The sequence below is a fragment of the Poseidonibacter antarcticus genome (assembly GCF_003667345.1).
GTDB classification, from domain to species: domain Bacteria; phylum Campylobacterota; class Campylobacteria; order Campylobacterales; family Arcobacteraceae; genus Poseidonibacter; species Poseidonibacter antarcticus.
Map to the genome: position 1 here is coordinate 403,700 of NZ_RCWF01000002.1, position 44,267 is coordinate 447,966.

55 protein-coding genes and 1 rRNA gene (1 of these 56 cut by a window edge) are annotated in these 44,267 nt (G+C 27.6%); 10 read left to right on the plus strand and 46 right to left on the minus strand.

All coding sequences use genetic code 11. The features are described from left to right. From D9T19_RS04715 to ruvA, 36 genes are all read right to left on the minus strand, one after another. A protein-coding gene (locus tag D9T19_RS04715) for an adenylate kinase (RefSeq protein WP_121627051.1) crosses the window boundary here: on the minus strand, positions 1–54 show its start. The gene continues 531 nt to the left of window position 1, outside the view; 54 of the gene's 585 nt are visible here — the first part of the coding sequence; the start codon lies at positions 52–54; its stop codon lies off the left edge, out of view. Positions 55–183: 129 nt separating this feature from the next. Beyond that, entirely contained in the window at positions 184–1,953 is a 1,770-nt protein-coding gene (locus D9T19_RS04720) for a YgiQ family radical SAM protein (RefSeq protein WP_121627052.1), read from the minus strand. A gap of 68 nt (positions 1,954–2,021) precedes the next feature. Next, positions 2,022–4,598 (minus strand): chemotaxis protein CheW, encoded by a 2,577-nt coding sequence (locus D9T19_RS04725; RefSeq protein WP_121627053.1) that lies wholly within the window; start codon positions 4,596–4,598, stop codon positions 2,022–2,024. A gap of 146 nt (positions 4,599–4,744) precedes the next feature. Then, positions 4,745–5,530, minus strand: coding sequence for a metal ABC transporter substrate-binding protein (locus D9T19_RS04730; RefSeq protein ID WP_121627054.1), 786 nt, complete (start codon positions 5,528–5,530; stop codon positions 4,745–4,747). Positions 5,531–5,548: 18 nt separating this feature from the next. Continuing rightward, complete coding sequence (aspS, locus tag D9T19_RS04735; protein WP_121627055.1) at positions 5,549–7,294, minus strand: aspartate--tRNA ligase; 1,746 nt, start codon at positions 7,292–7,294, stop codon at positions 5,549–5,551. A gap of 43 nt (positions 7,295–7,337) precedes the next feature. Continuing rightward, positions 7,338–8,453 (minus strand): hypothetical protein, encoded by a 1,116-nt coding sequence (locus D9T19_RS04740; protein ID WP_121627056.1) that lies wholly within the window; start codon positions 8,451–8,453, stop codon positions 7,338–7,340. Continuing rightward, the gene (locus D9T19_RS04745; RefSeq protein WP_205588683.1) at positions 8,450–9,163 is read right to left on the minus strand and encodes a uracil-DNA glycosylase; all 714 of its coding nucleotides are present in this window, start codon (positions 9,161–9,163) and stop codon (positions 8,450–8,452) included. The genes D9T19_RS04740 and D9T19_RS04745 overlap by 4 nt, the downstream gene beginning before the upstream one ends. Positions 9,164–9,255: 92 nt before the next feature. Then, the gene (gene infA / locus D9T19_RS04750; protein ID WP_121627057.1) at positions 9,256–9,474 is read right to left on the minus strand and encodes a translation initiation factor IF-1; all 219 of its coding nucleotides are present in this window, start codon (positions 9,472–9,474) and stop codon (positions 9,256–9,258) included. A 10-nt stretch (positions 9,475–9,484) separates the two neighbouring features. Then, positions 9,485–10,246, minus strand: coding sequence for a type I methionyl aminopeptidase (map, locus tag D9T19_RS04755; RefSeq protein ID WP_121627058.1), 762 nt, complete (start codon positions 10,244–10,246; stop codon positions 9,485–9,487). Positions 10,247–10,250: 4 nt separating this feature from the next. Beyond that, positions 10,251–11,513: a preprotein translocase subunit SecY gene (gene secY, locus D9T19_RS04760; protein ID WP_121627059.1), complete on the minus strand. Its 1,263-nt coding sequence runs from the start codon at positions 11,511–11,513 to the stop codon at positions 10,251–10,253. A gap of 2 nt (positions 11,514–11,515) precedes the next feature. After that, on the minus strand, positions 11,516–11,914 hold the full coding sequence (gene rplO / locus D9T19_RS04765) for a 50S ribosomal protein L15 (RefSeq protein ID WP_121627060.1): 399 nt from the start codon (positions 11,912–11,914) through the stop codon (positions 11,516–11,518). 4 nt (positions 11,915–11,918) lie between these two features. Next, complete coding sequence (gene rpsE / locus D9T19_RS04770) at positions 11,919–12,359, minus strand: 30S ribosomal protein S5 (protein WP_121627061.1); 441 nt, start codon at positions 12,357–12,359, stop codon at positions 11,919–11,921. Between the two features lie 9 nt (positions 12,360–12,368). Next, complete coding sequence (gene rplR, locus D9T19_RS04775) at positions 12,369–12,728, minus strand: 50S ribosomal protein L18 (RefSeq protein ID WP_121627062.1); 360 nt, start codon at positions 12,726–12,728, stop codon at positions 12,369–12,371. 11 nt (positions 12,729–12,739) lie between these two features. Further along, a complete protein-coding gene (rplF, locus tag D9T19_RS04780) occupies positions 12,740–13,273 on the minus strand; it encodes a 50S ribosomal protein L6 (protein WP_121627063.1) in 534 nt (177 codons plus the stop codon). 9 nt (positions 13,274–13,282) lie between these two features. Continuing rightward, complete coding sequence (gene rpsH / locus D9T19_RS04785; protein WP_121627064.1) at positions 13,283–13,681, minus strand: 30S ribosomal protein S8; 399 nt, start codon at positions 13,679–13,681, stop codon at positions 13,283–13,285. A gap of 13 nt (positions 13,682–13,694) precedes the next feature. Continuing rightward, a complete protein-coding gene (locus D9T19_RS04790; protein ID WP_121627065.1) occupies positions 13,695–13,880 on the minus strand; it encodes a type Z 30S ribosomal protein S14 in 186 nt (61 codons plus the stop codon). Continuing rightward, on the minus strand, positions 13,880–14,428 hold the full coding sequence (gene rplE, locus D9T19_RS04795; protein ID WP_121627066.1) for a 50S ribosomal protein L5: 549 nt from the start codon (positions 14,426–14,428) through the stop codon (positions 13,880–13,882). Before rplE ends, D9T19_RS04790 begins: the two co-directional genes overlap by 1 nt. 1 nt (position 14,429) lies before the next feature. Continuing rightward, the gene (rplX, locus tag D9T19_RS04800; protein ID WP_121627067.1) at positions 14,430–14,669 is read right to left on the minus strand and encodes a 50S ribosomal protein L24; all 240 of its coding nucleotides are present in this window, start codon (positions 14,667–14,669) and stop codon (positions 14,430–14,432) included. 1 nt (position 14,670) lies between these two features. Further along, complete coding sequence (gene rplN, locus D9T19_RS04805) at positions 14,671–15,039, minus strand: 50S ribosomal protein L14 (RefSeq protein WP_076084974.1); 369 nt, start codon at positions 15,037–15,039, stop codon at positions 14,671–14,673. After that, the gene (gene rpsQ, locus D9T19_RS04810; protein WP_121627068.1) at positions 15,039–15,290 is read right to left on the minus strand and encodes a 30S ribosomal protein S17; all 252 of its coding nucleotides are present in this window, start codon (positions 15,288–15,290) and stop codon (positions 15,039–15,041) included. The genes rplN and rpsQ overlap by 1 nt, the downstream gene beginning before the upstream one ends. 10 nt (positions 15,291–15,300) lie before the next feature. Continuing rightward, positions 15,301–15,492 (minus strand): 50S ribosomal protein L29, encoded by a 192-nt coding sequence (rpmC, locus tag D9T19_RS04815; RefSeq protein WP_076084968.1) that lies wholly within the window; start codon positions 15,490–15,492, stop codon positions 15,301–15,303. Further along, positions 15,479–15,904 carry a 50S ribosomal protein L16 gene (gene rplP, locus D9T19_RS04820; protein ID WP_121627069.1) on the minus strand — a complete coding sequence of 142 codons (426 nt, stop codon included), beginning with the start codon at positions 15,902–15,904 and terminating at the stop codon, positions 15,479–15,481. Before rplP ends, rpmC begins: the two co-directional genes overlap by 14 nt. 2 nt (positions 15,905–15,906) lie before the next feature. Further along, positions 15,907–16,605: a 30S ribosomal protein S3 gene (rpsC, locus tag D9T19_RS04825; RefSeq protein ID WP_121627070.1), complete on the minus strand. Its 699-nt coding sequence runs from the start codon at positions 16,603–16,605 to the stop codon at positions 15,907–15,909. Beyond that, complete coding sequence (rplV, locus tag D9T19_RS04830) at positions 16,605–16,937, minus strand: 50S ribosomal protein L22 (RefSeq protein ID WP_121627071.1); 333 nt, start codon at positions 16,935–16,937, stop codon at positions 16,605–16,607. Before rplV ends, rpsC begins: the two co-directional genes overlap by 1 nt. Positions 16,938–16,940: 3 nt before the next feature. After that, entirely contained in the window at positions 16,941–17,216 is a 276-nt protein-coding gene (gene rpsS / locus D9T19_RS04835) for a 30S ribosomal protein S19 (RefSeq protein WP_121627072.1), read from the minus strand. A 9-nt stretch (positions 17,217–17,225) separates the two neighbouring features. Next, positions 17,226–18,053 carry a 50S ribosomal protein L2 gene (rplB, locus tag D9T19_RS04840; protein WP_121627073.1) on the minus strand — a complete coding sequence of 276 codons (828 nt, stop codon included), beginning with the start codon at positions 18,051–18,053 and terminating at the stop codon, positions 17,226–17,228. Between the two features lie 10 nt (positions 18,054–18,063). Beyond that, complete coding sequence (locus tag D9T19_RS04845; RefSeq protein WP_121627074.1) at positions 18,064–18,345, minus strand: 50S ribosomal protein L23; 282 nt, start codon at positions 18,343–18,345, stop codon at positions 18,064–18,066. A gap of 1 nt (position 18,346) precedes the next feature. Beyond that, positions 18,347–18,958 carry a 50S ribosomal protein L4 gene (gene rplD, locus D9T19_RS04850; RefSeq protein ID WP_121627075.1) on the minus strand — a complete coding sequence of 204 codons (612 nt, stop codon included), beginning with the start codon at positions 18,956–18,958 and terminating at the stop codon, positions 18,347–18,349. After that, positions 18,955–19,530, minus strand: coding sequence for a 50S ribosomal protein L3 (gene rplC / locus D9T19_RS04855; protein ID WP_121627076.1), 576 nt, complete (start codon positions 19,528–19,530; stop codon positions 18,955–18,957). The genes rplD and rplC overlap by 4 nt, the downstream gene beginning before the upstream one ends. Positions 19,531–19,543: 13 nt before the next feature. Further along, positions 19,544–19,858 carry a 30S ribosomal protein S10 gene (gene rpsJ, locus D9T19_RS04860; protein ID WP_121627077.1) on the minus strand — a complete coding sequence of 105 codons (315 nt, stop codon included), beginning with the start codon at positions 19,856–19,858 and terminating at the stop codon, positions 19,544–19,546. Positions 19,859–20,066: 208 nt separating this feature from the next. Next, positions 20,067–21,287, minus strand: a complete 1,221-nt coding sequence (locus tag D9T19_RS04865) for a zinc ribbon domain-containing protein (protein ID WP_121627078.1) — start codon at positions 21,285–21,287, stop codon at positions 20,067–20,069. A gap of 47 nt (positions 21,288–21,334) precedes the next feature. Continuing rightward, complete coding sequence (locus D9T19_RS04870) at positions 21,335–21,823, minus strand: HIT family protein (protein ID WP_121627079.1); 489 nt, start codon at positions 21,821–21,823, stop codon at positions 21,335–21,337. An 8-nt stretch (positions 21,824–21,831) separates the two neighbouring features. Then, positions 21,832–23,268: a Mur ligase family protein gene (locus D9T19_RS04875; protein ID WP_121627080.1), complete on the minus strand. Its 1,437-nt coding sequence runs from the start codon at positions 23,266–23,268 to the stop codon at positions 21,832–21,834. Beyond that, a complete protein-coding gene (estV, locus tag D9T19_RS04880; protein WP_121627081.1) occupies positions 23,255–23,974 on the minus strand; it encodes an EstV family lipase in 720 nt (239 codons plus the stop codon). Before estV ends, D9T19_RS04875 begins: the two co-directional genes overlap by 14 nt. Positions 23,975–23,976: 2 nt before the next feature. Continuing rightward, a complete protein-coding gene (locus tag D9T19_RS04885; RefSeq protein WP_121627082.1) occupies positions 23,977–25,017 on the minus strand; it encodes a D-alanine--D-alanine ligase in 1,041 nt (346 codons plus the stop codon). Positions 25,018–25,033: 16 nt separating this feature from the next. Next, on the minus strand, positions 25,034–25,600 hold the full coding sequence (gene ruvA / locus D9T19_RS04890) for a Holliday junction branch migration protein RuvA (protein ID WP_121627083.1): 567 nt from the start codon (positions 25,598–25,600) through the stop codon (positions 25,034–25,036). 95 nt (positions 25,601–25,695) lie between these two features. On the opposite strand from ruvA, the gene D9T19_RS04895 reads away from it, so the two are divergent. After that, on the plus strand, positions 25,696–27,882 hold the full coding sequence (locus D9T19_RS04895) for a methyl-accepting chemotaxis protein (RefSeq protein ID WP_121627084.1): 2,187 nt from the start codon (positions 25,696–25,698) through the stop codon (positions 27,880–27,882). A 6-nt stretch (positions 27,883–27,888) separates the two neighbouring features. Here the strand turns inward: D9T19_RS04895 and D9T19_RS04900 are convergent, their stop codons facing one another. From D9T19_RS04900 to D9T19_RS04910, 3 genes are all read right to left on the minus strand, one after another. After that, entirely contained in the window at positions 27,889–28,242 is a 354-nt protein-coding gene (locus tag D9T19_RS04900; RefSeq protein WP_121627085.1) for a hypothetical protein, read from the minus strand. A gap of 86 nt (positions 28,243–28,328) precedes the next feature. Further along, positions 28,329–29,393 (minus strand): tRNA pseudouridine(13) synthase TruD, encoded by a 1,065-nt coding sequence (gene truD / locus D9T19_RS04905; RefSeq protein WP_121627086.1) that lies wholly within the window; start codon positions 29,391–29,393, stop codon positions 28,329–28,331. Between the two features lie 29 nt (positions 29,394–29,422). Beyond that, positions 29,423–30,244, minus strand: a complete 822-nt coding sequence (locus tag D9T19_RS04910) for a thiamine-phosphate kinase (protein WP_121627087.1) — start codon at positions 30,242–30,244, stop codon at positions 29,423–29,425. 143 nt (positions 30,245–30,387) lie between these two features. On the opposite strand from D9T19_RS04910, the gene D9T19_RS04915 reads away from it, so the two are divergent. The 6 genes from D9T19_RS04915 to D9T19_RS04945 all read left to right on the plus strand — a co-directional run bounded on the left by D9T19_RS04915 (position 30,388) and on the right by D9T19_RS04945 (position 35,569). After that, positions 30,388–30,774 (plus strand): class II SORL domain-containing protein, encoded by a 387-nt coding sequence (locus tag D9T19_RS04915; RefSeq protein ID WP_121627088.1) that lies wholly within the window; start codon positions 30,388–30,390, stop codon positions 30,772–30,774. A gap of 350 nt (positions 30,775–31,124) precedes the next feature. Continuing rightward, entirely contained in the window at positions 31,125–31,538 is a 414-nt protein-coding gene (locus tag D9T19_RS04920; protein ID WP_121627089.1) for a PACE efflux transporter, read from the plus strand. Between the two features lie 293 nt (positions 31,539–31,831). Then, positions 31,832–32,323, plus strand: a complete 492-nt coding sequence (gene msrA / locus D9T19_RS04930) for a peptide-methionine (S)-S-oxide reductase MsrA (RefSeq protein ID WP_121627091.1) — start codon at positions 31,832–31,834, stop codon at positions 32,321–32,323. Positions 32,324–32,350: 27 nt separating this feature from the next. Next, the gene (locus D9T19_RS04935) at positions 32,351–34,306 is read left to right on the plus strand and encodes a hypothetical protein (RefSeq protein ID WP_121627092.1); all 1,956 of its coding nucleotides are present in this window, start codon (positions 32,351–32,353) and stop codon (positions 34,304–34,306) included. 210 nt (positions 34,307–34,516) lie between these two features. Beyond that, the gene (rpsU, locus tag D9T19_RS04940; RefSeq protein WP_121627093.1) at positions 34,517–34,729 is read left to right on the plus strand and encodes a 30S ribosomal protein S21; all 213 of its coding nucleotides are present in this window, start codon (positions 34,517–34,519) and stop codon (positions 34,727–34,729) included. Between the two features lie 372 nt (positions 34,730–35,101). After that, positions 35,102–35,569 carry an MOSC domain-containing protein gene (locus D9T19_RS04945; RefSeq protein ID WP_121627094.1) on the plus strand — a complete coding sequence of 156 codons (468 nt, stop codon included), beginning with the start codon at positions 35,102–35,104 and terminating at the stop codon, positions 35,567–35,569. Positions 35,570–35,746: 177 nt separating this feature from the next. Here D9T19_RS04945 and D9T19_RS04950 read toward each other — a convergent pair whose 3' ends face one another. Next, the gene (locus tag D9T19_RS04950; RefSeq protein WP_121627095.1) at positions 35,747–36,037 is read right to left on the minus strand and encodes an ArsR/SmtB family transcription factor; all 291 of its coding nucleotides are present in this window, start codon (positions 36,035–36,037) and stop codon (positions 35,747–35,749) included. A gap of 117 nt (positions 36,038–36,154) precedes the next feature. Continuing rightward, positions 36,155–37,186: a permease gene (locus tag D9T19_RS04955; protein ID WP_121627096.1), complete on the minus strand. Its 1,032-nt coding sequence runs from the start codon at positions 37,184–37,186 to the stop codon at positions 36,155–36,157. A gap of 243 nt (positions 37,187–37,429) precedes the next feature. Between D9T19_RS04955 and D9T19_RS04960 the strand changes: the two genes are divergently transcribed. Continuing rightward, positions 37,430–38,221: a PhzF family phenazine biosynthesis protein gene (locus D9T19_RS04960; protein ID WP_121627097.1), complete on the plus strand. Its 792-nt coding sequence runs from the start codon at positions 37,430–37,432 to the stop codon at positions 38,219–38,221. 314 nt (positions 38,222–38,535) lie between these two features. Here the strand turns inward: D9T19_RS04960 and D9T19_RS04965 are convergent, their stop codons facing one another. The 4 genes from D9T19_RS04965 to D9T19_RS14670 all read right to left on the minus strand — a co-directional run bounded on the left by D9T19_RS04965 (position 38,536) and on the right by D9T19_RS14670 (position 41,828). Next, entirely contained in the window at positions 38,536–39,507 is a 972-nt protein-coding gene (locus D9T19_RS04965) for a hypothetical protein (protein ID WP_121627098.1), read from the minus strand. A 23-nt stretch (positions 39,508–39,530) separates the two neighbouring features. Next, a complete protein-coding gene (locus D9T19_RS04970) occupies positions 39,531–40,250 on the minus strand; it encodes an SDR family oxidoreductase (RefSeq protein ID WP_121627099.1) in 720 nt (239 codons plus the stop codon). Positions 40,251–40,530: 280 nt separating this feature from the next. Next, complete coding sequence (locus tag D9T19_RS14665; protein WP_228197963.1) at positions 40,531–40,875, minus strand: aminotransferase-like domain-containing protein; 345 nt, start codon at positions 40,873–40,875, stop codon at positions 40,531–40,533. Positions 40,876–40,985: 110 nt separating this feature from the next. Further along, positions 40,986–41,828 carry an aminotransferase-like domain-containing protein gene (locus tag D9T19_RS14670; protein WP_265936261.1) on the minus strand — a complete coding sequence of 281 codons (843 nt, stop codon included), beginning with the start codon at positions 41,826–41,828 and terminating at the stop codon, positions 40,986–40,988. A gap of 361 nt (positions 41,829–42,189) precedes the next feature. Between D9T19_RS14670 and D9T19_RS04980 the strand changes: the two genes are divergently transcribed. Next, entirely contained in the window at positions 42,190–42,723 is a 534-nt protein-coding gene (locus tag D9T19_RS04980; protein WP_228197968.1) for an MOSC domain-containing protein, read from the plus strand. A gap of 10 nt (positions 42,724–42,733) precedes the next feature. Beyond that, a complete protein-coding gene (locus D9T19_RS04985) occupies positions 42,734–43,918 on the plus strand; it encodes an acetylornithine transaminase (RefSeq protein WP_121627101.1) in 1,185 nt (394 codons plus the stop codon). Positions 43,919–44,014: 96 nt separating this feature from the next. Here D9T19_RS04985 and rrf read toward each other — a convergent pair. After that, positions 44,015–44,131 (minus strand): 5S ribosomal RNA (gene rrf, locus D9T19_RS04990). Positions 44,132–44,267 lie beyond the last annotated feature (136 nt).

The window sequence follows — 44,267 nt, forward strand, 5'->3', positions numbered from 1 at the left end:
ATCAGTAGTTTTTCCTGAACCTGGTGCTCCAATAATTAAGAATAGTTTTTTCATTTATATTTTCCTTAGTGTGTATTTAAGTCTGTTTTTTAAATTGCCGTATTTTATCAAAAAAGACCTTTTATATCTGTTTGATTAAAGTAACAAATATTTATTATTAAGTCTTATTTAATATTTAAACAATTAACCTTGCATTCCTGAACTACTCATTTTTCTTGCTCTTGCAACATTATGATTTGTTCTTGGAACAACAATTTCTTTTTGTTTTTCTTTTTTTCTTGGGTCTTTTTCAACAAAGATTTTTTTCTTTGTAAATGGATCTAATTCTGTATAATACATAACAGCTGAATATGTTCCAGGTGTTGGAATAAATACTTGAGCTTGTTCTGGATTCATTTTAAGCTCATGCGTTGTAAATTGTTTTAAGTCATGCATATGTTTATCTTCACAACCAGGATGTGCAGCAATCAGATAATATGTTAAGAACTGTTTTTTACCTGATTCTTTATTCAAAGTGTCATACATTTTTTTAAAGTCAATTAATGTTTGTTTTCCTGGTTTTCCCATATGATGTAAAACTTCATCACTTGTATGCTCTGGTGCAACTTTCATTTGTCCAGAAATATGGTGGTCAACCATTTCTTTTAAATAATCATAACCATGCTTTTTATCAGCTGTAATTAAATCATATCGTACACCTGAAGCTACAAATGCTTTTTTAATTCCTGGAATTTGTCTAATATCTTTTAATAATTTTATATTTCGTGAATGATCAACTTTCATTGTTCTACATAATCTATGTGCATCAACACATCTTTTATTTTCAACACAAGTTCCAAGTTTTTCTTTTTTCTTACATTCGTAACCATACATATTAGCAGTAGGTCCTCCAACATCAGAAATAATTCCTTTGAAGTCTTTAATAGTCGTAAAATGTTTAGCTTCTTTTAAAATATTTTCTTCACTTCTAGTTCTAATCGTACGTCCTTGATGAGCAGCAATTGCACAGAAGTTACACTCTCCCCAACAACCATGATGAGTCATAATTGAGAATTTAATAGTTTCTAAACATTTAACTTTTCCATGTTTCCCATCAAAAGGATGGACATCTCTTTGATAAGGATATGAAGCAATTTTATCCATATGTTTTTCATCCATATGATCACTTGGTGGATTTTGTATTAAGTATCTAGAATCAACACCTTGACATAAACCTTTTGAATACACAGGATCGTTATTATCATAAAAAGTTTTAAATAAATCAATATACTTTTCTTTTTCATCTAAACACTCTTGATGTGTAGGTATTTGAATATATTCTTCAACTGGCTCTTTTGAAATATAACAAAGACCATTAATATGTTTAGGGTCTCCACCATTTCTTAAAGTATTTCCTAAATCAATAATGGCTTGCTCACCCATACCATAAATCATATAATCAGCTTTAGTATCAAATAAAATTGGTTTTCTTAATTTATTAGACCAATAATCATAATGAGTAAGTCTTCGTAAAGAAGCTTCAATTCCACCTAATACAATTGGAACAGTATTTTTAAAATATCTTCTAATCATATTAGTATAAACCATAGTTGCACGGTCTGGTCTTCTCTCATTTTTCCCACCAGGAGTATAATCATCCGAGTTTCTAAACTTTTTAGTAGCAGTGTAATTTGAAACCATTGAATCAATACTTCCCCCACTAACTCCCCAGAAAAGTTTTGGTTCACCCATTCTTTTTATATCAACATCAGAATTAACATCTGGTTGTCCTATAATTCCTACACGAAGACCTATGTCTTCAAGTATCCTTCCAACAACAGCGATTCCCATAAAAGGTGAATCAATATATGCATCCCCTGTAATTAGGACAACATCTAGTTCATCCCAACCACGTTCTTTCATTTCTTCTTTAGTTGTTGGTAAAAATTTATTTGGTTTATTATTAGCGCTCATAATTTCTTCTTTATAATAGTTTGTATTTTTTTGTATTGTGCCCTAATATGTGTTAACCCCTCATATAATCAAAAGCTTTTACTTAGATTATCGTCAATCTTCTTAATATTTAAAATCATTGCAACTTGCGATTCTTCGTATTCATTTATTTCAACTAAACTTTCAACCAATGTTCCAGTACCTAAAAAATGACTCTGTATATACTGTATAGAACTTTCTTCTACTAAAGAAACATGTTCTAAAGAAGAGACTAATATACCAATACAATGTTCAATATTTTCTTTATCATATTCAAGTAAAATTATATTTGATAAACTTTCATCTGTAATATTTTCATTAATGAATTCTCTAATATCTAAAACAGAGATTAACTTTTCTTTATATACAACCATTCCTTTGAAATGATTTTTTTTATCCATTTCAATTGATTCTTCTAATTCTTCAATAGGAATAGACTCCACTACATTTTTTGCTTCTACTGCTAAGAATTTATTTCCAATATAAAAAGTAGCTAATTCTAGACTTTTACTTGTATATGTATCTTTAACATTATTTAACAATCTATTTTTAGGTAAATTATCATTTATATTGTCATTTATTTTACCAATTTTAATAAATACAAAAGACAATATATCATTTTTGTAATCATCAATTGCACTTTTATATTCTCTATAACCATTTGAGCACTTTACTCCTACAGCATAATAATAATTATTAAATTCAATGATTTTACTAATGTTATCTGCATTTTTAATTTTAAAGAAATCATTATCAATATCTAGCATTGTATTATTAGGGAAATTATTATTAGTTGAAGAAATAATCATTTTTTCTTTATTCGTGAATATTGCAAAAGTACCATTATTATCTTTATCATCATTATTCTTTGGAATAGTATCATCTAACATTTCACGAAATTGAGGACTTGAATCAAAAACAATTGCTATTCCACCATTAATAATATTATTATTCTTTGGTGATCTTATTGCTGCAGTGTAAATATAAGTTGGTTCATTATTATACAAAGGTGTTTTTTCAAACTTTGATACACAATATTTAGAAGTGTCTCGTAGGGTAAGTGTTTTAGAAATCCATTCTTGTGTTAATATTTTTCCTACAAAGTGTTCATATTTATTATTTGAAACAGCAATAACTTTTCCATTTAAATCGAAAATTAAAAGATTTTCATAAACAGTATATAACTCATTAATATATTTAAGAATTAAAGTTATTTCATTTTGTTTACTAAATATAGTACTTTCATCTTCTAATGCCTCTTTAAAATATGAAGTAAGTGCCCACCATCTACAATCATTTGCTCGTTCATATAAGTTTCTATCCATTATATCAATTGCTAAAGAAGATAAAAATTCACTATTCTTTAAAATTGAATTCATTATTGTTTGATTTAAATTTGATAAAGAAGAGTTTGCTTTATTACCTGAAATACCAATTTCATTTAATAAAGATTTAGAAAATTCTCTATTTGATGAATTTAATTTACTTTGAGCAATATTTCCATTCCAAATTACTCTTTGCAGATTCTCCTGAATTGTTTTACTTTTATCAAATACCTCACTTAATTGTTTGGAAATATGTTGTTCATTATTTATCATTGAATCAATTATATTTTCATTTACGCTACTAGTATTTGAAAAATCACTTAAAAAAGCATATTCTAAAGGTATCATAATATGACCATACCATTTTAAACCATTAAATCCTTGATAACCTGTAGTTTGACAAGTTTTCGCAATATAATCTCGACCTGCATATGAAATTATTTTATATTTTTCATTTATAATTATTGGTAATTTTGTTTCAAGTGGAATATGATCTTTATCACTAGAAGCAATAACAAAACCTTCTTCATCTAAAATAGTAATACACTCTTTATTTGAAGCATCAACTAAATTATCAAAAATACCTTTCATTTCATCAGTAAATCTAAAACATAAACATAATACACCAATGTTATCATTAGAATTATTTGTTTTTTTAACTTTATATGAATAAACTAATGATTTCTTATATTGAGGGATAAATTCATGATAATCATATGTTTCAATATATTCATCACTAGTATTTAAAACTTTTTGAATAAATTTATTATCCATTTTTTCAACTTTATTATTCTCATCCAATCTGGCTATAATATTTCCTTTTGTATTACATAATACAATATCGAAATAAACAGAATATTTAGAAACATACTCTTTAAACCTATTTTGAATAAGCCCTCTTAATTTTAAACTATTATCATCATATTTTGAAATATATTCATTTATATATAATCTAATATCATCGTCAGTTGATAAAAAACCTATATCAGCAGTACGTTCAAATAAATTTCGTATAAGAACATCAATAGAAACTTGGGCCTTAAAACTCATCTCGTTTCTAACTTTTTTAATTTGTTCTTCACTTAAATGATTTAATAAGGTAGATGTTAAGTTTAAAAAATTTTCTTTAGTTTTACCAATATCAATATTAATATCACCTAATTTACCCAAAAGTGCAAGAATATCCCATGATGAACTTAATTGTCCTAATTCTTCTCTATATTTATCTATATCTTCTATATATTTAATTATTGGATATAAATTTCTTTTGACATTTATACCTTTATAATTTATTACATCCATAATTTAACCTCAAATAAATTGATTTTTATGTTTAATTATATATTCTATTAAAAGTATTTTCTTTAATCAGCTGTATATAATATACACAAATTATATAAATAATAAACAGTCTATTTTATCATTATTAATTAAGTTATTTTATTTTATCATAGGAAATGATCAGTAAGAGTTTTAATATTGACGAATATAGATTCAATAAAAATATCATGTTTTTTAATTTTAATTGCCAAATTAGAAGCTATTGAATTAGCCATTATTATATTATCATTTTGAGGAATTAATATAAGGTTAATTTGATTAGTTTTTGCAAAGTTATTTAATTCTTTAATATCTTTACTTTTTTGTATTTTCTTTTCTTTTTTATATAAATTTATTTTAAATCTTTTTGCATAATAATCAAAATATTCATCATATACAAAAATATTATAATTCTCACTTTTTTCTAAAACTTTTCTAGTTTTTAAATAGACTTCATCTAATTTATTTAAAAAAAGATTATAATTTTCTTTATATTTCTTTTCATTAAAAGTATCAATATTTAATAATGAAACATAAATATTTTTAGCCACTTTTCTTAATAAAATTGGATCTAACCAAATATAAGGATTTTGTTTTCCATTATATTCTATTTTATTTATCCCTTTAGACATATCATTTATAATTAAATTAGGATTTGATTTTAATAAAATTTTTCCGTACTTTTTCTCTATATTTAATCCAAAATTAAAATAAATTTTTGTATTTGATAATCTTGATATTTCTTTTTTATTAAGATCTTTTATTTTTGAAGAGTATAAGTTTGTGATTTCTTTTATTCTAATATGTTGTTGTCCAATTTGTTTTACAATAAAAGATTCAAAAGGAAGTGTAGTCGTAACTTCAATTTTGGAGAAAAGTAAAACAGGAAGTAATAAGAATAAAAGCTTATACATTATTACTTCCTTTAAATACTATGACTGTTGTTCTGTTTTTCTAACTCTTAGGCTTAACTCTTTTAACTGTTCTGCATCAACGGGTGATGGAGCACCTGTTAATAAACATTGAGCTTTTTGAGTTTTAGGGAATGCGATAACATCTCTAATTGAATCAGTACCTGAAAGTAACATAATCATTCTATCAAGACCCATTGCAAAACCACCATGGCTTGGAGCTCCATATTGAAGTGCATCAAGTAAGAAACCAAATTTTTCTTTTGCTTCTTCATCTGAAATTCCCATAAGTTCAAATACTTTTGATTGAATTTCTTCTTTATGAATTCTTATACTTCCCCCACCTAATTCCATACCATTTAAAACAATATCATATGCAATTGATTCAATAGCTTCTAAATCACTTGTATCTTCTAATGATTTAGGCATTGTAAATGGATGATGAAGTGCTTTAGTTTTACCATCTTCAACTTCAAACATTGGGAAATCAACAACCCATAAGAATTCATAAGCATCTGCTGGAATAATATCCATTTGCTCTGCTAGGAAAATTCTAAATCTACCCATATAATCCCATACAGTTTTTTTATCACCTGCTCCAAAGAATACAACATCTCCAACTTCTAATTCAGTTGTTTTAACAATTTCTTCTAAATCAGATTCTGAGAAGAATTTTGTAAGAGGACCTTTAAGACCATCTTCTTTCATTTGGAAGTAACCTAAACCTTTAGCTCCAAATTTTCTAACATAATCTTCAAAACCTTTCATTTGTCTTTTAGAGAATAAATTATCTCCATTTGGACATTTAAGTGCTTTGATTCTGTTGTTCTTTTTATCTTTTGCAATATCTGCAAAAATTTCATTCGTAGAGTTTGCAAAAATATCAACAACATCTACTAATGGCATATCAAATCTAATATCAGGTTTATCTGAACCATATTTTTCCATTGCATCTGCATATCTCATTCTTGGGAAAGTTTTTGGAACTTTTTTACCACATTTTGTAAATACATCATAAATTAATTTTTCAGCAACTTTAATTACATCATCTTGAGTACAAAAAGACATTTCAACATCAATTTGAGTAAATTCAGGTTGTCTATCAGCTCTTAAATCTTCATCTCTGAAACATCTAGCTATTTGGAAATATTTATCAAATCCTGATACCATTAATAATTGTTTAAATAATTGAGGTGATTGAGGAAGTGCATAGAACTCTCCTGGATGTACTCTTGAAGGTACTAAGTAATCTCTAGCACCTTCTGGAGTTGATTTAGTTAAGATTGGAGTTTCAACATCTAAGAAACCTAATTCATCTAAAGTATTTCTAACTTGAATAGCAGCTTTTGATCTTAATTGGAAAATTTCAAAAGATTTTTTTGATCTTAATTCTAAAAATCTATTTCTTAACTTAATCTCATCATTAACTTTTTCATCATTTAAATCAAAAGGCATAGGTTTTGATTTATTTTCTATTATTAATTCACTTAAAACAATTTCAATTTTACCAGTTACTAAGTTAGGATTTTCTAATCCCTCACCTCTAGCTCTTACAGTTCCTGTTGCTATTAATACAAATTCATCTCTTACTGTTTCTGAAATTGGTAATACTGATGGGTCAGCTACTAATTGAACTAATCCACCTTTATCTCTTAAATCAATAAATATAATTCCACCGTGATCTCGTCTACTGTTTACCCAACCAGCAACAGTTACTTGCTCGCCAATGTTTTTTTCTGTTACTTCTGTACAATAATGTGTTCTCAATTCAAACTCCATAAATATAAATATCCGCGATTTTATCTAAATTTTACTTAATTTCTAAAAAGCCGTATGCTGTTGTTTTAAATAATTTAGGTTCATATACAACTTGATTATCAAGAATATTTGTTTGTATTAATCCAGATTCATTCTCATCATATAAATAATTTATTCCAACTAATGTTGAATAATCAACCCAATTATACATAATATCTGAACCATATGTATCAAGAGAATCTTTTAATATATCATCAATTTTTTCAATAGAATTTGCAATAACAAAATTATTTCTATCTTTAACTTGAGTTAGAGTTAGAATTTGTGGACTATAATTTATTTGCGTTGAAAGTATAACTCTTGGAGAAACCTCATATGCTCTTAATTGTGATAATAAAATTGAAGTTTTAATAATAGGAGTATTTAAAAAAAGTGTTGAATTTCTAAGTCTATAATCTTTAACAATTCCCTTATAATAGTTTTTTTTGTTTTTTATTTCTTTTACAACTTTTACATCTAAGTTCATATTTTCATAAAGTGTTTTAAGTTTATCTCCTAGAAAAGAGCTTTGGTAAAACATAACATTATTAATATTTGAATACTCTAATAATTTACTGATTTGATCTCTATACGAAATTCCACCATAAATAAAATTATTATTAATAAAATTAATATTTTCTTTGTTTGTTAATGGTAAATAAACTCTTAAGTCACTCGTATCAAGAGTATGTAAATATGGAACTATTTTTGGAGTAAATAAGGCTATAACATTAGGGAAACCTTCAGCTTTAGCGCTATTAATTGCATTAGCAACACTAAATTCATCCTCGCTTAGTGTGTCAAATACTTTTATTTCATATTTAATTTTTTTATAATCAAAATAACCTAAAATCGTACTCATTGATGATTTAGCATATTTTGCTACGATTCTTGATGGGTAAATAAATGCAACTTTCATTACCTTCCCATCATCAAATATAGAAAAATCATCTTCAATGATATTAACACCATTAAAAGCATCAATTCTTTCATTAAATACATCTTTTTTAGGTTTTACGGATGTACCAATATCATTTTTATCCGATATTTTAATATCTACTTCTTGTTGTTTCACAGAACAACCTATAAAAAATGAAGTGATTAATATAAATAATAATAAATGTTTCAATTTGTAAGCTCCAATATATTTTTTATTCTAAGCATATCGTAATATGCATCTTTTTTTGCCGATGGATTTCTTAACAAGTAATTAGCTGAAAAAGTTGGTATCAATTTAATATTATGATAGTTTAGTTCTTTGCCTCTATTTTGTGAGAAATTATCTTTTTCATTTAATAAATAAGAATATGTACTTTCTCCTAAAGATACAATTAATTCAGGATTTATAAGTTCTATTTGCTTTTGTAAATAATCATTACAAGATTCAACATGAGAGTTATTTAAAGAATTTGAACTCTTACATTTGACTAAATTTGTAATATAAACTTCTTCTTTTTTAAGATTTAGTACATTTTCGATCATTTTTGAAAGTAATTCACCAGATTTTCCACTATAAAAAGTACCTAATGCATCTTCACTGGCAGACGGCTCATCTGATATAAATATCACTTTTGAATTATGATTACCCATACCAAATAAAACATTTTTTCTTGTTTTTGAAAGTTCACATAAATAGCAATTTTCTACATTTGATTTTAATGCAGAGATATTGTCAGGAAGTTTAAGATTTTTAATATCATTTGGAACTAAATTTAATCCTTTGTGATAATTAAATCCCATAGATTTAAGTAAGTGTAAATTATATAAAAGTTTTTGTTTAACTGTATTTGTCATAATAGATTGTACAAAAAATTTTCTTTTATGATTATTTATTCTCATACTTTTTATACTAGCATATAAAAATTAAATTTAATAATGTGATTATTTAATAAGATAAATAAGGAAAAAATTCCTTATTTATAAAAGATATATTATTTATATCTGTGAGTGATTCTACCTTTATCTAAAGAATAAGGTGTAATCTCTACTTTTACTTTATCATTTGGTAAGATTTTAATATAATGCATTCTCATTTTACCTGAGATATGACATAAAACCATATGACCGTTATCTAATTCAACTTTAAACATCGCATTTGGTAATGCTTCAGTTACTTTACCATCAATTACAATTACATCATCTTTTGCCAATTTTATCTCCCTAATCTACTGTACTTAGTATTACTGCTTTTCCGTTTATAACGGCAACTGTATGCTCATAATGACTTCCTCTTAATCCATCTTCAGAAACAACATCCCATTTATTATCTAAAATAACTGGTTCTCTTTCCTTTTGACAAATCATAGGCTCTAAACAAAAAACCATTCCGTTTTTAATTTTTGGACCTGAGTTAGTTCTTCCATTCTCAATATAATTAGGAATTTCAGGTTCATCATGAGGTTTTTTACCAATCCCGTGTCCGCAGAATCGCACTAGTGGTTGATAACCTCTAGCTACAATAAAATCTTCAATTAATTTTGAAAGTTCTTTGAATCTCATACCTACATGAATAGAATCAATTGCATGAAGTAAAGAATCTTTTGCACAAGCAATTAAATCTTCATCTTCTTTTGATATTTTTCCAATAGGCATTGTAATTGCAGCATCACCATACCAACCATCAATTTCAGTTCCAATGTCGATACCTAAGATATCTCCTTCTTTTAAAACTACATTTGATGGAATACCATGAATGATAACTTCGTTTAATGAAGTACAAATAGCATTTGGAAAACCGTATAAGCCTTTGAAAGATGGTCTAGCATTTAAATCGTCTAAAAATGCTTCACCCATGGCATCAACTTCTTTTAAAGTCATACCAGCTTTTACGTTTTGTGCTAAATAATTTAAAGTCTTAGCAACTGCAATATTTGCAGTTCTAAGTTTTTCAATTTCGTTTGTTTTTCTTAATGGAATAGCCATAATATTATAACCCTACCGCACTAAGTGTTTCATACTTGTTCATATATTGTTGTGCCTCAATTTTTCTCATAGTATCAATAGCAACTTGTACAACAATTAATACAGCCACCCCTCCAAAATAGAAAGGAACGCCCATTGCTTTAACAATAAGCCATGGAGCAGTTGAAATTAATCCTAGATAAATTGCACCCCAGAATGTTAATCTACTTGCAGTTTCATTTAAGAACTCAGCTGTACCCGCCCCTGGTCTAATACCTGGGATAAATCCACCTTGTTTTTTTAAATTCTCTGAAATATCTTTTGCATTAAAAGTAATTGATGCATAAAAGAACGCAAAGAAAACAACAAATAAAAACATAAAAACATTAAATGTATATGATGCTGGACTTAAGTAATCAGCAACAATTAAAAGATACTCATTTTGAGAACCTTGTAAAATAGTAGCTGGAAACATTAAAATCGCACTTGCGAAAATTGCTGGAATAACACCTGCTAAGTTTAACTTAATAGGAATATAATTCATAACTCTTTTCTTTTGATTTTGCATCATAACTTTTCTAGAATAAGAAACAGGAACTCTTCTTTCTCCTAGCTCAACATAAATAATTGCACCTACTGTTGCTAAAATAATAACAATAATTGCAATAACAGTTAAGAAACTCATTTGTCCATTATTAACTAAATCAATAGTACCACCAATTGCACTTGGAATTGCAGAAACAATACCAGCGAAAATGATTAATGAAATACCATTACCAATACCTTTTTGTGTGATTTGTTCACCAATCCACATAAGAAGCATAGTTCCAGTTAACATAGAAATTGATGATACAGCTACAAATGTATCCATATCAATTGAAATTGCTCCTTGTCCACTTTGACCAGTAAGAGAATTAAGACCCATTGAAACACCAATAGATTGAATTAATGTAATTACAATAGTTGCGTATCTAATGATTTGCATATACTTTTGCATACCATCTCGTTCTTTTTTCATTTTACCAAGTGCGGGGAAAGTAGCTGCCAATAATTCCATAATAATTGAAGCTGTGATGTAAGGCATTATACCTAGTGATATAATAGATAGTCTTTCAACGGCATTACCACTGAACATATTAACAAGACCTAATGCATTATTTGCATTTGAGTCGAAAAATTCTTTAACTACGTCTATATTAACCCCAGGTACTGGCACGTATGCCAGTAGTCTGTAAAGGAATATAAAACCTAATGTAATAAGAATCTTATTTATTAGATCTTTACTCATGGTTAGTTACCAGTAGTTGTAACGTTTTCGTCTTTAATCTTAGATGCTAAATCTTTAGCAGTTGATCCAACTAATTTAACTTTCACAACTGATTTAGATAATTTATATACAGACTTGATTGTCTCAACTGTAATTTCTTCTAAAGTTGCAATTTGTTTAATTTTATCAACATTGATAGAATAAGGTTTTGCAACTCTTGAAAAGAATCCAATTTTTGGCATTCTTTTTTGGATTGGCATTTGCCCACCCTCAAAGTGTCTTTTAATTTTATATCCAGATCTAGATTTTTGACCTTTTTGACCTCTAGTAGAAGTCTTACCCATTCCTGAACCTTGACCTCTACCAACTCTTTTAGTATTTTTAGTACTACCTGGTGCTGGTTGTAAATTATTTAATGCCATTAATCTATCCTTTAATTCTAGCTAATGCTTCAACAGTAGCTTGTACTAAGTTATTTGGATTATTTGAACCTAAAGATTTCGCAATAATATCTGTTACTCCTGAAAGCTCAAGAACTGGTCTAGCAGCTCCCCCAGCAATCAGTCCTGTACCTTCAGATGCAGGTTTAAGTAAAATTCTACTTGCGTTATATTTATGCTCAATATCATGTGCAATTGTTGTACCATGAATATTAACTTTAACTAAAGATTTAAATGCGTCATCTAATGCTTTTTTGATAGCATCAGGAACCTCTTTAGCTTTACCAGTTCCAAAACCAATAGTACCTTTTTTGTCACCAACAACAACTAAAGCAGTAAATCTAAATCTTCTACCACCCTTTACAACTTTTGTAACTCTACCAATTTTAACGATTGCTTCTTCAAAGTCTTCTCTATTAACTGCCATCATTAACCCTTATAATTTGATACCATTATCTCTTAGTGCGTCAGCAAATGCTGCAACAACACCATGATAAAGGTAACCATTTCTGTCAAATACTACTGTATCAATTCCAGCAGCTTTTAAAGTTTCAGCAAATGCTGCTGCTACTTTTCCTGCGTTTTCTTTATTCACGTTTAAATTCATTGTTTGAGAATTAATAGATGCTAAAGTTGTACCTTCAACATCGTTAATTGCTTGCGCACTAATGTACTTATTAGATTTAAAGAAAGAAACTCTTGGTAACTCTGCTGTTCCAAAAATATTTCCTCTAACTCTTTTTTTTCTTTTAATTCTTAATGAATTTTTTTTCGCTAAATCTTTTGCTCTACTCATAGTGTCATACCTTACTTAGCTGTTTTTCCGGCTTTTCTAACGATATGCTCGTCAGTATACTTCACACCTTTACCTTTGTATGGTTCTGGTTTTCTGTAGCCTCTTATTATTGCAGCAGCTTGACCAACTTGTTGTTTGTCAGCACCTTTAACGTGAATTATGTTTTTCTCAACAGAAATTTCTAAACCATCTTCGATTTCGAAATTAATTGGGTGTGAATAACCTAATTGTAGTTCTAAAACTTTACCTTTAACAGCAGCTCTATAACCAACACCATTGATTTCTAAAGATTTTTGAAAACCTGTAGTTAATCCATCAATTGCATTGCTAACTAAAGCTCTATAAGTTCCCCAGAAAGCTGAAGATTCTTTTTCTTCTCCAACTTTAGATAGTACCACGTTACCTTCAGCAACTTCGATACCAACTCGACCATGAGTCTCAACAGAAGAAACTTTGTTCCCTTTTTTTACATCAATAATAGTACCATTTACAGATACTTCAATTCCTGCAGGAATTGCGATAGGTTTTTTACCAATTCTAGACATTATTACTCCCTACCATACAGTACAAAGAACTTCGCCACCAACATTAGCTGCAAATGCTTCATCGTTAGCAATTACACCTTTGTTAGTAGAAACGATGATTGTACCGTATCCATTTTTAAAGCTTTTAATTTCAGAAGCGTTTTTATAAACTCTTCGTCCTGGTTTAGAAACTCTAGTAATTTCATTAATTACTGATTTTTCATTGTCATCATACTTCAATTCAACTTGAATTGTTTTTTTATTATTTTGCCCGTCAATAACTTTGAATCCAGTAATATACTCTTTTTGAACTAAAACGTTTAAAACGCCTACAGTAGTTCTTGAGTGTAATAATGTAGCAACATCTAATTTTCTTAGAGCTGCATTTCTAATTCTTGTTAAAGCATCTGCGATTATATCATTCATCATAGCTTAAATTCTCCTACCAACTAGCTTTTCTAACGCCAGGTAATAAACCTTCGTTAGCCATTTTTCTTAAACAAATTCTACATAAACCAAAATCTCTATATACTGAGTGAGGTCTACCACAAACAGAACATCTTGTATATGCTCTTGAAGAGAACTTTGGAGTTCTTTGTTGTTTTGCAATCATAGATTTCTTTGCCATTACGCTCTTCCTTTAGTAAATGGAATTCCTACTAACTCTAATAATCTGTATGCTTCAGCATCATCAGTAGCAGTTGTAGAAACTGAAATATTCATACCGTGAGTTGTAATAATATTATCATATACAACTTCTGGGAACATTAATTGTTCGTCTAAACCAAAGTTAAAGTTTCCTCTACCGTCAAAACCATTTCTATTAAGACCTCTAAAATCCTTAACTCTTGGTAATGCGATTGAACAAAGTTTATCTAAGAAAGTGTACATTTGTTCACCTCTTAAAGTAACTTTTACTCCTACAGGGTAACCTTCTCTTACTTTAAATCCAGCAACAGATTTTTTTGCAATAACTTTAACAGCTTGTTGACCAGCTATTAAAGAAATAGTATCTTGAATGTTTTGCATTAATTTACTATCTTTCATTGCTTCACCAGCACCAACAGAGATAGTAACTTTATCTAACTTTGCAGTTAACATTTTGTTTTTTGGAAACTCTGCTTCTAAAGCTGGTTTAATTTCTGCTTTATATCTTTCTAATAATCTTGCTGCCATTTTACTCACCTTCTACTTTAGTTACATTAGAAATGTCAATTGGCATTTCTTTATTAACAAACCCACCATCAGGGTTTTTTTCTTGATCAGGTTTAACAGTTTTTTTAGCAACTTTACAATCTTTTACGATTACTTTGTTTTTTGAAGGTAATACTTGTAAAACTTCACCAGTTTTACCTTTGTCATCACCAGCGATGATTTTAACTGTATCACCTTTTCTGATTTTTAATTTAATTGCCATATTATAATACCTCCGGTGCAAGTGAAACGATTTTCATGAAACCTGAATATCTAACTTCTCTAGCAACTGGTCCGAAAATTCTTGTTCCAATTGGATCTTTTTTAGCATCTAAGATAACAGCTGCGTTATCATCAAATCTAATTAAAGAACCATTTTCTCTTTGAACTTCTTTATGTGTTCTAACAACTACTGCTTTAACAACTTGACCTTTTTTAACTTTACCAGTTGGTAAAGCTTTCTTAACTGAAGCAACAATAACGTCACCAACAGTTGCGTATCTTCTCTTAGATCCACCAAGAACTTTGATACACATGATTTGTTTTGCACCTGTGTTGTCAGCTACATTTAATCTAGTAAAACTTTGAATCATTAGTTAGCTCCTGTAGATACAATCATCTTTAATCTAAAAGATTTAGTTTTTGATAAAGGTCTACATTCAACAGCAACAACTTTATCTCCAACTTTTAATTCATTTTTTTCATCATGAACTAAATATTTTTTAAATCTTTTTACCATTTTGTGGTATCTTGGGTGAATAACTTGTCTAGTAACTAAAACAGAAGCTGTTTTGTCTCCAGAAATTTTTACCACTACACCTTGAATCTCTCTTTTATGTGTCATCTATAGATCCTTAGTTAGCTTTTGCTGCAGTAATAGCTGTTTGAATCTTAGCGATATCTTTCTTCGCTACTCTTAATTCAGATGTATTTGTTAACTGCATAGTTTTTAGCTTAGCTTTTAATTCAAAAAGAAGCACCTTTTTTTCTTTTAATAATTCCGTAAGCTCTTGTAAGCTTTTGTCTTTTAAATCAGTATAGTTCATTTTCGCTATCTTTTGTTACAATTTTTGTTTTAAATGGTAATTTATGCATTGCTAAAGTTAAAGCTTCTCTTGCTAACTCATCACTAACACCAGCCATTTCAAAACAAATTCTACCTGGCTTGATATTCATAACCCATTTATCAACTGCACCTTTACCTTTACCCATTCTTGTTTCTAATGGTTTAGCAGTAAGTGGTTTGTCAGGGAATACCATAATCCAAACTTTTGCTTGTCTTTTAACTTGTCTAGTCATTGCAACCCTAGAAGCTTCAATTTGTCTAGAATCAATTCTTCCATGTTCAACAGCTTTAAGACCGATATCTCCGTAAGCTAAAGAGTTACCTCTTGCAGCTTTACCTCTATTTCGACCCTTCATCATTTTTCTGTATTTAGTTCTCTTAGGCATTAACATAATTATTTACCTCTTCTCTTTTGTGGTCTTCTTTTAGGTTTGTCTTCTTCAGTTTTTTCAGCTGGAATACCTTTAGCAAGTACTTCACCTTTAAAGATCCAAACTTTAATACCAATACAACCATAAGTTGTATGAGCTTCAGCAAAACCATAATCAATTCTAGCTCTTAATGTATGTAAAGGAACTCTACCTTCTAAATACCACTCAGTTCTAGCCATTTCAGCTCCACCAAGTCTTCCAGAAACAGAAACCTTAATACCTTTAGCTCCGCCTTTAAGTGCATTTTGCATAACTCTTTTCATAGCTCTTCTAAATGCAACTCTTCTTTCTAATTGTTGTGCAACATTTTCAGCTGAAAGTTGACCAGATAATTGTGGTTTTCTTTCTTCTTTAATATTAACAGCAATTTCTTTTCCAACTAATTTAGAAAGATTAGCTTTTAATTTCTCAACGTCTGCACCTTTTTTACCGATAACGATACCAGGTCTTGCAGCAACAATTGTTACTCTAATTTTTTTTGCTGTTCTTTCAACGATAGTAGATGCAACACCTGCATAATATAATTCTTTTTTAATGAATTTTCTAATTTTATCATCTTCTGAAACATTTGCTGGCATTGTAGAAAACTTTGGAAACCATCTTGATTCCCAGTTTCTATTAATACCTAGTCTTAAACCTATTGGATTAACTTTTTGACCCATTACTTGTCTCCTTTTTCAGCAGCAGCTACTTCAATCATAATATGTGCAGTTGGTTTATGTTTTGGAGAAGCACTTCCTCTTGCTCTTGGAGTAAATCTCTTAAGAACTGGACCGTTATCAACTCTAGCAGATGTAATAACTGCATTTTCTGGTTCTAAACCTGAATTCGCAACAGCAGAAGCGATAACTTTTGAAATAATACCAGCCGCTTTGTTAGGAGTAAATTCTAAAGATGCAATTGCATACTCAGCATTCATACCTTGAACTTCTCTAGCAATTAATCTTGCTTTTGTAGGTGAAAGTCTAATAAATTTTAATATTGCTCTAGCCATCAATTACACCTTTCTTTGAACAGAACCTTTATGGCCCTTAAATGTTCTAGTAGGTGCAAATTCACCTAATTTATATCCAACATGATTCTCTGTAACATTTACAGGAACGAAGTTTCTTCCATTGTGCACATTAAAAGTAAGTCCAATCATATCTGGTAAGATCATAGATCTTCTTGACCATGTTTTGATTGGTTTTTTATCATTAGCTTCATTAGCTTTGATAACTTTCTTTAATAAGTGTGCGTCTATAAATGGACCTTTTTTTATTGATCTTGACATCTTAAACCCTTACTTCTTTTTTCTTGAAATGATTAGTTTATCACTAGCTTTTTTCTTTCTAGTTTTATAACCTTTAGTTGGCATACCCCATGGAGTAACAGGATGTCTTCCAGAGTTTGTCTTACCTTCACCACCACCGTGTGGGTGATCAATTGGGTTCATTGCAGAACCTCTTGTTTGTGGTCTCTTACCTAAATGTCTTTGTCTACCGGCTTTACCAATAATCATATTAGAGAAGTCTTCGTTTCCAACAATACCAATTGTTGCCATACAAACAGAAAGAATTTTTCTCATTTCACCTGAAGGAAGTCTTACGATTACGTATTTGTCTTCTCTACCCATGATTTGAGCGTATCCACCAGCAGATCTAGCTACTTGTCCACCTTTACCTGGTTTTAATTCAATGTTATGAACCATTGTACCAACAGGGATACTGATTAATCTCATTGCATTACCTGGTAAAATATCAAGTCCTGCTTCAGCAGCTTGAATTTTTGCGCCAACTTTTAATCCAGAAGGTTGTAAAATGTATCTTTTATCACCATCAGCATAAGTTACTAAACAAATTCTACAGTTTCTATATGGGTCATATTCAATAGTTGAAATAGTACCTTCTACACCGAATTTATTTCTTTTGAAATCAATAATTCTATATAATTTCTTAGCACCTGCTTCTTTGTGTCTTGAAGTGATTCTACCGTTATTATTTCTACCAGCTGATGCTTTTACTCTTGTAAGTAATGATCTAACTGTTGCTTTAGAAGTAATATCAGAAGTATCCATTACAGACATAAATCTTCTTGCAGGAGTTATTGGTCTAAATTTTTTAATTGCCATTCATATCTCCTTAAGCTGAAAGGTTCGCTATTTCAGCGCCCTCTGGTAATGTTACATAGAATTTTTTGAAATCTGGTCTTGAACCTAATTTCCCTTTAAATCTTTTAACTTTTCCATTTTGTCTTAAAGAATTTACTTTTGATGGAGTAACACCAAAATATTCTTTAAATACTTCTTTAAGTCCATTCTTAGTCATTCTTGGACTAGTCTGAACTACGATTACACCATGTTCTTGAAGCTCTATTGTTTTTTCTGTATATAATATTGCTTTAATATCTGTTATATCTGCCATCTTAAGCCTCTTTTGTTAATGATTCAAATACTGATTTTTCAATTAGTACTGAATGGTATGCTGCAATTAAATAAGCGTTAACTTCTTGCTTTTCAATCATGTAACAATTTTTAACATTTCTAAACGCTAAGTATGTTTTCTCATCAATTGTATCAACTACAACTAGAGTATCTCTTTGGTTTAATTTATTTAAAATTGCAAGTGCGTCTTTAGTTTTTCCAGATTCAACAGAAATTGAATCAGTTACAAATAAAGAACCGTTATCAGCTTGTGCATTTAAAGCGAAACTTAATGCTAAAGCTTTTTGTTTTTTATTTACTTTTTGTACATAGTTTCTTTTACTAGGTCCAAAAACTTGTCCACCACCAACAAATAATGGTGATCTCATAGAACCATATCTAGCTCCACCAGAACCTTTTTGAGCTTTAGGTTTTCTACCACCACCTCTAACTTCTGATCTATTTTTAACTCTAGCAGTATTTGCTCTTTGAGCCGCTAAGTATGATTTAGCATATAAGTATAAGTTGTGAGAGTTAATCTCAGCAAACTTAGCTGGTAATGCTACGTCACCATTAGCTTCAAATTTGTCATTTAATACTATTGCATTACTCATTTAGCAACCTTTACTTTTCCTAATCTACCGTTTGCACCAGATACTGAACCTTTTACTACTAAAATTCCAGTTTCTGCATCAAATGATACTACATCATTTTTAACGCTAACAGTTGTATTTCCGTATTGTCCTGGCATTTTCTTACCTGGTTGAACTCTACCTGGCCATTCTGCATTACCGATTGAACCAGTTCTTTTACCCATTCTGTGACCATGTGATGCTCTACCACCTGCAAAATTCCATCTTTTAACAACACCAGAGAAACCTCTACCTTTAGTGTTAAAAGTTGTTTTTAAAACTTTTGCTTCTGATAAACCACTTACATCTAAATCACCAGCTTCAGTATTTGCTACTTCTAAAGTTGCAAATCTATTAAACTCTTTAGATAAGTTGAATTTCTTTTGTTGACCTTCAATTGTTTTATTCATCTTTTTACCAGATGCATAAGAAACAAATGCTACACCGTCAGTCACTTCACATACTTTAGTATCAAGAACTCTTAAAAGTGTAACAGGAACAGCAGGAACTGAAACAGTTCTACTCATACCAATTTTTTCTACGATAAATTCCATTTATTACCCTTTCTTATTCTTGACCCATAGATCTAACTTCAACATCAACTTCTGGAGCTAAGTCAAGTTTCATTAATGAATCTACAGTATCTGGAGTTGCAGCTATGATATCAATCATTCTTGAATGAACTCTGATTTCAAATTGCTCTCTAGCATCCTTATTAACGTGAGGACCTTTAAGAACTGTATATCTTCTAATCTTTGTTGGTAAAGGTATAGGACCTCTCAACTCAGCACCAGTTCTTTTAACAGCTTCAACTATTGAAGCAACACTTCTGTCTAAAACTCTGTGATCGTAAGCTTTTAACTTTAATCTAATTTTTTCCATTTTTTTCCTTTAAAGAACTCGTTAGATGCACGATAAATCGCACTCTAACCCTTTTTATGGACGCGGATTATAACTTAAAAGAGATTAGATGTCAAGTATTATGGGCTTTTATATACAAAAAGTAGTATTTTATTTCCTTTTAAAAAGGACAAGTATGCTAGTTTAGCTATACTTGTAAGTAAAATTTAAGTTTAAGACTTCAAATATTTTAATTTTTATTTAGCTTATGTCCGCAGTTAAAACAATTGTTTAAATTTTTGATTGTATCTTTATTACAACTTGGACATTTAATCTTTAATTCATTTTGACAGGAAGGACAAAATTTCATATTTAAATAATCTACCCTATTTTGGCATTTAACACAAATACTTTTATTATAGCTTTGAATATTAGAAATACTATTTTGTTCTAATTTTTTTATATTTTCTCTATAACGTTTTTGAATTTTTACTATTATATATCCAAAAATCAAGATAAATAATACAATTACAAAATAGTAAACTACAAAAGGTATTTCTATTTGATAAAAAAAGTTTAGTACTTTTTCTAGAAATATTTTTGGTAGTAAAATATATATTAGATTTAAGATTGATATTATTGTAGGAATTAAAGTTACAATAACAATATTTTTAAACATTATATAAAGTGTATATTTTTCATTCTTTAAATATTTCTTCATTATATATAATGATAAAAAAAGAAGTGGAAATAAAAAGATTAAACTTATTAGCTCTTTTTTAATCTTATATGATTTACTTGCACTTTTATAATCACCTAGTATTTGTTTTTTATTTAAATCTACAAATTCAATAAATTCTTTTACACTTTTTGAATTTGAAAACTCTTTAGCTATGTTTTCTTTTTGTTTTTTTAATTCTTCATTATGTTTTAAATATTTATTATATTTTGATTTTATATTTTCAGAAGAAATATCATCTTTTATTATTGATTTTGATGAGTCTTGAGAACTCATTTTTTCAAATAATACAGTATTATAATTTTCCCTTAAATAAGATAGTTCACTATTTACTTTTGATTGTTGTTGATTTATCTTTCTTTGTTTTTCTTTTAAGATTTTAATATTATGTTCTGATTTAACTATTTTAAGTTTTTCATTTACAATTGTATTACATCTTGGATCTATTTCTTTTTCTTTTATACTTTGATATTTATTGTTATAATTTTCATATGTATAAATATAATTATTAAAATCATTTAAACTTTTTGAATTAACAATATTTCTACATTGTTGTGAAAATGTAACATTAGGGTTATTTAAGACTTTTATTTGAAAATCAATTCCAAGACCAATTGTAATGAAAATAAATATATCAAGAAATATAATAAACAGTATTGTAAGTTTAGATAGTTTTTCACTTCCAGTATAAACGAAGTTATTTTTGTAAAAAGTTTTAAGTGGGTTTTTCATATAAGTAAATCCTAAATTTTTAATTTAGAATTCTACTATATTTAGGTTTAAATAAAATATTCTTTCGATTTAGATTTTAATTTCGCATAAATTTCATTAAAATTTGCGGGATATACTCTAGTATCTGTAATTGTAGTTATAAAATTTGTATCACCTAACCATCTAGGCAACATATGATAATGTACATGTTGTTCTATACCAGCACCTGCTGCTTTTCCAAGATTCATACCAATATTTACACCTTCACAAGACATAACATCTTTCAAAAGCTTTACAGCCTGTCTTACACGTATACTCATAGTCAACCATACTTCATCTGGAAGTTCTTCTATTTTATCAGTGTGATAATGAGGAATAACCATCATATGTCCTGGAGAATATGGGAATTTGTTCATTACTACAAAACAATGTTCATCATAAAAAAGTACTTGAAGTTTTTCATCTTCTTTATTTTTTGAAATATGACAAAAAATACAACCTTTAATCTTTTCTTCACTAACATATTTAAATCGCCATGGTGCATATAAGTGTTCCATTTAATATCCTATATAAAGTTTGGTGCATCATTTGCAAAAAGAATTAAATCACCAACTTTTGTTTGTTCTGATAATGTTGATTCCATTAATGCTTTATCTTTTAATATAAACATTTTACTAGGATTAATATGTGCACTTAAAAGATGAGTATTTAAACTTCCTGTTAAAATTACATAATCAAACTTATCATTTATCTCTTTAGCAAGTAAAATATTTGCTTCATCAGTTGATTCAACTAGACCAGGAGTAATAATTACTTTTCTTCCTTCATATGTCGAACAAATATTTACAGCTTCTAACATTCCTGCTAAATTACCATTAAAAGAATCATCAACAATCACTTTACCACCAGCTTTTATAAGTTGTAATCTATGTTCAACTTGAGGTAAAGATTTAAGTGATAATTTAATTTCATCAATACTCATTCCTAATTCATGAGCAACTAAAATTACTGCTGTTAAATTTATAGCATTAAAACTTCCAAGAATAGGAGCATAAAAATGTTCTAGATTTTCATTTATTTCAACATCAAACCAAATCCCATCTAAAGAGCTTTTTGTAATATGTAAATTATTTGGAAATTTTGTAATAGAATCATAATCTTTAATAGGAACACTTTCATGGACAAAACCTCTTTGCATTCTTGGTGATTTTAATATTTCCATTTTAGTATGAATAATATTGTCTAATGTTTTGAAGTATTCAATATGTTGTTCACCAACACTTCCTATTACACAAATTTGTGGTTCTAAAAACATTGCAATTTCTTCAATATCACCTTTCTCTCTTGCTCCCGCTTCTGCTATATATACTTGTGTATCTAAAGGAATATCTCTATTTACATCTAAAACAATTCCACCAATTGTATTTACTGATCTTGGAGTTTTATATGTTTTAAATTTTTTTCTTAATATATGATATAAATAGTTTTTAATCGATGTTTTACCATAAGAAGCAGTTATTGCAATAATTTTTAAACCTGCAATACTCTGAACTCTTTGTTTTCCTTTATGTTTGTAAGATATAAATAATATCTTTTCTAGTGCAAAAGATCCTGCATAAGCAATAATCAATGGTACAAAAACAAATGTGTTATTACATTCTGGACTTGCTACACATAATCCAGTAATAGCAAATGTCGAGAATAAAAGAATTCCTAAAAATCTTACTACTCTTGATGTTAAAACAACTGGCCTATCTAATTTTTTATTCCACATAATAAAACTTGTTAAAAATAGTACATAAAAATATATTGCGTAATATAAGGGTGGAACTAGATAAAAAAGAACAATTGGCGTAAAAAAATATGTAATATGCCATTGCCATTTATGATGTTTTAAAATAACTCTTTCTAATTTGTAGTTATACCATTGTAAATTTGTGATTAGGTAATAACCTAAACTCATAATTAATAAAATTTGTGTAAATAAATTAAAGTATTCCATTTTCTATTCTCTCAGTGATGTCTTTTACATTTTTTATAAAGAAGTAATGATCACCATCATAAGATATAAAAGTTGATGAATTAATTAAAGATGCAATTTTTTTACCAGATTTTAAAGATGTTGCAACATCTTCATTTCCCCAAAAAATTAACGCATTATTTTTATAGTTTGAAAATGAAGTAGTAAAATCTTCATTTACAACATTTTTAAATGTAGCATACATTCCTTCATTCATTGATTTTACATCAGAACTTCTAAACATTTTTGTAAGTTTATTTAATCCTAAAGCATTACAAAATTTTGCAAAGGCAATTTTTGTTTTTACTTCAAATGATTTTTCTTCTAATATTCCAGCCGAACTTAATAAAACTAAGTTTTTAGGATTTAATAAAGTCGCAACTTTCCCACCATAAGAATGACCTGCAATTATATCTTTTGTAGAATTTAATGATTTTAAAAACTCTTCTGTGATTTTTGCATATTCTTTTGTTGTTAATTCATATTCATTAGGACTTTTTCCAAAACCTGGTAAGTCAATATAAATATGTCTAAAATCTTTTAAATATGGTGAAAATACATTTTTCATAATATCTTTATTTGAACCCCAGCCATGTAAAAAAATAATATCTTTTTTACATGTTGGATTTATTATTTCATAAGAAATATCAAATGTCTTATTATCGAAAATTATACTTTTTGATGCCAAACTTATTTCCCTTTTGCTGCATGAATTTTATTTACATATTCATAAGTAACAGGAATGTATTTTTTTCTAGGTAAAGAAGAAGCTACTTTTTTAAATAATGTATCAAAATCAGAAAATAAGTAATTTGCCATAGAACCTGGAATTGAATTAATTTCATTTAAATAAACTTCATTATCAACAATAAAAAAATCACATCTAATAATTGAACCTTCAAATAAGTTATTATAAATTCTTTTAAATGATTCTTTTACTTTGTTATTTAATTCTTCTCCTAAATCAACTTCAACTGCAGTTGAAGTTCTAGCAAAATCTAAATATTTTTTATCAAAATCTAAGAACTCTGCTTTTTGTGGTTCTTCTATAATTGAAAAACTAAACTCACCATTTACTTTTGTTCCTGCTAAGTTATATTCTTTAACTCCTGAAATAAAAGGCTCAATTATAATTGCATCATCAAATTCATAAGCAACATCTAAAGAATAATCTAACTCTTCTTGACTTTTTACAATTGCTACACCAATTGAAGAACCAAGACGAACAGGCTTTACAATCACAGGGAAAGTTTCAACTATTACCTCATCACCTTTTGTATAATATTTATAATCAATAGTTTTAACATTAACAGATGATGCATAACCTTTTGTTAAAAATTTATTAGAACTAACTACACAAGCTTCTGTTCTTGGAGCAATAAATGGAATATTGAAGAAGTCTAATACTGAAGATAAAATACCATCTTCACCATCTCCACCATGAGAAAGATTTAAAACAACATCAAAATCAATAGCTTTTTCTTTTCCTAGAAACCCAGTTTTTTTAGAAAAACCATTTTTTCTAATAGTAACTTTATCACATTTTTTATACTCACCTGAGCTAAATAATTTTGATTTCATTTCATTGTTGGGAATGTGATAGAAGTCTCTATGTTCATCTAAAAATATATAAACTAACTCATCACTTAAAACATCTTTCATTGCAATCGAACTTACAATTGAAATTTCATGTTCAAAACTAACCCCACCAAAAACTATTGCTATTTTCATTAATTTCCCTTGATTTCTATTTTTGTAATTTTTTTAATGCTTCTTTTACTAAGTCACTTGTACTCGTTGATGTACAAGTTTTTAATATTTTTGATAAAATATCTTTTTTAAATCCTAATGATTCTAAGGCTAATGAAGCTTCTAATACGGCTTTATTATTACTTCCTTCATCATCATCTGCATTTAGATCAATTACAATTCCTGAAAGTTCTACTAAAATACGGCTTGCACCTTTTGGTCCAATACCCGGAACTCTTTTTAACATTGATACATCATTTTCATTTACTATTTGTGCAAAAGACGCAGGAGTAAATGTTGAACAAATTGCAAGTGCAACTTTTGGTCCAACACCATTTATTTTAATAACTGTATCAAAAAGCTTTTTTTCACTTGAATCTAAAAAACCATATAAAGTTTGAGAATCTTCTCTAATAATATGAGTTATTTCTAAAGTTACATCATCATTAATAATTTTTGAACTACAATTTAAAGAAACAAATATTTCATAAATTATTCCATTAACATTAACATTTAATAATGTCGGTTCTTTCTTTATTATTTTACCTATAAGGCCTACTATCATTCTTCTACTCTTTAATACAAGTTCTCGTCTAATTTAATATTCTATAAACATATATAATTATATAATAATTGTACTTAAACTAAAAGGTTAGTATTATGTTTGATTTAATAACAAAAAAGATTAGTAATAAAATTATTTTTGCTTTATTTTTTTTTATGACTATAAGCAGTGTTTCTATCATATTTTTAACAACTTCAAAAGTATCAGAAGATTCTATAATAAAAACAAAAGAGAATCTTGCCATGTTAAATGCAGCGATGTTTCAAAGTTTAAGAAATGCAATGAATACAGGAGATCGGGCACAAATTAAAAAAGCTGAAGAAGATGCAAAAAAAATACAAGGAGTAAAATCTCTAGTAGTTGCAAAAAGTAAAGCCTTAATGGATATATATCCTTCTGAATCAATTTTTACTAAAGACATAGAAGTTATAAAAGCATTTAATAGCAAAAAATCTGCCCTTTTAGAAACAAAAAATTCACAAGAACATAACTTGAGAATGATTAAACCTATGATTGCAACATCTGAGTGTCTTATGTGTCACAATAATCAAAAAGTAGGTGATGTAATTGGTGTAATGGATCTTACTTTTTCTCTAGATGAAGCAGATAGCCAAATTTCTGAATTAGTTTTATATATTTCAGTAATATCAGCATTATTAGGTTTAATTACAGTAACTGTAATATTATTTATTATTAAAAGAGCTACTAAACCAATTGAAAAATTAAAAGAAGGTTTTGAAAACTTACTAGAATCAAATGATCCTTCAATTAATTTAAAAGTAGAATCAAAAGATGAGATAGGAGAAGTATCTGAATTATTTAACGCGTATATGAATAAAGTAAGATCTGGACTTAAAAAAGATGAACTAGTAATTGAAGAAGCAAGTGATATTTTAGAAAAAGCTAGTAATGGATTCTTTGTATATCAAGTAAATCAAAATGCATCCAATCAACATGTTGAAGATTTAAAGAATAAATTAAATCAAATGATTAAAAGTACTAAAACTACGCTAGATAAGATAAATGATACACTTAGAAAGTATTCAGAATCTAAATTTGATTCTCAAATTGATGATGATGGAATATATGGCGATTTAGGCTCTTTAACTGCCGGTATTAAACTTGTAGGGAATAATACGTCTGAAATACTTGCAATGATTATGAATACAGGTGATTCTTTAAATCAAAATACAGCTGTATTATCAAGTGCATCAAATAATTTGTCTATTTCATCAAATCAACAAGCTGCATCATTAGAAGAAACAGCTGCTGCACTTGAAGAAATTACTGCAAACATTAGATCAAATAATCAATCCTCATACAAGATGTCACAATTAGCTCAAAGTGTTACAAATTCGGCAAAATCTGGTCATGACTTAGCAAATAAAACAGCGGCATCAATGGATGAAATAAACATACAAGTATCATCTATAACTGATGCAATTGAAGTAATTGATCAAATAGCCTTCCAAACAAATATTCTTTCATTAAATGCAGCAGTTGAGGCTGCAACTGCTGGTGAAGCTGGAAAAGGTTTTGCTGTTGTTGCAGCTGAAGTAAGAAACCTTGCAAATAGATCTGCTGAAGCGGCTAAAGAGATTAAAAATATAGTTGAAGATGCAACATCTAAAGCTCAAAATGGTAAAGACATATCAGCACAAATGATAGAAGGATATGAAGAATTAAATGAAAATATATCTAATACTATTTCAATTATTAAAGAAGTAACAGTAGCATCAAAAGAACAAGAAAGAGGTATTATTCAAATTAATGATGCTGTAAATACTTTAGACCAAGCTACTCAAAAAAATGCACAAGTTGCAAATGAAATTTCTGATATGGCAAGTAATATATCATATATGTCAAACTCTCTTGTAACAGCTGCAGCAAGAGCTTCATTTATAAATGATTCTTTAGATAAAGTTTGTGATGTAGATTTAGTTTATGATACAGCACAAATAAAAGTTGATCTATTAAATACTAAAGATGAAGTTTATGCACAACTTGGAACTTATAATACATGGAAAGTCAAAGAAAATACAAGTTTAGATATTTGGGCTCATAATCATATAAATTCTGGTAAAAAAGTTAATATGGAAATTATGAACACTATTAGTCATTTGAATAAACAATTTCATAAAAACTTACAATCATTAGTTGATGCAAATGCAAATAAAGAGAATAATCAAAGTTTAAATCAAAAAGCAAAGGAAGTAGAACTTAATTCGCTTGAAATATTTACTAATTTAAATAATGTTAAGAGAGATGCTTGTAAAAAGTAATCTCTTTTATGCTTGCATTTGTTTAATAAGTTCTTCCAAATCATCTTCACTTAATACATCATCAGAAGAATCGATATTTTTAGCACTTGGAGCAAAACCATATTGAGCTTTATCTATATTATTATGCTCACATACAAAGTTTACGACTCTTTCAATTTTCTGTCTATATAAATCTTGATGTTGTAATAAGCCTAAAGCATTTGATACTTTATTTTGAATTTTTTCTTTTTCATATCTTAGAAGTGATAAATTATCAACTATTTGACTTATAGATTCTATATCATCATAAATCATTGCAGAATTATTTTCTGACTCTTTTATCACATCACATAACTCAAGTATTAGCTCTTCATATTTCATAAATGTCCTTTAAATGCAAAAAGTATAAAATTTTAACCTATTTAAACTTAACAAAAGACATCTATAAAAAAATTATTAATATATTACTAATGAATTATTTCAGCAATTAACTCAGTTGCATAACAACCTTTTGGTAAAGTAAATTTTAATTCCATCCAATTTTTATCTTCTTTATAATTACTTTCAACATCACTTGGAAAAACCCACGCAAATCTTCTTGCACCATCTTCACCCGTTGGTGCTTCAAACTCTTTTTCAATTTCATAAGCTAAATCAACTGAATTTTTTACTCTTTTACCTGATAATAATCCTGTTGGAACTCTATCTCTTTGAAAGAATTTTTCTGATTCTGTTTCTAAATCTTCAATTGTAAATATTTTTCCAAAAGGATAATGAGATAATAAATCACCTGTCATAATTTTTAAAGGATGTTTTTGTTTTTTCATTCTTTTTACAACATCAAGTGGTAAATTTAATTTTTCATAAATTTCTTTAGGTTCAAAAGCATCTACAAGTTTTGAAATTTCAATTCTTTTTGAAAGCCAAGAATTAAAAAGATGTGATTGATATGCATTGATATACATTTGTTTTAAGTTTCTTCTTTTTTCTTTTAATTCCCCATCAATAATCGCTTTACCTTTTTTGTAATTATCACCATCTATTCCAAATCTTTGGAATCCAAAATAATTAGGCATACCAAAATTTACAATAGATTCTAAAGCACTTTGTATTTTTCTACAATCAATTACATTTACTCTTTTAAGTCTAATAAAAAAGCTATTACCTTTTAAATGCCCTACTTTAATTTTATTATTATGATAAGTTGTACCTAAAATTTTAATATTTGGATGATTAAATGTTTTTAATTTTTCTTCATATTGCTTATGAATAGAAATACTTTGAACAGTCATTGCATTTTTATCTTTTAGTCCTGCATATCCTATATCTCTACTTTTACAACCTACAAATTTTGCAATAATTTCTAATGCATCCCAAGTTGCTAAATCTTTTTTTCTAATTTTTAAAATTAGATGTTCACCCTCACCTGAGAATTCGTATAATGGTATTTCTGTAACAACAAAATCATCTTTGTTTTGTTTAAATAGAACATCTATGTTTGAATGGTTTAAATATCTTTGTAATTGGCTCAATATATTTCCTTGTTTTTTATATTTTTGTTTTAAAAGTGGTGATTTTTACTTTTAGTTTCATATTTACCTTTTATTGCTTTGGCAAATATATTTAATTTTACTTTATGTTTTTTAGCTATTTTTTCAATTTTTTCTAAATCTTTTTTTGCAAAAGAAAAAAGCATTTCATACTCTTCTCCTGATGTTCCTATTTCTTCTTTTATTTCTTCAAAAAATTCAAAACCAACTTTTGAAGCTTTTGATAAGCGTTCAAGTTCAAAAAACAGACCATCTGAAATATCCATTGAAGCATTTACATATTTTGATACTTCATAGAAAAACTTTGCGTTTAGTTTTGGTTTTAAAAATTTTGATTTTTTAGAAATCTTTACATTAGCGAAAAGTTTTTCTAAATCACTTTTAGAAGATCCTAAATCACCTGTATAACATAATAAATCATCTCTTTTTACGCCTGATCTATAAATTGGCTTTTTAGTTTTTGAAACTATTGTAACTGAAATATCTAATTTTTCATTTGAGATAGTATCTCCACCAATAATAGAAATTCCAAACTCTTTTGCAGCTTTTTTAAATCCATTTGCTAACTGTTTTAAATCTTTTTCATTGTATGTAGTAGGAATAGCAACACTTAAAAGTGCATATTTTGGTTTTGCATTCATAGCAATTGCATCTGAAATATTAACTATCATTGATTTATATGCGATTTGTTTTAAACTCATCCACTCTTTTTTGAAATGAACATTTTGGAAAAATGCATCCATAGAATAGACTGTATTTTTTATTACAGCTCCATCATCACCTATAATTTTATTACTTGAAAATTGTTTTATAAAATACTCTTCTTTATTCATTCGTGATTATACCAAATATGAGCAAAATATACACGCACAAATAAAAATTTTGATAATTATTCATATAGGATAAAAAATATCTTATTTATTTTAATAAAATTGTAGTATAATAATTCTGATTTAAAAAAATACTAGGAGAAAATATGCCAAAAATTAATAAATATGTAGACATTGATACTGTTGAAAGAGAAGCAAAGAAAGATTTAATTGATAGACATTCACCGTTTATTCACTGTGAAGAAACTGCAAAAGCAGGTGAGCCATTTGAAGTAACAGTTAAAATGGGTAATGAATATACTCATCCAGATGATTTCGATCACTATATTGAATCAATCACATTATTTAATGGTGAAACTAAATTAGCTATGGCTACTTACGTTCCAGGAACATTAGGAAATGTTAAAGCACATAATACTACTACTTTCACAATTATTCCAACAGGAAAAAAATTAAACTTAGTAGCTCACGGATACTGTACAAAACATGGTATTTGGGAATCAACTCCAGTAGTTGTAACTGTAGCTGAATAGTCTATAAACACCTAAATATCAAAAAGGTAGGAGTTTTTTAGCTTCTACCTTTTTTTATGCTTTACCACCTATTTAAAATTTATATCATAAATCCTTATTTTTAAACTTATCTTGGTTATCTATCAGTTCAAATATTAATCTTGGAATGGTAACTGGAATTAGAATATTAAGTTTTAATAGTCTCTTTATCAACTTCTTACTTATGAATACATGTTACCTCTTTGTGATTCAAATTGTTTTATATTCATAATAAAATCATTGCATAATATTAATTATATTTTATCTTACCTAGAAAGCTAAAGTTAAGTAGACATATTATATCTTTCCTAGAAAGATATAAAAGGATAAAAATGAGTTTTAAAGAACGATTAATACATTCAATATTATTTGAAATAATGTTAATTACAATTTTTACATTTGCACTTAAATACATAACACATCAAGATACTACTAAAGTTTTTACTCTTGTTATTTCACTTAGTATTATTGCTGTTTTATGGAATTTTATATTTAATTTAATTTTTGATAAATATGTTACAGGCGATAGAGAAAAAAGAACTTTCAAGGTACGTTCTATTCATGCAATATTGTTTGAAATTAGTTTAATCTTACCTACACTTCCACTTATAGCATCTTCATTAAAAATAGGTTTACTAGAAGCTTTTATAATGGATATAGGTTTTATTATATTTGTTCTTGTTTTTACTGTTGTTTATAATTATATTTATGACCATGCAAGATTATCTTTTATATCTAAAGTATAAATTAATAATAAGTTTTTATACTTTAAGTGCACTTCTAAAAATATATCAAAAATTAATATTTTTTCAATAAAATCATTAGATGGGTACATTTATGTAAAAGCAACAAAATGAAGTGCAAAGAATTCTAGAAGAAAAACAAAAACTTTTTGCCAAGCCAGGAATTACGCAAGTTTACCCTTTTGGAAACTTTAAACTAAATAATGTAAAATATCTTAATTATTATAAGAATAATCTAGAAAAGACCTTTTGTAAGGTGCATATAGAATCTAAATTAAAAAATAGAAGGAAATTAAATGGAAAATTATAAAAAAGCATATATTGCAGGCGGATGTTTTTGGGGTATGGAAGATTTGTTTAGAAATAGAAAAGGCATTATTGACACTGAAGTTGGTTATCAAGGTGGCGAAAATGATAACCCCACATATGAAAATCATCCTGGTCATGCAGAAGGTATTGAACTTACTTATGATCCTGCGTTAACATCTTTTAAAGAAATCCTTGACTATTTTTTTAGAATACACAACCCGACAACAATAGATAGACAAGGTAATGATAGAGGGTCAAGTTATCGTTCAACTATATTCATACAAAATGAAGAAGAACAAGAAATAGCTAAAGAGATTATAAAAATTGTAAATGAATCAGGTAAGTGGGAAGCACCAATTGTTACAACATTAGAACCTTTTGATACGTTTTGGCCTGCTGAATCATATCATCAAGATTATTTAGTAAAAAATCCTGGTGGATATACGTGTCATTTTGAAAGATTTGGGTCATTTATTTAATAAAATTAAACTTATATAATGGAAACTATGAAATATTATATTTATGATCTAGAAACTTTTCCCAATATTTTCACTTGTGTTATTCAAAATACTCAAAGTAAAGAGTTAAGAGTATTTGAACTTAGCACAAGAAAAAATGACTTAACAAAGTTTTTAAAAACACTCGAATGGTTAAGTAAAAATGAAAAGATATTAGTAGGATATAATAATCTAAACTTTGATTATGCCGTACTACAGTTCATCTATAAGAATGCAAAGAATTATTCTATAAAAGAACTGGTTTATCAAATATTTCTTTTTGCCAATGGACTTATCAAAAACAATATCATTTACAAAGAAGATAAAAACACTTTAAAAATCAATCAACTTGACCTTATGAAAATCCATAACTTTGACTATAAAGCTACGAGAGTCAGTCTAAAAGTTTTAGAAGTAAATATGTGTATGGATTCTATTGAAGATTTGGATTTTAAAATTGGTGAGAATATAAAACAAAATGAGTTTGATAATCTTATTAAATACAACAAACACGATGTAGAAGCTACCCTACTCTTCTTTGAACACTCAAAGGAAGCTATAGAGTTTAGAGAAGAGTTAGGTGTAAAATATAATGAAAATATGCTCAACTACAGTGACACAAAAATAGGTAAAAGATACTTTATTCGAAACCTAGAAGAAAAGCTTGGAAAAGATATATGTTATTTAAATGGGAAACCAAAACAAACTATTCGAAACTTTTTGGACTTTTCTAAGATTATTTTTGACTATGTTAGTTTTGAAACACCAGAGTTTCAAAGTCTACTTAAATATTTAAAAAAGCAGTATTCAAACTCTATGAACGAAGTCTTTTCAAATATTTCTAAAGACAATTTAGAAGAACTAAGCTCTTTTTGTACACTAAACTCTAAAAATGAAGCTCACTCTTTACACCTAAACTATAAAGGTTTTACTTTTTATCTAGGAACTGGTGGGTTACATGGAAGTGTTGAGAGTAAGTTTTATGATAAAAGTGATGATTTTTTAATCATAGATGTTGATGTAGCAAGTTATTATCCATCTATCGTGATTCAAAACAATTTATTTCCCGAACATCTTGGTATTGAGTTTGTAGGTATATATAAAGAGATTCGAGATTTAAGATTTTCTTATAAAAAAGGTACTTCTCAAAACAAAATGCTAAAACTAGCACTAAACTCAACATATGGAGATACAAACAACCAATTTAGTCCTTTTTATGACTTCAAGATGACTTTGGATATTACTCTAAATGGACAGTTAATGTTGTGTATGCTTGCTGAAAAGCTTATGCAAATAGATTCTCTTTCTTTAATACAAGCAAATACAGATGGTCTTACTTTTGCAATAGCAAAAAAAGATAAGTCAAAATATGAAGATATATCAAATAAATGGCAAGATTTTACAGGATTGGAGCTTGAAGAGATAATATATGAAAAACTCTGGATTAGAGATGTAAACAACTATATAGCGCTAAAAGAAAATGGTGAAGCAAAAAAAATAGGTGCATATAAATACAATCTTGCATGGAATCAAAATCACTCATCTTTAGTAGTTCAAAAAGCAGTAGAAGCATATCTGATAAAAGGTATTTCTATAGAAGAGTTTATACATAATCATAGAAATAAATATGACTTTTTACTGAATTTCAAAGCTACTAGAAATATAGATTTAGTCCTTGAAAAAGTTTACTCACTACAAAAAACTTATATGCCAGTATCTAATACTATTAGATATTTTATAAGTAAAAATGGATTTCCATTAAAAAAGATTCTTCCACCTCTAAACAAAGATTCGCAGCAAAGAGTAATAGGAATAAACGTAGGATATAAAGTAGAACTTTGTAACAATATAGAAGACTTTTCTTACGAATTTTTAGACTTCGATTATTACATAAAAGAGGCTTATAAACTCATAGAACCATTTAATAAGAAACTTGAATCACTTTTTGATTTTTTAGAAGTATAGTGTTAACTTTATATATTTTTTTTATAATATTACTTAATTCTTCATCACAAAGATTTTTTTTCTGTTTTAGAATAAATTGATATTATGCTTATAATCTACTCTTTTTGCTTTATAAAAGATATACTCACAAAATAGATTTTAAGTATCATTAAGTTTAATTTAAATATAGTGTACCTCTAAAAAATTTAAAAGAAAGTAGGTCCATATAGAATGCCAGGTATTAAAGTAAAAGAACATGAGTCTTTTGATGAAGCATATAGAAAGTTTAAGAAACAATGTGATAGAAATCTTATTGTTACTGAAACTAGAGCTAGACGATTTTTTGAACCAAACACAGAAATTAAGAAAAAACAAAAAATTAATGCTAAGAAGAAGATGCTTAAAAAATTACACATGCTTAGAAAATACGAATCTAGATTATAATATCTTAATTCAATCAATAGAAAGGGACAGTTTTTTAACTGTCCCTTTTTTTGTCTATATAATTATATTTTAAATCTCAATATTCACTTTTAGATCACAATTTACCATTCAATAATTTAACACAAATGGTATGTATTAAAAACAATTTGATTTTTTTGCTTAAAAATCATTAAATTATTAAATACCTTTATAAATATTTCCAAGTTTGTTAGAAATATAAATATATTCAGATAGAATTTAACTAAAGAATTTATATACGATAAATCTTTACATCTTTTATATTGTTCTTACAGAAGAAATTAAAATTAGTGCGAAGATTAATAATAAATAAATAAATATGTTCATTACAAGTAAATCACAAAAAGGATAATTATGTCAGGTAAAATAATAAATCTTTTTATATCACCAAATACAAAAAGTACAATGCAAGAAGTAAATCAAATGATTCTTGAAAAAGAAAAAGGAATTTTTGGAGATAGGTACTATAATCAAGAGGGTACATTTTCAAACAAGGGTAAAACTGAACCTGATAGAGATGTAACGTTAATTGAGATAGAAAAGATAAATGAATTTAATGATAATTTCAATCAAGATATAACAGCAGAAGATTTTAGAAGAAATATTGTTGTATCAAACTGTGATTTAAATTCTTTAGTAGATAAAGAGTTCCAAATAGGAAATGTAGTTTTAAAAGGAATAAGACTGTGTGAACCTTGTAAGTATCTTGCAGAGAAATTAGATAATGATAAAGTATTAACTGAAATGATTCATAAATCAGGATTAAGAGCTCAAATTATAAAAGGTGGAAGTATTGAAATGACTTCACAATTAGAAGTTTAAATAAATAATTATTAATTCTTATTCTAAAATCACTTATAATTTGGGATATACTCTATAAGGTACAGTTTTTTGATCTTGTTATTTTATTCCAAAACTTTTTAAATTCTAAATGTGATTTAGTACAACAGAATTAATATTTTATTTTATATTTTAGAAAAATAGAAATAAAGGATTTTCTTATTCAATTCCAATGCAGCACTGATCTTTCAAATCACAAATAAGTAATTCGAGTAATTCAAAGTTTGCGATACAATGTAAAGTTCTTCCATCTCTTATTTGTTGTATTAAGTCTGCATTTAATAATTTTGTGAGATGATGAGAAAGCGTAGAACCAGGAACATCTAATTGTTCTTGAATTTTACCTACACTTAGTCCCTTCTCTCCTGCTTTAACTAAGAGTTTAAAAATTTTTAACCTTGTAATATTTCCTAATTGTGCTAAACAATTTGACAATTTCTCTTCATTCATTATAAGTCCTAAATTTTTACTATAAGTATATCAATTTTAAACAGTAAACTATATTATAAATATTAATCTTTTAATAACTTAAGTAGCTTTTATATATAAAATAAATGCCTATGTTTTCTATGCAAAATATAAGTTGACCAAAAACCCACAAGCAATTGCCATTGTAAATACAGCAATAATAAAAAATATCATAATTGGTAGTTTAAAAATTTTTTTTAACATAATCATCTCAGGTAAACTTGCCCCCGCACCTGCAACAGTTAAAGCTAAAATAGAACCCATACTTACCCCTTTATCTAATAAAGCAGGAGCAAGACCAACCATAGATTCAGCCCTAATATATAAAGGAACTCCAATTAATGCTGATATTGGTACTGCAAATGGATTTTGGCTGCTTGCATATTTTGTTAACCATTCTTCTGGCACAAAACCATGTACAAAAGCACCAATAGCAATACCGATTGCAATATAAGGAGCAAAACTTAGGAATTGTTTCCATGTTTTATTTATTATTGTTTTATCACCAATTTTTTGCCATGTACTTTCTTTTTTAATTTCTTGTTTTTCAGAAGCTGAATCACAACATGCATTTTGTGAAATAAATTGTGGTTTTATATTTGTAAAACTTGATAGTTTAACTGGTGTTAATTGAACTTTTGGTGTTGAATCACAACAAGAAGTTACAACTTCATCTTCTGCAAAAATCTCTTTTTTAATGTATTTTTCAAAACCAAATTTTTCTAATGTATACCCTGCTAGTATAGATACAAAAAATGCGATTAAACCATAAATTAACGTTACTTCATAACCAAATGCAGACCAAAATACTGCGATAATAATTGGATTTAATAATGGTGATGTAAATAGAAAAGTCATAATTGGACCAAATGAAGCTCTAGCTTTTAATAATCCTAATGTCAATGGAATAGTTGAACAAGAACAAAATGGTGTAATAGAACCGAATACAGATGCAATTAAATATCCACCTTTATTTGATGATAATACTTTTTGAACTTTTTTGGAATTGATAAATAGATTTATAAACTCTACAAGAAAACTTACCGCTAAAAATAAAACTGCAAGTTCAATAAAGTTAAAAACAAAAAAATTGCCTGCTTGTGATAAATGATCTAATAACTCTGGACTCATTTTTACTCCTTATTTTGTATTTCTAGAATTGTAGAATAATAAAACTTAAAATAAACTTCTATAATTCTAGTATTATAGAAATATAGAAGCTTTAATTAGACTTTTTGAAAAGTATGAGCTAGTAATTCAATAAGTAGTAATCAACTAACTATACTAAAAGCAAATAAATAATTCATTTTCTAACTCCTTAGAAATTTGGATTATTTTATATTCACTAATGTTATAATTATAAAAAGTGAAAAAATGAAATTAAAAATATATCAAATAGATGCATTTACAAATACTATATTCAAAGGAAACCAAGCAGCTGTAATTATTTTAGATAAGTGGTTATCAGAAGATAAAATGCAGGCTATTGCAATTGAAAACAACTTGTCTGAAACAGCTTTTGCAAAAAAATGTGATAACACTACCTATGAAATTAGATGGTTTTCACCAATAACTGAAATAGATTTCTGTGGACATGCTACATTAGCCACAGCTTTTGTTTTATTCCAAGAAGATAGTTCTATAAACGAAGTAATTTTCTTAGCTAAAGCTGTTGGAAGTTTAAAGGTGAAACAATTAGATGATGGTTATATTGAAATGATATTTCCAAATAGAAAGCCAAGTAAAGTTAAATCAATTCCTCTGGAATTAAAAAAAGGGCTTTCTATTGAGCCTATAGAGGTTTATATAAATCAACAAACTTATTTTGTAATCTACTCAAATGAAGAAGATGTATATAATGTTCAAATAAAATTAGATGAAATTAAAAAACTTGGACCATTAGATGTAACAGTTACATCTAAGTCAACGAAGTATGATTTTATTTCAAGATATTTTTGGCCTGCTAATGGTGGAATTGAAGATCCTGTTACTGGATCAATGCATACAGGTTTAGCTCCATTATGGGCAGAGATATTAGACAAAAACGATTTATTAGCTTGTCAAGCTTCTAAACGTGGGGGAATTCTAAAATGTAAAGTTAATAAGGATCATGTAATTATTCAAGGACAAGCTGTTCAATATCTAGAGGGATATATAAATATTTAATATCAAAACTTATACATTTATTGGTATTGTATATATACTATAGTTAGCTTGGAAAATTACAAATTCATCACCTAGATTTAAAGAAAATGATGAAAGTTCTAAACCTCTAAGATTGTTTATGTAACTTCATTTGGGAATTCTCTTCCTCAAGTTATAGTTATTCTTTATGGCAATTTTAATATCTCCTAATTCTTGGGCTTTAGTTATGATTTAATGTAGCTAAAGCACTTGAAGGTGGGGTATCCCTCATAAGAAAAATATAAAAATAGTCACACATATTTACCATTAGTTTAAGAAAGCAAAAAAAATTAATTTTACTCTTTTTGTTTAAATATAAAAAGATGTTTATCTAAATTTTCAAAATAAAAAACCTCTATTTCAAATGATGTTTTATTGTTATTTGTTTCATAGAGTTTTATTTTATGTTTTCCTTTTGTAAATAAAGTTTTTTTTAGTAAATCAATTTTTTTAATATCATGCTCTATTAACTGAAAAAAATCCCCTTTTTCTTCATCCCATAACTCTTTTATAGTTTCTATTCCTAGATAATCTCTAAAAGATTTATTGATACAATATAGTTGTTTATGAACAAAAGTCACGATAAAAATTGGGGAACTATCAATTACACTTTGCATAAGTTTATTTTGTTCTTCTAGTTCTTTTATAGCTGATAATTTAATTTGATTATCTTCTTCTATCCCAATACTTTTTAGCTTATATCCAAAAGTTTTTTTCTGTTCAAAGATATCAACTTCTAATTTTTTTCTTATTCGATTAATAATAGTTCGTACACTTGTAGTACTAGATAGTTTTAATGAGTTTGCTAATAATGATGTAGAAATAAATTTAAAAGAGGATAGAGCATTTATAAGTGCTTTTTCTTGAAGAGTTAGTTTAATGGTTTTTTTATCTTGTATGATAATCGAGTTATCTAAATCTATTCTTGTAATATTATCAAGTTTTAGTATCTTTTCTTTTTTATTTTTAGAAAAATATTTGCACCAACTTACTAATTCTTCATCATAAAAAGAGATATTTATATAGTTTAAAAAAGAGTTATCAAGACAAAGTTTTATCTCATTGCTATTGTTTACTATAAAAAGTATATTTGAAAAATTGATTCTATTTTTATAAGAGGTTAATGCTGTATCATCAATAGTTTGTACATCAACAATCCACAAATCAACCTCTTGGATATGAATAGATTCTTTCATATCCAAGCTGTTTAAAATAAGTGTTATTTTTTCTATAAGATTTTGTTTTGTTGATACTATTTTATAATTCATATGAAATTATATCAAATTACTGATTATGCCTCTTGTCTAGTTGCTGCAATTACAAGTTCTCTTATATTTACATTTTGTGGTTGAGAGTAAACAAAGGCAATACTTCTTGCAATATCATCAGGAACTATCACACCATTCATAGATTTTTTCCACTCTTCATATCCTGCTTTTATCTCTTCATCTGTAGTATGAGATAATAGTTCAGTTTCTACAGCTCCTGGAGCTATTGTGATAACTCTTACATCAAAAGGAGCTACTTCTTCTCTTACATTTTCGCTGATTCCATGTACAGCAAACTTTGTACCGCAATAAGCAGCGTGTGCGGGAAATGTTTTTTTACCTGCTATTGAAGAGATATTTATAATAGTTCCTGTTCGTCTTTCTTTCATATCACTAAGAACTGCTTGCATACCATTTAAAACGGCCATAACATTTAAGTCAAACATTCTTTGCCATTGCGATAAATCTTGAGTATCTATACTTCCAAGTAACATTGCACCTGCATTGTTAACTAAACATCCAGTTTTCCCATATTTTTCTTCTGCATTTTTAATAGTAGTTTTTACTGCTTCAAAATCAGTAACATCAACTTTTGCACAAATTGTATTTGGTAAGTTTAAAGTTTCTAGTTTTTCTACTCTTCTTGCAATAAGAAGTAGTGGATGACCTAAGTTACTAAATGTTTTTGCTGTAGCTTCACCTATTCCTGAACTAGCTCCCGTTATTACAATTAATTCTTTCATATTTATATCCTCGTATTTTTTATGGCGAAAGTATAAAGTATTTATCGTTTCAAAATCGTTTCAAATATAATCTCTTTTTTTAGCTTAATGAAAAAAATTCGCTCCTAAAAAGGTTTATAAAAGTGTACTTTATAAGGTTTTCTTTGCGAGGTATCTACGTGAGTGTAGCGAGGAAATCCGCTAGGGGTGTTATTGCCTTTTTAATGTTTTATTATTTAAAATTAACAAATTTTTTAATCTATGTAATAAAAGAATAAATTAGTCTATACTTATTAAAATATTATTTACATATAGCCAGTAAAAAAACTTTTGAAAAAATTTCTACAGAAGAAGGAATCTCTTCTTCTAAGAAACTCCCAAATCCCATGTATATAGCTTTAAATGTTGCAGTAGAATCTGAATGTATATAATAAAGTTTAATTCTTTTACTTATTGCTTCTTTTTCAAGTATTTCCCAATCTATTTTTACAATTGGTGTAATTACTATAGATAATCCACTTCCTTCTCTTATTATTTTAATCTTATCCTTTAAATAAAAAAGTAAAGATTCTTTCATAATATCATGTTTCTTTTTATTTAGAATTCTAATTTTTCGTATGTGCTTTTCCCAATAACCATCTTTCATAAATAATTCAAGTGTTTTTTGTGTATTAATAGATACACCAGAGAAATGATAATTAAACTTCTCTTTGTATAGAGGTAATAATGTTCTGGGTAGAACAAGATAACTTACTCTTAATGCAGGAGAAAGAGATTTTGAAAATGTACCTGTGTAAATAACACAATTGTTATGACTAATTCCTGTAATGATGGAATTGGCCGATTGTTATAACTTAATTCACTATCATAATCATCTTCAATAATATATGCATTATTTTTTGTAGCCCATTGTATAAGTTTAAAACGATTTGAAATAGGAATAGTTACACCTGTTGGATATTGATGGGAAGGGGTAACATATAAAAGTTTAGACTTACTTTTTTCTATATGTTCTAAACTAATACCATCTTTATTTATTGAAATATTTTCTATTGAATAATTAAGATTTTTGAATACTTGCTTTACTACTGAATATCCTGGGAATTCAATTCCTAATTGTGAAGTAGAAGATTTTAATATTGTAGCAATAATAAACATTGCATCTGCAAATCCACTACATATGATTATTTGATCAGGATTACATTGAACTCCTCTATTGTGACTTAAATATTTTGATATTTGTACTCTAAAAGAATATTCGCCTTGCTTTTGGGGATAACTCCCAAAATTAATCATATCTTTCATAACTTTGTTATGTAATCGAGACCATAGTTTATTAGGAAAATTATCATTATGTAATTGCACAGGATAAAAATTATATAAAAAATTTGTAGTAGTTGGTGGGGAAACATGCTGAAGTGTTTTTTTTAATGGTAAATAATTCTCTATATCTTTACTCACAAAATACCCACTTTGTGGATAACTTTCGATATATCCTTCTGCAAATAATTGACTGTAAGCTGATTCTACTGTGTGTTTACTTATTTGATAATCTTGAGCCATTTGTCTAATAGAAGGAAGTTTTGTTCCAGCAAGCAAATTTTTTTCAATATTGATTTCAATATTAATTTTAATTTGATTATAAAGTTGAATATATAAAGGTGTTGATGAATTAATAAGCTTATATATAACTGTCCCTTTTATTTATCTATTTTTGTACCTTGAATAAGTTACAGTTGTATGTTATTATACCACCTGAAAACTTAAATAAATAGAGTTATTGGAGAAATAAATAGAAACAAAAATAGCAAAAGTTTTATTTATTAAAACAGGAAAAGTTACTACAAGACTCTTAGAAAACAGTAAAAGAAAAGAGATTATATCAGGAATAAAGAAATATCCTGTTGAAAAATCATTTCTTACTAAAACTGGATTTTTAGATGATGAACAAGGCGATTTAATTCATCATGGAGGAGAAAATAAAGCACTTTTTTTATTTTCACAGAAAACATATGAGCAAATTAATAAACAACTAAAAACAACTTTTGAGATTAATGGTGTTGCACATTTTGGGGAAAATATAATTCTAAGTGCTGTTACAGAAAATGATATTTGTATAGGAGATATTTATCAACTAGGAGAAGCAAGAATACAAATCACTCAACCAAGGCAACCTTGTTGGAAATTAAGTGCTAATACAAATAAAAAAGAGATGACAAAATTTATTTTTCAAAGTGGCCTAACAGGTTGCTATGCAAAAGTTTTAGAGGAAGGCTTTATTACTGTAAATGATACTCTTATTTTAGAAAAAAGAGACTATCCAAATATCAGTATTAAAAAATTGAATAAACTTATAATAAATCCATTATATGATGAAAAAATTATGGAAGAAGCTTTAAGTTGTAAAGAATTAGGAAAGCCTTTTTATAAATCTCTCTTTCAACGATATAAATTAAAAGATAAAGATGATCAATTCACCTTCTATCACAAGTAAAGGAACAAAAATGGATAAAACAAATTATTTATTACCATTATATAATAGATTAGACATTTCATTTGTAAAAGGAAAAAAATCAATTTTATATGATGAAAAAGGAAAAGATTATGTAGATTTTTCTTCTGGAATAGGAGTAAATAGTTTAGGTTATTGTAATAAGAAAGTTATTAAAACCATTAAAAAACAAGCAAATAAGATTTTACATTCATCAAATATATATCATATAAAACCACAAAAGGAATGTGCAAAAAAAATTGTTGCATTAAGTACATATGATATGCAATGCTTTTTTTGTAATAGTGGTGCAGAAGCCAATGAAAGTGCTATTAAATTAGCTCGTAAATATGGAAATATAGCTTTTAATAAAACTAAATATAAAATTATAACTATCAGAAATTCTTTTCATGGTAGAACAATAACAACTTTAAAGGCAACGGCACAAGATGATAAACATAAATATTTTGGACCTTATCCTGATGGCTTTGTTTATGCTGATAATATAAATGAAGCAATATCTTTAATAGATGAGGATACTGTTGCTGTAATGATTGAGTTAATTCAAGGAGAAGGCGGTGTCTTTATGCAAGATAAAGCACAAGTGCGAGAATTAAGTAAAATATTAAAAAAGAATAAATTATTACTAATAGTAGATGAAGTTCAAACAGGAGTTTATAGAAGTGGCAATTTTTTAATGTCTCAACATTATGAAATTACTCCCAATATTATAACTTTAGCAAAAGGATTAGCTACAGGAATTCCTATAGGAGTTATGATGACAAACTTAAAGAATATTTTTGCAAAAGGTGATCATGGCTCTACTTTTGGAGGGAATCACCTCTCAACGTCTGTTTCAAATACTGTTCTAAATATATTAGAACAATATAAGAATAGTGGGAAACTTGAATCTAATATCAAATATTTTAACAAATATATAGACTATTTCATAAAAAAATATCCGTCTTTATTCTTATCTAAAACTGGATTTGGTTTAATGCTGGGAATTACATTAAAAGAAAAAGTGAATTTAGATGAAATAGTACAATTATCACTCAATTATCGGATTTTAGTGCTTAACTCAGGTACTAATATTTTAAGATTTTTACCTCCATTGAATATAAGTAAAAAGGAAATAAAAATTGGCTTCAAAAGATTTGAGAAGATTGTAAGAAAATTAAATATAAGAAAGCAATAATAAGAAAGGCAAAAAAAGCAAAAAAAAAGCTTAGCTCTTCACACTAGAATAAGTGTAAAAAGCTAAGCTAATTTGAAATAAAAATAAATACTCAAGAGCTGGCAGTGACCTACGTTTCCGACAAGGGGACCCTGCAGTATTATCAGCGATGAAGAGCTTGACTTCCAGGTTCGAAATGGGACTGGGTATTTCCTCTTCTCTATAACCACCAGCAAAACTGAGTAATCAATATACTAAAATTATAAAATCTATAATATGAAAATTATAAATTCTAATCTAATATACTCATTACTCAACTTATATGTTGAGTAAAAGATATTTTAATGTTAAAGTCACACAATGTATACTT

Bases quoted from the DNA above. Each gene is read 5' to 3' on its own strand.
- D9T19_RS04920 (WP_121627089.1), top strand. From the start codon at position 31,125: ATGAGTTTTAAAGAACGATTAATACATTCAATATTATTTGAAATAATG.
- D9T19_RS04970 (WP_121627099.1), bottom strand. From the start codon at position 40,250: ATGAAAGAATTAATTGTAATAACGGGAGCTAGTTCAGGAATAGGTGAA.
- D9T19_RS04745 (WP_205588683.1), bottom strand. From the start codon at position 9,163: ATGAGAATAAATAATCATAAAAGAAAATTTTTTGTACAATCTATTATG.
- msrA (WP_121627091.1), top strand. From the start codon at position 31,832: ATGGAAAATTATAAAAAAGCATATATTGCAGGCGGATGTTTTTGGGGT.
- secY (WP_121627059.1), bottom strand. From the start codon at position 11,513: ATGAGTAAAGATCTAATAAATAAGATTCTTATTACATTAGGTTTTATA.
- D9T19_RS04895 (WP_121627084.1), top strand. From the start codon at position 25,696: ATGTTTGATTTAATAACAAAAAAGATTAGTAATAAAATTATTTTTGCT.
- rpsC (WP_121627070.1), bottom strand. From the start codon at position 16,605: ATGGGTCAAAAAGTTAATCCAATAGGTTTAAGACTAGGTATTAATAGA.
- D9T19_RS04730 (WP_121627054.1), bottom strand. From the start codon at position 5,530: ATGTATAAGCTTTTATTCTTATTACTTCCTGTTTTACTTTTCTCCAAA.
- D9T19_RS04845 (WP_121627074.1), bottom strand. From the start codon at position 18,345: ATGGCAGATATAACAGATATTAAAGCAATATTATATACAGAAAAAACA.
- D9T19_RS04900 (WP_121627085.1), bottom strand. From the start codon at position 28,242: ATGAAATATGAAGAGCTAATACTTGAGTTATGTGATGTGATAAAAGAG.
- D9T19_RS04915 (WP_121627088.1), top strand. From the start codon at position 30,388: ATGCCAAAAATTAATAAATATGTAGACATTGATACTGTTGAAAGAGAA.
- rpsE (WP_121627061.1), bottom strand. From the start codon at position 12,359: ATGGCAGTTAATAGAGAAGACTTTGAAGAAGCAATCGTTAAAATTGGT.
- rplV (WP_121627071.1), bottom strand. From the start codon at position 16,937: ATGGCTAGAGCAATATTAAAATTTATTAGACTTTCACCTACAAAAGCA.
- rpsQ (WP_121627068.1), bottom strand. From the start codon at position 15,290: ATGACACATAAAAGAGAGATTCAAGGTGTAGTGGTAAAAATTTCTGGA.
- rplD (WP_121627075.1), bottom strand. From the start codon at position 18,958: ATGAGTAATGCAATAGTATTAAATGACAAATTTGAAGCTAATGGTGAC.
- D9T19_RS04790 (WP_121627065.1), bottom strand. From the start codon at position 13,880: ATGGCAAAGAAATCTATGATTGCAAAACAACAAAGAACTCCAAAGTTC.
- ruvA (WP_121627083.1), bottom strand. From the start codon at position 25,600: ATGATAGTAGGCCTTATAGGTAAAATAATAAAGAAAGAACCGACATTA.
- D9T19_RS04885 (WP_121627082.1), bottom strand. From the start codon at position 25,017: ATGAAAATAGCAATAGTTTTTGGTGGGGTTAGTTTTGAACATGAAATT.
- D9T19_RS04945 (WP_121627094.1), top strand. From the start codon at position 35,102: ATGTCAGGTAAAATAATAAATCTTTTTATATCACCAAATACAAAAAGT.
- D9T19_RS04875 (WP_121627080.1), bottom strand. From the start codon at position 23,268: ATGGAATACTTTAATTTATTTACACAAATTTTATTAATTATGAGTTTA.
- rplB (WP_121627073.1), bottom strand. From the start codon at position 18,053: ATGGCAATTAAAAAATTTAGACCAATAACTCCTGCAAGAAGATTTATG.
- rplP (WP_121627069.1), bottom strand. From the start codon at position 15,904: ATGTTAATGCCTAAGAGAACTAAATACAGAAAAATGATGAAGGGTCGA.
- D9T19_RS04955 (WP_121627096.1), bottom strand. From the start codon at position 37,186: ATGAGTCCAGAGTTATTAGATCATTTATCACAAGCAGGCAATTTTTTT.
- rpsJ (WP_121627077.1), bottom strand. From the start codon at position 19,858: ATGGAAAAAATTAGATTAAAGTTAAAAGCTTACGATCACAGAGTTTTA.
- rplR (WP_121627062.1), bottom strand. From the start codon at position 12,728: ATGAGTAGAGCAAAAGATTTAGCGAAAAAAAATTCATTAAGAATTAAA.
- D9T19_RS04720 (WP_121627052.1), bottom strand. From the start codon at position 1,953: ATGAGCGCTAATAATAAACCAAATAAATTTTTACCAACAACTAAAGAA.
- rpsH (WP_121627064.1), bottom strand. From the start codon at position 13,681: ATGATGAATGATATAATCGCAGATGCTTTAACAAGAATTAGAAATGCA.
- rpsS (WP_121627072.1), bottom strand. From the start codon at position 17,216: ATGTCAAGATCAATAAAAAAAGGTCCATTTATAGACGCACACTTATTA.
- map (WP_121627058.1), bottom strand. From the start codon at position 10,246: ATGGCTATTCCATTAAGAAAAACAAACGAAATTGAAAAACTTAGAACT.
- rplE (WP_121627066.1), bottom strand. From the start codon at position 14,428: ATGGCAGCAAGATTATTAGAAAGATATAAAGCAGAAATTAAACCAGCT.
- D9T19_RS04725 (WP_121627053.1), bottom strand. From the start codon at position 4,598: ATGGATGTAATAAATTATAAAGGTATAAATGTCAAAAGAAATTTATAT.
- rplN (WP_076084974.1), bottom strand. From the start codon at position 15,039: ATGATTCAAAGTTTTACTAGATTAAATGTAGCTGACAACACAGGTGCA.
- D9T19_RS04950 (WP_121627095.1), bottom strand. From the start codon at position 36,037: ATGAATGAAGAGAAATTGTCAAATTGTTTAGCACAATTAGGAAATATT.
- D9T19_RS04870 (WP_121627079.1), bottom strand. From the start codon at position 21,823: ATGGAACACTTATATGCACCATGGCGATTTAAATATGTTAGTGAAGAA.
- rplO (WP_121627060.1), bottom strand. From the start codon at position 11,914: ATGGCATTAAATAATTTACAACCAGCACCAGGTAGTACTAAAAATACT.
- D9T19_RS14665 (WP_228197963.1), bottom strand. From the start codon at position 40,875: ATGAAAGATGGTTATTGGGAAAAGCACATACGAAAAATTAGAATTCTA.
- D9T19_RS04935 (WP_121627092.1), top strand. From the start codon at position 32,351: ATGAAATATTATATTTATGATCTAGAAACTTTTCCCAATATTTTCACT.
- rplC (WP_121627076.1), bottom strand. From the start codon at position 19,530: ATGGAATTTATCGTAGAAAAAATTGGTATGAGTAGAACTGTTTCAGTT.
- D9T19_RS04985 (WP_121627101.1), top strand. From the start codon at position 42,734: ATGGATAAAACAAATTATTTATTACCATTATATAATAGATTAGACATT.
- D9T19_RS04865 (WP_121627078.1), bottom strand. From the start codon at position 21,287: ATGAAAAACCCACTTAAAACTTTTTACAAAAATAACTTCGTTTATACT.
- rpsU (WP_121627093.1), top strand. From the start codon at position 34,517: ATGCCAGGTATTAAAGTAAAAGAACATGAGTCTTTTGATGAAGCATAT.
- rplX (WP_121627067.1), bottom strand. From the start codon at position 14,669: ATGGCAATTAAATTAAAAATCAGAAAAGGTGATACAGTTAAAATCATC.
- rplF (WP_121627063.1), bottom strand. From the start codon at position 13,273: ATGTCTAGAATTGGTAAAAAACCTATCGCAATTCCTGCAGGAATTGAA.
- D9T19_RS04910 (WP_121627087.1), bottom strand. From the start codon at position 30,244: ATGAATAAAGAAGAGTATTTTATAAAACAATTTTCAAGTAATAAAATT.
- rpmC (WP_076084968.1), bottom strand. From the start codon at position 15,492: ATGAACTATACTGATTTAAAAGACAAAAGCTTACAAGAGCTTACGGAA.
- D9T19_RS04965 (WP_121627098.1), bottom strand. From the start codon at position 39,507: ATGAATTATAAAATAGTATCAACAAAACAAAATCTTATAGAAAAAATA.
- D9T19_RS04960 (WP_121627097.1), top strand. From the start codon at position 37,430: ATGAAATTAAAAATATATCAAATAGATGCATTTACAAATACTATATTC.